This is a genomic window from Phocaeicola faecium, assembly GCF_014837055.1.
In the GTDB taxonomy this organism is placed as follows: Bacteria; Bacteroidota; Bacteroidia; order Bacteroidales; family Bacteroidaceae; genus Phocaeicola; species Phocaeicola gallinarum.
The window spans coordinates 1-57,671 of record NZ_JACSPQ010000017.1; the positions used below are offsets into that span (position 1 = coordinate 1).

Below are 57,671 nucleotides of genomic sequence, written 5' to 3' on the forward strand. Positions count from 1 at the left end.
ATCATAACTTGGCTTTTTGGACGTAAAGTTAATGATGGAAGTTGGAGACGAAAATACGTGGTTTACCGAATGCTTACAATGATACAGGTTTAGATATTCTTCCTATTAAAATCCATAAGAAATTTCTGCAATTCTATGAAATTTCAAAAGGTCACTTTCACAAAGTTTTGCTTCAAAAAGGTCACCTGAGGGTCACCAATAAAAGAAAAAGCACCTACAAAATCTTTGTAAGTGCTTGATTCTTAATGTGGACCAGCCAGGGCTTGAACCTGGGACCTCCAGATTATGAGTCTATCAAAACTTTTGCCTGAAACTACTGTATATCAGTTAGTTAATTCTCTCTTGAAAAATCAATAGAACAACTATTGAACAACAATGGCTGAGTTTATACTAAGCCAAAGAATGCACTTATTAAGGTGCTAAGTTTCTATTTCCTGCTTCTTCATAAATCACTTAGTTATTACATTATTGGGTTAATTTCAGTCCAGAAGAGGTGTATTATTAGCTATCGTAATATCATTAGTCTACTTTAAGCTAAATGTAGGCATCTCTTTCTTCTCTGGTATAATCTGAACAAATGAGAGTGTCCAAGCATCTGTGTCAAGTGTACCTATCCACTTCTTATTGCTGTTGCTTAATACCACTTCATTGCCATTCCTTTGATAACTGAAAGTCTCCTCTTTAGGGTTTATACAGGATTCCTCTGTGTCAGAAGAAATGGTTTCTTCCCAAGTTCTGGTATGCTTGAAGTTATCCAGCTCAAGGTAGACATGTTCCATTTGCTGGCCAGTATAAGGGTTGGTCTGATATAGAGTGATTGCATCTTTGGTGACTTCAAGACTGATATATGGATTGACGGTGCTTGTATAGTTCTGTGCCACATAAGTAGTGGTCTGACTGTAATGTCTGATGACCTCTACCGTGGTATATGAAATGCCCTCATCACTATAATAAAGGCATTCTCTATTGGTAAAGGTCAGCTTAGCCCGTGAGCCAACAAAGGGAAGTTCACCTTGTGTTTTCTCTTCTTCATCAGTTGTGTTGACTTCACCTGCGGTACATATCAGCTCTACATTAGGAAAGTATTTATCAAGCAAATCTACATTTTCAGGAGTAACCTGTTCTATTGGTGGAACATCAAGGTAATCATCATCATAGAATGTACCATACCTCCATTCAGTACCAGCAAGTAGTTCATCTGCTGGGAAGTTTTCCTCATCATTAGAACTACAACTCATCATTATCAGAGCCATAGCAGCAAATAAATATATCTTCTTCTAATATTATTGGGTTTTTACTACTAATCTGTCTAAGTCTACAATCCACCTGTTGGCTCTCAGGAAAGGCATACCAAGCACCCCATGCACTTGTATTCCAGATTCATTCTCTATATGCTTCATTCCCTTGTATTCCTCTATGACTGAGAACACTCCAGAATATTCTTTCCCCTCCAGTTGAAAAGTTATTCCCATATATTGGGTCTTATGCTCCTTGCCCTCAAAGCCTATCATAGAACCGCTGCCTTCAAGCTCAATGAAAGACTTGGTGAAGTGCTTGCATACAAACCTGTATATGATGTTTATGGTTGCTCCTGTATCAATCAGAAAGCATAGGTTACCTTTATTTCCATCATCAGTTGTCAACTCAATAGTAATCAGAGGTAAGCCTGTCTTAGCAATGCTCCAACTTAAATCCTGTTCCATGTTATTTTATATTAGTCCTTTGGGTTAAATTACTTGTGTCAAACTTGATAGTCTTGTTATCTTTTATTGCATAAACCACACTTCCATTGCTTCTAACAGGTAATATGTTATCATAGATGGCAGGAAGTATCTCATTACCTCGTGTATCTAAAAGCCCCCACCTCTTTATTACAGTATCATCTGTTTTCTCTTCTATGATAACTCTAAGTGACCCATATTCAACCTTTCCAATCCACTTGTATTGAATAGGTGTAATTAACTTGCCGGTAGGAGTGATTAACCCTTTCAGGAGTTTCTTGCGAGCTGTTAAAATCTTATTGTAATAGTTGAAGCTGTCATACTCTCCAAAGGGTACAGTCATTTGGTTAGTCATGATTTCAATGATGCCTTTCTGATATTCGGAGTTCATGACTATGGCATATTGAGCACCTATCAGAGATATGCTTTGATACTCCCCCATAAGCATTTCAATCCCATTGGTATTCAATACTCCACACATATTGTCTCTATATGCAACAATCATGGATTCAACCTTATTGAACTCTCCTATAAAACTGTCATATTTAGGTGGTATAACAACTTCTGCGAAGCTGTTGATAAAGCCTATCTTACCATTCTGCACCACAGGACACAAGTAGCCTTTACATGCACCAATTAAGTCTTTGGTGATATAGAGGGAGATGCCTTTGTCTCTAAGTATTTTGACATCTCCGTCACTACATATATATGGAGTGATACTTATCATCCCATACTTCCCTTGCATTCTCTTAGTTCCATTATTGTAGGGCTTCATATGATTACCATTTATATTTGATACTATTCTAATAAAACTCCTTTGAATTGTAACCTCCAGTTGGAACCATTCATTCTAATCATCAAGCAGCGAGCCATCCAGTTCTTATAATAGCAATACCAACTTCTGATAAACAAAGCATTGAAGGTATTTATTTTTATAGAAGGATTAACCAATATAGTATAGTAGGTGTAAATCGCTATTCCTATTGATACTGTAATAGGATTTAATGATTCCCACTGAGTATGTTCATCTATTATTGAAATATCTGGCTGATTCTTAAATTGAGAGTGCATGGCAAGCATACTTATTTGCTGGGATAACATAGTCATATCTGTTAAGCTATAAAGCCATTTCATTGCAGGGTTTATTTGGTTTGCAGGATTAGCTTTATATGAACTAATATGGTCTTTTATTAATAGCACAAAGTTGCTGTCTGGGGTCTCATTTGGCAAGCTGTCTGAACATAGCTTTTCCTTACTCTTTAAGCACCAATAAGCATATTGAGATTGAAGCTCTGCTAATTCTGGCATATCAGATACCTCATCAGAAGTTGGCATATATGTGGTATAACAGTCTTTGAAAGATGACTCAAAGTAGTATTCCTCAAGTAAAACATCATCTAATTCATCTATTGTTCTCATAAATTCTCCTTTTGCAGCCATACCACAAAAAGAAAGGTGTGATACTTTCCTGTTTTAGTCCAAGGTATCACCACAACACCTACAATCACAAACAGAGAAAGCCCACACCTTATGGTATGAGCATTCACTTGCTTACTGCTGTGATTGTTAGTCTTCAAAGTGGTGATTTTAGGACTGTCACAAGTAAGAAGCAAACACTTCTTTTTCCAATATGTCTTTGTTAAACTTCTACTTCATTCGCTATTCATTTAATGTTTCATGCCACAAAGATACTACTTTTCAGCAAGAACCAATCATGTAAAAGCCACTTTTTCAAAGTTAAACTCCAGCATATCAGATACCATAGGTATGGGCTGTGCCTTAACTACATACAAAGGTACTCTTATTCCCTGTTCCTGCTATACACAAATGCAAGTAATGTGACTACTGCAAGTGGTATAATCATGAACCTTAGTAATAATATCAAATCTTCCATAGGTAGATACATTAAAAGCCCCAACCTGTAATAAGCTGGGGCTTGTACAACAATAAACTACAGACATGGGCTGCTACCAGTCCAATACCTTAGCCATTATGAAGAGACCAATAAAGAACATGGCTATCTCTCCTAAGATACTTAATACAATATCCATTTCTTAAATCTGTTATTTGTTCAACATTACTCAATACAAGCGGCATTCTTATGGTCAAGAAAGGGATTAAGTTAAGGATGAGGGAATAGCCACATATCCTAACTTCCTTAAACAAACCTCTTCCTGACCATAATAGCCAACCTCTTTAATGACCAAATGCACATCTAACTCTGTCTTTATATAGAGAAATCTCAAATTAGATGTGCAATTTGTGCTTGCCTTCCTTATCCTTATAGCAGGTGTACTCACTTTCCTATAAATCAGAAAAGAGAAGTGAGTATAATCCTGTTCTGCTGTAAAGCTAATATGTTATAATATATAACATTTATAACTTAGTGCGCAGATGTCGATTTTTACTTTAATTCCTAATAAGACAGTCCAGTATTTTTCGACACAGCAAGAATTTCCTACCATAATGGATAAGGGAGGTAAGGGGAGGGAAAGTTTACTAATCAAAGTAATTACTGGATAAACCAGGAATATTCATTTTCTCCATAGAGAGCCTTATTAAGCCCCTCAGCAAGTTGGTTGGCATTGTAGGCTCTATCCAAGAAGTTATCAATATAGCTGCTCTTATTAGCTCCTGTAAGCAGGTTATACACATTCCACATGCTGATTCCGCTATTAAGGTCTTGAAGAGGTGAAAAGTTATCATCATGATAATATGCCTTGGCTACAAGGTTCACCTGTGTATCAGTCATAAGCATCAAAGGCAGTTTCCTCTTTTGCTCATTGGGCAGGTATTGATACAGCCTGCTCTTGCCCAAGAACTGTGCAAACTGCTGTTCAGTCATGTAGCTGTCCTTAAAGGCTGACATATAATAAAGGTGCTTTGATATGTTGTACTCTTGGAACAGTTGCATAGCTGAGGTAAAGAGGTCATTGATGCTCATTACCTTTAGCTCTGACTTGTAACCATCAGTGGACACACACATATTGCAGCATACCATGTTCTTGAAGCCTATGAAAACCTTGAACTTCTCTGTTCCTTTCTTACTGTAAAGGTTCTCATGGTTGTATGCCCTTACACCACCTATTGTAAGGTTAAGCCTGTTACCTGCAATGTCCTCATGAATGGTGGGTATCTCGAAGCAGAACATCATCCTCTCATAATAGATGGTCTTGTCTGTTTCCAGCAAGTCCTTTACTGGCTTGTGGATGGCTTCAGGGGTTCTTCCCTTAATCACATGGCTTACCCTTATAGCTGGGCATTCAATGGTCTCATTGGGGAATACTCTATTGGCAGCTTCCCACACAGTTTCTATAAAGCTGGGGTGTGAGATTGTTATCTCATTATCCTTGCTGAATACAGGCACTACACAGTCATTCTTCAAATGTTCAATAGTGACTTCTTTTGTATTGGCTTCTATAAAAGGTAACTTATGCCCACTTCCTGACTGTGGCACTTCTGCTTCTATTATCTCTATTGGAGTAATGACCTCCGCATCATACTTCAAACTTCTGTTCATCCTGCTTGGATAAACCAAATCAGCCCTGACAGGCTGCAACTGCATTGCTTCCATATCTTGTAAAATTAGGTGTATAGTTGATACTCTTGTTCTTTATCTCCTGCAACTCTGATTTCTTGTTCATGAAGTCAGAGGTAAGCTGCTGGTACCATTCAGGGTACTGGTGATAGATTGAAGTAAGTTCCTCAATGGATTTGGCTTGGTTTATCTTACCTCTAATCATTTCTACAGTAACCCCGTCATTGCACCAGTCATTGATAATTTGCCCTGTAGTAGGGGTTATCATGAAGTCAGGTTTGTTAATGAAAAGATTTGTCCTGTCCTTAGATACCACACACTGGTGTTTCATATTGATGTCAAAAACTATGGTAAACTCATAATCTATTCCATCCCTCATGACAGCCTTTAGACCTACCTTTTCAGGTACCATCTTGCCATTCTTCTCATTCAGCACATAATCCTGCTTGCACCTCATGGTACAGATAATATGTCTGTCTGACTGCAATATCTTCTGCATGAAGCTGTTCATTCTTGGTGTTATCTTCTGCCAGTTAGTGAAGCTGTTCCCTTGTAAGTTGGCATGGTACTCCAGCAGGTTATCCCAGCATTGGGATATGCTGTCTATGATGATTACCTCCATGCCTGCATCCTCACATACCTTTATGGCTTCCGTATAGGTTTCTGGTGTGAAGTTCTCATTCAAGCTCAATACATTGTAACTGCCCAGATGTGCATATAAATCTGCACTTCCATTCTCTGAATCAATGACTGCTATCTTAGTCCAGTCATTGCAAAGTCCATAAGCCAGCAGCAGTGCTGAATAGGTCTTTCCACTACCTGCACAGCCTTGAAGAGCAAGCTTTATCTTAGCCTGCTTCTTGGATGATTTCCTTAGATTCATCATATCAAAAAATACATTTAGTTAAACTCCTGTGGTAAATAAAAAAGGTGGCAAGCTATTCACTCACCACCTTCCTGACCTTCCTGACTACATTACAAAGTAGCCAGAGTTGGTGCTCCTCCATCCCCTTTCTGATGGAGCATGTAGAACATGTCACCTGTATCAGGTGAACATACTTGTGAAATGACAGGATTGGTGATTTCACCGTTGATGAACTTCTCACTCACAGCTCCTGTCTCAATGCCATACACGAAGAAGCATTTACCTGTATAAGGATTCTGCTTCACTTCAATCTTGTTTACACTCATCTTGGACTTGAACTCTTCAACAGTCATAGTCTCCAAAAACTTTAACTTTTCCATTTGTCTGTAATTTTAAGTTGTTAAACATCAGTTGCAGGGGGAGAGTTAGTACCCAATAGAGTTAATGCCATTCATCAGTCTAAACCTCACTACTGGGGGTATCTCCCACTCCAAAGCAAGGGGAGGGAGGGTAAAGGTGGTTAGAGCTGGCTCATGGAAGTCCAGAAGAGGTGAAAAAATAAAATAAAAAATTTTTGTAGTATAGCAGCTTGGGCAGTAGAAACAGTTATCTACTTCTATGTGTAGATATAATAAACCCCTGCTTTCTGTGGTGAAAACAGGGGCAGTTTCGGTCTCTCACGTATGTGATAACATATTGTGATATTTCACTTCGCTTGGCTTCCAATAGTCTATACTTAATGTTGGAGGTATTCCTATGGCTTTGTTGAGTTCCTCTCTCATTACAGCTTGTACATACTCCCTATGTTCAACCGTTGTCGCAATAGAGTCATGTATAGTGAACACTGGAACTTGATGGTTGCACTCCTCCCATATCTTTTTACAGCACCTATGGAGTATAATCTCACTCTCCATTGATTGCAGCAGGCAAGCTAACCTATTGTGCTGTTTCTTGACAGGGACTCCTTTATACCTATGCTTAATGATTTTAATGAGTTGGGCTACTTTGGGGAATAATTTAATGCTGAATATATTCTTCATACTGTTAATAGTGGAATTGTCATGCTTCCCCTGATTGCTTGAGAACAAGAGATAGAACATCAATACCTTTGCCTCATCTCTACTAATAGGACTCTGCAAATGGGATTGGCATACTTCTGCTATGGTTTCATACATCCTGCCATTAGCTACAACCTCTTTGTATTGAATGAAATCATCATTAGAGCACTTGCCAAAGAACTTTTCCAGTTCCAATGGTAGAGCTACAGAGGTTATACTTCTTTGTATATCTTCTGGAAGTGAATAGAGGCTTAATGATAGCTCATTATTAACATGCCAGAACATTGGGTTAAGCAATGCACAGATAAGGTATGGTTGACTATTTTTTATATCAATACATACCAATTCTTGACCACCATAAGTAAGGAAATTTCTGTAGTCTTTCTGTATATTGGTTATAGCTGAATGCAGCCTATGTACATGGGTATCAATGGAAACCTTATAATCTCCTATATCAATGCTGTTGATATTGTATAGTGCAGCTTGATATTGGGTCAATGGGTGCTTCCTGACTATTACACTCTCATTTGTCTTATCTTTATTAATATCCCATGACTGTATGCCTTGACTAAGCTTGTATTGCATAAGGTCTTGGGCATAAGAGATTGCTGCATGCTTGTCTATATGCAGCTTTTGTGTGAGATACCAATGGGACAGATAGGGGGAGTCTTCACTTAGGGTATTAGTTATAAAAGTGCCATTTTCCTCACTATAGACTTCTTGTGGAATAGCTTCTACCTTGCCTTGAAAGGCATGGTAATCATATCTTTTTAATGGCACATTGGCATACTGCTTTGTGAACTTGTAGCCTTTTGACTTCTCACCTTGAATATACTGCCCATCAGTACATAACACTCCTGTTCTTATGAGATAGTCAAGATAAGGTAAATAGTCCTTGAAAGCATTCCTTATGAGCTTGGAGTTAATAGACACATAACCATCTTCTGTAATGGAATCCTTATTCTTAGCAGGTATGGAACTGATAAGCCCTATTATATAGATAAGTCTGTCAGGGTCAAAATAAGCCCCAAGAGTTCCATTGATATTGACAGATTTTACATGTCCTGAATTATCCTTTACAAAGAAATAGTCTGTAACTGGATATTGAGCTAAATGGGCTTCTAAATCCAAATTACTTGGAATCATAGCAAAGTAACCTGAATATTTTAATTGAATACCTAAAGAGCTTACTATAGCATGCTTAGGCTCTAAGGAAGCAAAGTAGTTGACAAACTTTTCTTTTATATCACTCCACCTCTTACAGAGTATATAACTAACTGTATTATCCCTATTTATTCTATCCATTATGGTAGGAAATTTTTTTATTTCAAAGGTAGCTAAGATTTTTCAGACTGAGGCTTCTTTGACTTCTTATTAGCCTGAGTATCTGATATTATAAATAATTTTAACAAATCATCCTCATTCTTGTCTATCCTGTCCTTGTGACACTTGAAGCTAAGCTCTGACTTAATGATATACTCTCTCTTAGGTCTTTCTGTCTCAAAAAAGCACTTGAATAGAGTAATGGGCTTTCTGGTATTCTCTGACCAGTCCCTATGAAAGTGATACTGTATGATGGAGTTCATTTTCTCTCTGATTTCAGCATTGGTGTACTTCTCTCCGACCTTGAACGCTTCATTTACTGACAGCCTTAAAGGATGGTTCTCAACTAAAGACCAGTATATGACCTTGTTATTAAAGTTATTGAAGCCTATCTTATTGCCACTTTCAATGTGTTTCAAGTTGTCTATAAGCTCTTCTGTTCCCATGTAGGAGTATAGCTTGGCTACCTCCTTATAAACCTTTCTATGAATACTGCTACCTTTCTTACCTTTCTCATCAAGATATTCTTGATTGAGTTTATTATTTATATGAAGTTTCAATATCTCATCCAGTATGGCTATCCTTTCTTTGAGTTTCTTGGCACTCTGACGCTTTTTCTCCTCCTTTTCTATCTCTTGCTGAGCTTCTGGAATCTCCTCATTATTATTGGGTTCTGAGGAGGTAATGCTATATAGCTCTTTGAGTGCCTTAGCTAAAGCTGTAGGTTTGCTGTAATAGGTATTGCTGAGGTTTACCCTTAACAGTAGGCTGTCTATGTTCATGTAAGCCGCTGAATCCTTGCTCCAGTAATCCCTTCTAATCAACTTGATATTGGGCAGTCTGCCTCTTATTCTGCCTGTAGCCTTGTTTCTCAGGGTGGTGCCTACAATAGAGAACAGCCTTTTCAAACTGTTATCCCCCTCACTCAGCTCATCAGCAGTATTCAACAGTTTCACTATCTTTTCAGCCCTTTCTACAAGTACATTAATTTCCATTTCCCATTGCCAATGGCAGGCTGCCTCATTATGTATTACAGTGTCACTTAATATATTAGTTGGTTTGCACAGGCTATAGACTTTGATTATATCCTTGATTGACATCAAAGTGCTGCCCTTATTTGTATCAGACACAATAATCAGATGGCATTTGCCTTTTATTTGCAGGTTATAATCTCTATAACCCAAGAATGTTATTCTTTTAGGCAGGGATTTAGATTCACCTATTGCTTTGAAGAACTTTCCAGCCTCCTCTTTATTGAACTCCCTACACCATATACAGCACTCTTTCTGCATATCCTCTTTTAAGTTGAGTATGGCTAATCTTGCCTGTTGTATAGAGGTATAAACCACCAGTACCTTGTCTTTAGCTGGCAGCTTCTCTATAGCCTCCTTTAACGCTCCAATAATATTGCTGCATGATATGACCTTGATGTTCCTCTTGGGCAGGTTCTTCCACTTGATGACATGTACTTCCTCATTATTCAGGACAGGATGAGTAAATGCTCTATAGTCTGTGGTGTAGATACACCTTTTGCCTTTGGGGAACTTCAAGTAGAAATCCAGCACCTTGCCATTGTCAGCCTTATATGTACTTTCAGCTTGTAACTGTTCCATATCCTTGACCATGAAGAAGTACTTCTTCACTACGTCCTCTTCCTGACCCTCCTTGCTTAGCTGGTACAATAACTTGCCTGCACTATTAGGGGTTGCAATAAACTTGTGCCTTGATTGCTTCTGAATATAGTCAGATATATCCTCTTCTCCTATTTCCTTGCTGACATACAGGCTATTTGAATATTTCTTAGAGTTTCTATATGCTTCACTTTCATCAGGGAATACTATAATGGAATCCCTGTCTGAGCACATTTCCAAGTAGGTAGCTCCTATATGTGGCACCTGACATTCTATGATGCCACAAGGTGTTTCATTCCATATCTCAGATATGCACCTGACACTTTCATCACATTCAATCACCTTTATTGATGGGGGAACTTTTTCAATTTTAGAGGACAAAGGCTGCTTCTCCTGTTCTATATCTTTTGAAATAGAAAAAATACTGCTGGCAGTAGAATGCAGGGCTTCTATTCTTGGTATGTCCTTACTGAAGCTGGCTATTTCATCAAATAGGTTGCTTTTCTTTGACTTTTCTAATGCTGGTGAAGTATCTGACTTGTTGCTATTGGTTGTACTTTCTACAGGGAGAACATCTGTTGAACTATCTTTCTTAGAAGTAGAATTTGAAGTGCCCTCTTTGTCTATATCTAATGAAGGGACAGATGGCATATCTGCTGGAGCAAACATAGCATCAAGACTGCTGAATATATCTTCCATTTGTCTTGCCTTGGCTTCACGCTCCAAGTCCTTGTCTGTGGTATTCCCACCTACAGATAGCTTAAATAAACTTTTCTTATTGCTGTTGCCTTTCATCACTACTACAATATCATTATATTATATATAATACTTAGTGCGCAAAGATAGAAAAGAATCCCCATAATACAAGTGGTGAATACGGAGATTCTTTACTACAATCCACTTCTGGACTTAAATGTAAGCACCATTACCAAACACATATTCCATTACCAACCTGTTAGCCTCATTTTCAGGTTCAAAGTCTCTCTCAATATAGATGTCTGTAACTTTCATAGCCTCATCTATATGATTAAGGGCTGAATGAACTGTGTACTTGTCAATGCCTACCTTATTCACTGCTAAAGTAGCCCAACTATGCCTCGCAGCATAATATTCCAAGTCATCTACTCCTATCAGTTTGCCTATCTCTTTCAAACCATAGTTGATAGCTTTATTAAAGCTGTCTGCTGTACTGTAATGGTGATAGAAGTTGAAAATCCTTTGCCCTTTAATATCCCTATATTTCTTCAATAAAGGCATTATCAAAGCAGGTACCTTCACTTGCATTTTGGCTTTATCAACTCTTCTGCTGGTGGTCTTAGTTCTATAATAGGTAATTACATTACTATCCAACTCACTACAGTTATACAAATCTGCTGAATTTATCCCTATCAAGCAGAAAGATAAGATAAAGCAATCCTTAGCAAGGTTATATCTGCCTTGAGTTTCTTTTCCTCTACTGTTGTAAAGGTAAGGCAACTTATATATCTGCCTGATGAGGTCTGCTGATATGGCTCTCTTACGGGTAGCTTCCTGTTTTGGTATTTTAAAGTTCTCAAAGGGAGAACTGCCAATAAGTATGATATTCCTGTCATAGTCATTATAATGCTTCTTGGCTTCATTGAACAAGTGCCTGATACTTCCTAAATAGAGTGATAAGGCTCTATTAGAGGGTACTCTTTTGCCTTGTCTTATCAGTTCCTTTACCTTAACTTCCCTTCTTGCATTGATGTATGAGGCAAATCTCTCCAGCAAACCTTTAGTCAACTGACTTATCTTTAGCTCTTCTTGACCTAAGAAAGCCACTAAAGCATTGATAGCTGTAGTATAGTTCTCAGCTCCTTTAATGGTCGCATGAGTTATCCACTCTCTGCTGAATTGAATGAAGTCTATCTCTTGGGATTTTATCTGTTCACCTTTCAGATGAGCTATGATGTCATCTAAGGTGTAGTGATTGATGTCAAGCTGTAGCCTTGCACACACTTCCTGATAATACCTTACTATGGTATCTGCCTCTTTAATAAACTTGGGGTTCTTTAGTTTGAATGATTTAGTTAAATCTTCTTGCCTAACAAAGATATTGGTAGACAGTCTTTTGACCTCCCTGTTATAGGTCATTCTAATCTTTACATTGTAAGTACCATCACTTTTCTGCTTGCTCTTTAGTACTTCTGCTTTGAATGTCAACATGTTATCTCAAATAATTTGGGAACAACAATAGACCAACATCAGCAGATTTCAGGCATATTCCTGTCAAGATTCATAAACAGAGGATAAAAATAAAACTCCCATAAGCATTTAACTTACAGGAGTTTATCAGTGGACCAGCCAGGGCTTGAACCTGGGACCTCCAGATTATGAGTCTGTTGCTCTAACCAACTGAGCTACAAGTCCGGTGTTTCATTTGTGTTTCAGAAACCGAGTGCAAAAGTAATAGTTTAAAAGAAAACAAACAACATTTCGGCGGAAAAAATTAATAAAAAAAACTAATAAGTTCATTGCTTCCAATATATATTGTATTTTTGCGTCACTGAATATTTTAATTTTAGACTTATGTCACAGAATGTTAAAGACTCTCATTTGACCGGACTTACTGATAACGAAGTTCTCGAAAGTCGTCAGCGGTATGGTAGTAATCTTTTAACTCCGCCCAAACGACCTTCCATGTGGAAACTTTATTTGGAAAAATTCAATGACCCTGTGATACGGGTATTACTCGTTGCGGCTGTTTTTTCTCTGATTATTTCTATCATTGAGAATGAGTATGCTGAAACGATTGGTATCTTTTTTGCAATATTCTTGGCTACAGGGATTGGCTTTTATTTTGAGTATGACGCAAATAAAAAGTTTGATTTGTTAAACGCTGTAGGTGAAGAAACGCCGGTTACGGTACTTCGAAACGGTAAGGTACATGAAATACCTCGTAAGGATATTGTAGTGGGCGATATCGTTATTCTGAATACCGGAGAAGAGGTGCCGGCAGACGGTACGTTGGTTGAGGCGGTTTCATTGCAAGTTAATGAATCGAGCCTTACCGGGGAATTGATGGTGAATAAAACCACGGATGAAGCGCATTTCGATGAGGAGGCTACTTATCCTTCGAATGCGGTGATGCGTGGAACAACGATTACTGACGGACACGGTACGATGCGGGTTGAACGGGTAGGAGATGCTACAGAAATTGGAAAGGTGGCTCGTCAGGCTACGGAGCAGAGTCAGGAGCAGACGCCGTTGAATATCCAGCTTACCAAACTTGCCAACTTGATCGGGAAAGCCGGATTTACGATTGCTGCGTTGACTTTCATTATTTTTACCAGTAAAGATTTATACGTATATTTTAATAATAACACGGTTACCGATTGGCATCAATGGTTGGAAGTTGCCCGTATCGTGCTTAAATACTTTATGATGGCAGTGACATTGATTGTGGTTGCTGTTCCCGAAGGTTTGCCGATGAGCGTGACGTTGAGTTTGGCTCTGAATATGCGTCGGATGCTGAAGACCAATAACCTCGTGCGTAAGATGCACGCTTGTGAAACGATGGGTGCCATTACGGTGATTTGTACAGATAAGACGGGTACGCTGACGCAGAATCTGATGCAGGTCTACGAGGCGAAGTTAGATGATACCAAATCTGACTTGATAGCCGAAGGTATATCGGCTAACTCAACGGCTTTCTTGGAAGAAAAGGCAGAAGGAGAAAAACCGTCAGGGGTGGGTAACCCTACGGAAATAGCATTGCTCTTGTGGCTGAATGAGCAGGGGAAAGATTATATGGCGTTGCGCGAAGGAGCGAAAATCGTCAATCAGCTGACGTTCTCAACCGAGCGTAAATACATGGCTACGCTGGTTGACTCGCCCTTGCAAAATAAGCGTGTACTTTATATTAAAGGTGCTCCTGAAATCGTAATGAGCAAGTGTGATTTGAGTGCCGAACAGGTACGTTTGAATAATGAACAGCTATTGGCTTACCAGAACAAGGCGATGCGTACGTTGGGGTTGGCATATAAATATGTAGATGCAAGCGATCCGACCGACTGTGCCGAACTGGTGAAAAAGGGAGGCATGACTTTCTTGGGCATTTTTGCCATCAGCGATCCGATTCGTCCGGATGTGCCCGATGCCGTGAAGAGATGCCAGTCTGCCGGAATCGGAATCAAGATTGTTACGGGAGATACGCCGGGTACGGCTACAGAAATAGCACGCCAAATCGGGTTGTGGAAACCGGAAGATACAGAGCGTAACCGGATCACCGGAGTAGAGTTCGCGGCTCTGAGCGATGAAGAAGCCCTCGACCGTGTACTCGATTTGAAGGTAATGAGCCGTGCGCGTCCGATGGATAAGCAACGACTTGTACAGTTGTTGCAACAAAAAGGTGCGGTGGTTGCCGTTACCGGAGACGGTACGAACGATGCTCCGGCGTTGAATCATGCTCAAGTGGGATTGTCGATGGGAACAGGAACATCCGTAGCAAAAGAAGCCAGTGATATTACCTTGTTGGATGATTCGTTCCGCAGCATTGCCACGGCAGTTATGTGGGGACGTTCGCTTTATAAGAATATCCAGCGGTTCATCGTATTCCAGCTTACCATCAATGTGGTTGCTTTGCTTAGCGTGTTGTTAGGCGCATTCTTCGGAACTTCCCTTCCGCTTACCGTTACCCAGATGCTTTGGGTTAACTTGATTATGGATACTTTCGCTGCTATGGCGTTGGCTTCTATTTCGCCCAGTATGGATGTTATGAACGAAAAGCCACGTAAGCGCACCGATTTCATCATTACACCTGCCATGCGTAACAACATCTTCGGAGTAGCTTTCGGATTCCTTGTTATTTTAATGGGACTGTTGGTTTATTTCAAAGGATTGCCCGATGGCTTGTTGCCCGATGGAGAGATGAATGTTCATTACCTCACCATATTCTTCACCATCTTCGTGATGTTGCAGTTCTGGAATCTTTTCAATGCCAGCGTGTTCGGAACCAATCATTCTATCTTTAAGGATGCCGGTCATGCGTTGGGTATGCTGAGCGTGGCGATTATCATCCTTATCGGACAGATTATCATCGTTACATTCGGTGGAAAAGTTTTCCGTACCGAACCGCTTTCGTTGGTCGAATGGGGTTATATCATCGGTGGAACATCCATTGTATTGTGGATAGGAGAAATCTGGCGTGGTATCAAGAGACTTAACAAGGCGTGAGTATGAACGGTAATGCTGTGCGGAATGTGGTTTTCGACTGGGGAGGCGTGTTGGTCGATCTCGATGTGGAAGGCTGCATAAAGGCTTTCGAGAATGCCGGGGTAGCAGACGTGCGAACGTTGATAACCGGAACGAACGAAGCGGGACTTTTCCGCCATTATGAATGTGGGGATATCAGTACGGCTGAGTTTCGGGAGGGCGTGCGCCGCCTTACCCGCCGGTCGTTGCCGGATGAGGTGATAGACCGTCTTTGGAATATGGAGGTGCTTGATATTCCGGAGGAAAAGTTGCGTTTATTGCTGGATTTGTCCGGACGGTATAACCTGTACTTGCTGAGTAATACGAACGAATTACATTGGGAAACAGCTTCCCCGCGTGTGTTCCGTTACGAAGGTACGGACGTGAGAAGCTGTTTCAAGCAAATATTTCTTTCTTATCGTATGCGCATGGCGAAACCCGACCCGGCTATTTTCAGGCAGCTGCTGAGCGAAGCCGTGCTGAATCCGGAAGAAACATTGTTTATTGACGATGCCGAGGTTAATTGCCGGTCGGCTGCTTCGGTGGGTATGCAGACCGTTCATTATGTTCCCGGTTCCGATCTGTCGGACATATTTCGATACATTTCATGAAAATAATCACAGACGATATACAAATATCACTACCTCCCTGTGTCGCTACCATCGGGTGTTTCGACGGGGTACATCGCGGACACCGTTATCTGGTCCGCCAGTTGTGTCAGGTGGGGGAAGAGCGCCGGATGCCGACGGCTTTAATTACTTTTCCCGTGCATCCGCGTCAGGTGATGCAAGCCGATTACCAGCCTCAATTATTGTCCTGCCTTCCGCAGAAAGAGGCCCTGCTGCAAACGCTGGATGCGGATTATTGTATCATGTTGCCCTTTACCCGCCAGCTTTCGCAACTTTCGGCACGTGAGTTTATGGCGTTGCTGCGTAACCGTTTCAATGTCCGTGCGCTGGTTATCGGTTACGATCATCGTTTCGGTCACAATCGCAGCGAGAGCTTTCACGATTATTGTCGTTATGGAGAAGAGTTGGGAATGGAAGTCCGACAGGCGCGGGCATTGGTGGAAGAAGGTGTTTCCATCAGCTCGTCGGTCATCCGCGACCTGCTGAAAAGAGGACAGGTGGAAGATGCCAATCATTATTTAAGTTATCATTATTATTTAGACGGGGTAGTGGTAGACGGATACAAGGTAGGACGCAAATTGGGCTTTCCTACAGCCAACCTGCGCCCGTCGTGTGCCGACAAGTTGGTTCCTGCCGAAGGCGTCTATGCGGTAGCCGTCTATATCGGCGGGAAACGTTATGCGGGTATGTTGAACATCGGACATCGTCCTACGGTGGATAACGGCGCTGAACGGAGTATCGAGGTTAATATCTTTGATTTTTCCGAAGACATCTATTATAAGCAGATGCGCGTTGAATTTTTACATTACATTCGGGGCGAGAAAAAATTCGACAGTCTTGATGCGCTGATATCTCAGTTGCGGCGCGACAAAGAAACAATTATTCACTTGCTGAATCTGCAATCTTAAAATATTATATTATGAGAAACAAAAGCATTAATAGTAATAAGCAATTCATGATAGGCAACGGGCTGTTGGCGTTTGGGGTTTTCTTTGTGGTTTGTCTGTTCTTGTATTTGGGCTTCCGTTCCCGTTCGAAAGGCGAACAGCGGGCGTTTGAAGGTGTTTATACTGTAGAAATCGCATCCGGGTTTGCAGGCGACAGCCTGTCGGTTTTTGTGAACGACAGTCTGCTGATGAACCGCACGATGGGCAGTGCCGATGTTACATTACAGATAGAACGGTTTGCAGAAGAAAGCGTGTTGATGGTGGTCGATAACCGTACGGAAAACATCACGCCGTTTAATCTGAATCCCAAAGGAAGTAAGGTTAGCGTATCCAAGCGGAACGGAAAAGTGTTTATCGAAGAAGAGGGCAACTGATTGTTATCGCACTAATGAGAAAACTTCCGGTGACGGATAAGTCATAAGGTGAACCCTGAAAGTTGGATGGAAAAACTTTCAGGGTTTATTTTTTATTATTGGGCTGATTGATTTAATGTGTTGATTTTTAGGAGGTGTTTGCTTTCGCTTGGAGCCGAAAAATTCTACCCGTAGAACCAATGAACTCTATGGGTAGAACCGGGCAACGCTACCGCATGGGATGACCAACGCTAACGGTAGCGTTTTTCCGGTTCTGTCATCATGGTTTTCTTCCGTTTGTTCGGCTGGGTTTAAAAATTATTCAGTATCCAATCGCAGGTTATTACGATACAAATTCGTACTTTTGTGACAACTAAAAATTATGAAGGATATGGCACAAAGTTCACGTCAGGTACAAACTCAAGCACAGCAACAAATACAGACTTTATCACCCCAACAGATTTTGGCGGTGAAATTGCTGGAACTCCCTACCGTGGAGCTGGAAGAGCGTGTCCGTGCGGAACTCTTGGATAATCCTGCATTGGAAGAAGGTAAAGACTCTGCCGATTCGTCGGATGAGGCGGAAGAAAACTATGCCACCGACGAGGACGGAGAACCGAATACCGATTATGGAGAAGACCTCTCGCTGGGCGATTACCGGAGTGAGGATGACATACCGGATTATAAACTTCAGGAAAATAATCATTCAAAAGATAATAAGCCCGAAGAAATCCCTTTTTCGGACAGCGTGTCTTTCTATGAGACACTGAAAGAACAGCTTGACATGCAGAATCTTACGCCGGAGGAAAAACAGTTGGGCGAATACCTTATCGGTTCGCTGGACGATGACGGACTCTTGCGTAAGTCTACCGAAACGCTGATTGATGAACTGGCTATTTATCAGGGAGTTTACGTAACATCAGAACAGTTGGAGCATGTTCTGTCGGTCATCCAAGATTTCGACCCTGCCGGGATAGGCGCACGCAGTTTGCAGGAATGTCTGTTGCTGCAAATCAGGCGCAAGGAAGATTCCCCGTTGAAGCAGATAGAGTACGACATCATAAGCAAATGTTGCGACGATTTCACGAAAAAGAATAAAGATAAAATCATCCAGAGACTCGGCATCACCGAAGAACAGTATAATCAGGCAGCGGCAGAGCTCACCAAGCTGAATCCGCGTCCGGGCAGTTCGTTGGGTGAAACGATTGGTAAAAATATGCAACAGATAGTGCCCGATTTCATCGTGGAGACGGAAGAAGACGGAACCATCAACCTGAGTCTGAATAACCGCAATGTGCCCGAACTGCGGTTGAGCCGCGAGTTTACCGAAATGTTGGACGAACATACGCGCAACCGGGCAAACCAAAGCAAGGAGTCGAAAGATGCACTGATGTTTTTGAAACAAAAAGTAGATGCTGCTCAGGGTTTTATCAATGCGGTGAAACAGCGTCAGCAAACCCTTCTCAGCACCATGCAGGCGATAATCGACCTCCAGCGCCCCTTTTTCCAAGAAGGCGATGAGTCACTACTCCGCCCGATGATTCTGAAAGACGTGGCTGAACGTGCGAAACTTGACATTTCAACGGTGTCGCGCGTGAGCAACAGCAAATACGTACAGACTAATTACGGCATTTATTCGCTGAAATTCTTTTTCAGCGACGGCTATACGACGGAAAGCGGTGAAGAACTTTCCGTGCGCGAGATAAAACGCATTTTAAAAGAATGTATCGACGGTGAAGATAAGGCGAACCCTTATACCGACGACGAACTTGCCGATATGTTGAAATCGAAGGGTTACCCCATAGCCCGACGTACGGTGGCAAAGTATCGGCAACAGTTGAACATCCCCGTGGCACGTTTAAGAAGATAATCATGGAAGAAACGAATATCCCCGACCAACTGGCTTACCATCGGTTTAATAGGAACCCGCAAGATGGAGCTGCAAAAGGCAGACTCTTTATGACGGCGCGGATTATTTCGGCTGTTTTTACTCCGTTTATGGTTCCTTTTGTAGCCTTTTTGCTGCTCTTTTTGTTCACTTATTTGCGCATTATGCCCCTCGGTTATAAGGTGACGGTACTTGTTCTGGTTTATTGTTTCACCATTTTTCTGCCGATGCTGGGCATTTACTTGTTCCAAAAAATAAACGGGTGGAGCATCCACGAATTAGGGAATCGCAAAAAGCGTTTTATCCCTTACGCAATGACGATTTTGAGCTACATAGCCTGCCTGATAACGATGTACCGCATCCATATCCCCCGTTACATGAGCGGTATCGTTGTCGCAACGCTGATTTGCATGATTCTGTGTGCGGTAATCAACATCAAATGGAAAATCAGCACCCACATGGCGAGTTGCGGCATCATGGTAGGCGGGCTGCTTTCGTATAGTTTTATTTTCCAGTTCAACCCCGTAAGCTGGCTTTGTTTCTTTATTTTGCTGGCAGGTTTGCTGGGTTCGGCACGGATAATAGTCCGTCAGCACACGCTTAACGAAGTAGGAGGCGGTTTTTTAGTCGGTTTGTTTTGCGGAGTCGTCGGAATTTTGTTTATTTGAAGCTAAATTGTTTAATCCCTTAAAAGATAAAATTATGAATTTCCCAACCAATGTAAAGTACACCAGCGAACACGAATGGATTCGCATGGATGGAGAAGAGGCTTATGTAGGCATTACTGATTATGCGCAACAGCAATTAGGCGACATCGTTTTTGTTGACATCACTACCGAAGGCGAAACGCTGGAAAAAGGCGAGACGTTTGGAACCATTGAAGTTGTAAAAACCGTGTCAGACCTGTTTATCCCCGTCGGCGGAGAAGTATTGGAAGTGAACCCGGCTCTGGAAGAACATCCCGAACTGGTAAACCAAGACCCTTACGGCGAAGGATGGCTGATAAAGATGCGTCCTACCGACCCCAATGAACTTTTGGGCTTGCTGGATGCAGAAGCATATCAGAATATAATAAATGAATGATTTTTTGAATTTTAAAACCAAGTAATTTGAAATGAAACCCATTGTAAGTATCATTATGGGCAGTACGTCTGACCTTCCTGTTATGGAAAAAGCGGCAAAACTGCTTGATGAGATGCAAGTTCCGTTCGAAATGAATGCACTTTCAGCTCATCGCACTCCTGCCGAAGTGGAGAAATTTGCAAAAGAAGCGGCCGGAAGAGGCATTAAAGTAATTATCGCCGCTGCCGGAATGGCGGCTGCTCTGCCGGGCGTAATCGCTGCAAATACAACCCTGCCGGTTATCGGAGTTCCGGTAAAAGGTTCGGTACTCGACGGAGTAGATGCACTTTATTCCATTATACAGATGCCTCCGGGCATTCCCGTGGCTACGGTTGCCATAAACGGAGCGATGAATGCAGCTATTCTTGCCGTGCAGATGCTTGCATTGGCAGACAGTGAATTAGCTCAGAAGTTTGCTGCCTATAAAGAAGGGCTGAAGAATAAAATCGTGAAGGCTAACGAAGAATTGAAAGAAGTGAAGTTTGCTTTCAAGACGAATTGATTATGGATCTTTTCAACTATTCACGAAGACAGGCGGATGAGGTGAACGTCGGGGCAACTCCGATGGGTGGAGACAACCCTATCCGCCTGCAAAGCATGACTAACAAACCTACCACGGACACGGAGGCTTGTGTGGAACAGGCTATACGTATCATCGAAGCAGGAGGAGAGTATGTGCGCCTCACCACACAGGGGACGCGCGAGGCTGAGAATTTGAAAAATGTAAACATCGGCCTGCGTGAAAAAGGATATGATACCCCTTTGGTGGCCGATGTGCATTTTAATCCTAACGTAGCCGATGTTGCTGCTCTTTATGCTGAAAAGGTGCGGATTAATCCCGGAAACTACGTGGATGCCGCGCGTACCTTCAAGTCGCTGGAGTATTCCGACGAGGAATATGCCGCCGAAGTGCAGAAAATACGCGACCGCTTCGTTCCCTTCCTCAATATCTGTAAAGAGAATCATACGGCAATCCGTATCGGAGTAAACCACGGTTCGCTGTCCGACCGCATCATGTCGCGCTATGGCGATACGCCGCAAGGCATGGTAGAATCGTGTATGGAGTTTTTGCGCATCTGTGTGAGCGAACATTTCACTGATGTCGTTATATCCATCAAAGCCTCGAATACCACCGTCATGGTGAAAACCGTGCGTCTGTTGGTACAGCAGATGGAAGCTGAAGGCATGGCTTTCCCGCTTCATCTGGGAGTAACCGAAGCCGGCGACGGCGAAGACGGGCGCATCAAATCGGCATTGGGTATCGGTGCGCTGCTTGCCGACGGTTTGGGTGATACCATCCGCGTTTCGCTGAGCGAAGAACCCGAAAACGAAATCCCCGTAGCTCGGAAAATTGTGGATTACGTTATCCGTCGGGAAAATCATCCTTATATTCCCGGAAAAGCCGCCCCCGAATTTAACTACGTGGATTCGGCACGCCGCAAAACGGTTGCAGTAAAAAATATCGGCGGAAATAATCTGCCCATAGTGATTTCTGCACGCTTGGATAGCGACGACATGGCGGTAAATGAATCCTTTAAGCCGGATTACATCTATTGCGGGCAAAAACTGCCCGAAGTGATGCGTGCGGATATCGGCTACATGGTAGACGCAACGGCATGGAACGGAACAGAAAATACCTATCCGGCGTTTACCGGTCAGCAGTTAATCGAGCTGCATTATTCTCCGGCACCGCTGAAGTTTCTGTTTACTTCTTATATGGGGATGAACGATGAGGTGATAGCCTGCTTGAAACGCCATCCCGAAGTTGTGATTATTGCACAAAGCAATCACCCCAACCGGTTGGGCGAGCTGAGAGGAATCGCACACCAACTGATGGCGGAAGGACTGATGAATCCGTTGGTATTTTTCCAACATTATCAGGAAACCGCGCTCGAAGACTTCCAGATAAAGGCAGCTGTAGATATGGGTGCGTTGGTGTTTGACGGGCTGTGTGACGGTATTTTGCTCTATAACCTTTGTGAGAGCGAATTTACATCTGCTCAATCCGATGAAACAGCCTTTGCCATCTTGCAAGCCGGACGCTTGCGGACTTCGAAAACGGAATACATTTCATGCCCCGGATGCGGCCGTACGCTGTATGACTTGCAGGCTACCATAGCCCGCGTGAAAGCGGCAACGTCTCATCTGAAAGGCTTGAAAATAGCCGTTATGGGATGTATTGTCAACGGTCCCGGTGAAATGGCAGATGCCGATTACGGTTATGTAGGTGCCGGACGAGGAAAAATCAGCCTCTATAAAAAGAAAGAGTGCATCGAAAAAAACATTCCCGAAGAAAAAGCAGTAGAAAAACTCGTAGAGCTGATCAAGGCAAACGGAGATTATCACGAGAAGTAAGCACTTCGATATAATGAAAAGGCGTGTACATTACGAAACTTAAAAAAAGAAAGTCGGTACACGCCGTTTTTCTGTAATCAAATCTGAAATAGCGTTTTCGGAGAAGCGAATATCCTAAGAAGCTATAAAAATCAATTCTTTACCAGCAAAAAAAGTAGAAAATTTTTGCCTGTTCACGGAAAAGCCGTACCTTTGCACGCCGATTATTATCAAAAGTGACAAAATTTAATCCGAAACGTTTTGTTTGTCTTTGTCCGAAGATGAATGAGACGCGAGGAAAGTTGTTTTTTAGTAGTAACATTTTAAAAAAAGATTTAAGAGTGGATACTTTAAGTTACAAGACCATTTCAGCAAACAAAGAAACTGCAACGAAAGAATGGGTTGTAGTTGATGCTACCGATCAGGTCGTAGGCCGTCTCGGTGCGAAAGTTGCAAAATTGTTGAGAGGAAAGTACAAACCGAACTTTACTCCTCATGTAGATTGCGGCGACAATGTAATCATTATCAATGCAAGCAAAGTAAAATTTACGGGTAAAAAATGGACCGACAAGATTTACCTGCGTTATACAGGCTATCCGGGCGGACAGCGTGAAATGACTCCGGCTGCTTTGATGGCGAAACCCAACGGCGCTGAGAAGCTGATGAAGAAAGTCGTAAAAGGAATGCTTCCTAAAAATCGTTTGGGCGATAAATTGCTGGGCAACTTGTATGTTTATGAAGGAAGCGAACATACACACGAAGCTCAATCTCCGAAAGTAATTGATATTAACTCACTTAAATAATAGAAATGGAAGTAGTAAATGCATTAGGCAGACGTAAAAGCGCGATAGCTCGCGTTTTCGTAAGCGAAGGTACGGGAAAGATTACTATTAACAAGAGAGACCTTGCACAGTACTTTCCATCATCCATCCTACAATATGTAGTAAAACAGCCGCTGAACAAATTGGAAGTTGCTGAAAAATATGATATCAAAGTAAATCTGCGTGGTGGCGGTTTCACCGGTCAGTCACAAGCTCTGCGCTTGGCTATCGCTCGTGCGTTGGTGAAAATCAATCCGGAAGACAAGAAGGCACTTCGTGCTGAAGGCTTCATGACTCGTGACTCACGTGCCGTTGAACGTAAGAAACCGGGACGTCCGAAAGCACGCCGCAGATTCCAGTTCAGTAAACGTTAAGCTTTTGAGTTTGTTAGTTTTTAAGTTTGTAAGTTTGTTTAAGTAATCGGTTTCCCCAGACTTACGCCGACTCAAGAGCTTAAAAACTCAAAAACTTAAAATAAAAGCGTTTAGTATCTAAACCGTCGGGATTTTCCCTACATGGTTTGCGGAGAAACTACCCGGCAGTTGGTTCAATTAACAAAAAAGAAAGTAAACGATTTAAAGATTAAAACAATGTCAAGAGTAAATTTTGATACATTATTGGAGGCTGGTTGCCACTTCGGACACCTTAAAAGAAAGTGGAACCCGGCAATGGCTCCCTATATTTTCATGGAACGCAACGGAATCCATATTATCGACCTTAACAAAACCGTTGCTAAAGTAGATGAGGCTGCTGAAGCCCTGAAGCAAATTGCAAAATCAGGAAAGAAAATCCTGTTCGTTGCTACTAAGAAACAAGCAAAACAAATCGTAGCTGAGAAAGCTACATCTATCAATATGCCTTATGTTATCGAACGTTGGCCGGGCGGTATGTTGACTAACTTCCCCACCATCCGTAAGGCTGTGAAGAAAATGGCTACTATCGATAAGTTGACTAACGATGGTACATTCTCTAACTTGTCAAAAAGAGAAATTCTTCAGATCTCTCGTCAGCGTGCTAAATTGGAAAAGAACCTCGGTTCTATTGCTGATTTGACTCGTCTGCCGTCTGCATTGTTTGTTGTTGACGTATTGAAAGAAAATATCGCAGTACGCGAAGCTAACCGTTTGGGTATTCCTGTATTTGCTATTGTAGATACAAACTCAGATCCTTCTAATGTAGATTTCGTAATCCCTGCAAACGATGACGCTACCAAGTCTATCGAAATCATTCTCGATGCTTGTTGCGCAGCAGTAGCAGAAGGATTGGAAGAAAGAAAAGCTGAGAAGGTAGACATGGAAGCTGCAGGAGAAAATACTCCGAAAGCTCCGAAGAAAAAAACGGCTAAAGCGCGTATGGATAAGGCTGAAGAAGATGCAATCAACGCATCTAAGGCTGCCGCTTTCATCGACAAAGAAGAAGAGGCTTAATATTTATTCAAGAATAGAAGATTGAGAATTGAAAATTAAAGGAATTGATTTTATTATCCTTTTTCTTTAATTCTCAATTCTCAATTTTCGTATATGACGTTCTTGAACATTCATTTTTAATTTTCAATTTCTAATTTAAATAAGATTACTATGGCTGTAAGTATGGCTGATATCCAGCACTTGCGTAAAATGACAGGAGCTGGTATGATGGATTGCAAAAACGCTTTGACCGAAGCTGAAGGAAACTTCGATAAAGCAATGGAAATTATCCGTAAAAAAGGACAGGCAGTAGCTGCTAAACGTTCTGACCGTGAAACTTCAGAAGGTTGCGTTTTGGCTAAGTCTACCGGAGATTATGCCGCTATGATTGCGCTGAAATGTGAAACTGACTTCGTGGCTAAGAACTCAGACTTCGTGGCTTTGACTCAGGCTATCCTCGATGCTGCTATCGCTAACAAATGTCAGACTATCGACGAAATCAAAGCTCTTCCGATGGGTAACGGTACGGTAGCTGATGCTATTGTTGAACGTAGCGGTATTACGGGTGAAAAAACAGAATTGGATGGTTATAACTTCGTTTCTGGAGCTTGCACTGCTATTTACAACCACCAAAATAAGAACCAATTGTGTACGTTGGTTGCTTTCAACAAGGCTTGCGACGAAAAGGTTGCACACGAAATCTGTATGCAGATTGCAGCTATGAGTCCGATTGCTATCGATGAAGCAGGTGTTCCGGCTGACGTATTGGCTCGCGAAAAAGAAATCGCTGCCGATAAAGCACGTCAAGAAGGTAAACCTGAAAACATGATTGAAAAAATCGCAATGGGACGTTTGGGCAAATTCTACAAAGAAGTATGTCTGCTGAAACAAGAAAGCATCATGGATCCGAAGAAAACGGTTGCTGATGTTTTGAAAGCTGCTGACCCTGAATTGGCAGTAGTTGACTTCAAGCGTTTCACTTTGCGTGCTGAATAAAATCAGTCCTTGCGAGGGACTTTAAGATAAGGCATGGATTTTATAAATGGGAGCCTCTCACTTGTAAATTCCATGCCTAATTTTTTATCCGGATAATTTGTTTTATTTTTTAATCTAAATACATGAAATACATTTGGCTATTTGTTTTGATTTGCTGTGTTGGCGGTAATTTGGCAGCAAAAGAGATTGTTTCCTTACTCTCTCCGAACGGAAAGATAGAAGTAAAAGTGCGTGCTTCGGATAAAATTTATTACGACATCTTTCTGGAAGGAAATCCTGTATTAGAAAATAATGTACTGAGCCTGACTTTGCGTGGCGAAACTTTGGGATTGAATCCTGTGGTAAGAAAGGTTCAGAAGACACAAATTAATGAAGAGTTACATCCTGTTGTTCCCTTAAAATATGCTACGGTTGCGAATCGGTGTGCCGAAGCCTTTATACAGATGAAAGGCAACTGGGGAATACGGTTTAGAGCGTATGACGATGGGGTAGCCTACCGTTTTGTGTTGCAGCGGAAGGGGGAGGTTGAGGTTCTGACGGAGGAGATGAATTTAAACGTTCCTGACGACTGTTTGCTTCACTTGCAGCAGCCGGGAGGTTTTAAGACTTCGTACGAAGAAGCCTATACGCATGTGGCTTGTCGGGACTGGAAAACAGAGAAACGTTTGGCTACTCTCCCTGCGTTGTTTGAAACGGCAGATTCTGTTCATATCTTGATTTCCGAAGCCGATTTGCATGATTATCCTTGCCTCTTTCTTACAGGAGACAAGGAACGGGGAATAACTTCTGCTTTCCCGAAAGTTCCGTTAGAATTTGGCGAAGACGGAGACCGGAGTTTGAAGATTCTTCAAGAGGCGGATTATATAGCCCGTACATCCGGAAAGCGAGATTTCCCGTGGCGGTACTTTGTTGTGACGGCAGACGATAAGGTGATTGTTGAGAATACGATGAATTGCAGGCTGTCGGGACAGAGCAAGCTGGAAGATGTTTCGTGGATACATCCCGGACAGGTGAGCTGGGAGTGGTGGAACGGAGCTTCGCCCTACGGCGATGACGTGAATTTTGTTTCCGGATTTAATCTGAATACATATAAATATTATATTGATTTTGCTGCCAAGCACGGAATCCCTTATATCCTTTTAGACGAAGGGTGGGCAGCAAGCACGTACGATCCTTATACCCCGAATCCGGAGGTAGACGTACACGAACTGATCCGATACGGAAAAGAAAAGAATGTAGGAATTGTGTTGTGGCTTACTTGGCTGTGTGTCGACCGTCATCCCGAATTGTTTGCTAAATTCCATGAGTGGGGAGTGAAAGGCGTGAAGATTGATTTCATGGACCGTAGCGACCAATGGATGGTTAATTTTTATGAGCGTGTAGCCCGTGCAGCAGCCGAAAATCATATTTTGGTCGATTTCCACGGTTCGTTCAAGCCTGCCGGGTTGGAGTATAAATATCCCAATGTGCTGTCTTACGAGGGAGTGCGCGGTATGGAACAGATGCAGGGATGCACACCCGACAACAGCCTTTATTTCCCTTTCATAAGAAATGCCGTGGGCGCGATGGATTATACACCGGGAGCCATGATAAGTATGCAGCCGGAGGTATATAGCGGTTGCCGCCCTAATTCGTCGAGCATCGGGACACGTGCTTATCAGTTGGCACTGTATGTTGTGTTCGAAAGCGGTTTGCAGATGCTTGCCGATAATCCTACTTTATATTATCGCAACGAAGACTGTACCCGTTTCATTACCGATGTCCCTGTTACGTGGGATGAAACGAAAGTTTTGGCTGCCGAAGTGGGGAAATATGTGATAGTGGCAAAGCGGAAAGCCGGAAAATGGTATATAGGCGGCATTACGAATAACGAAGAGAAGGAGCGTAGTTTTAGCTTGAACTTCGACTTTCTGCCGGAAGGGAAACAATATAAAATGACTTTGTTTGAAGATGGCATCAATGCCGGTCATCAAGCCATGGATTATCGGAAAAAGGAGATTACGGTAAAGCGTGGCGATAAGTTATCGGTAAAGATGGTTCGTAACGGCGGTATGGCTGCCGTGTTGGAGTGATTATAAAAACAGCAGCAGATGTGTATTCGTATGCACATCTGCTGCTGTTTCCCGCTTACGGTTTTAACACCACGCGGTCGCCGGCATTTTGTGCCATCAGGCTCTGTGTTTCGTGCAGTTCCTTGTAGTGTTTCATGATTTCCGCACAGCGCACCGGGTCGTTGGCGATGGCAGGGTCGGTCAGCGCCTGAAGCGTGTGCTTCATTTCCTCGTCTACGATAGACAGTTTGAAGTCGACCAACAGGCGGGGAATCAGTTCGTACAAACGTTCTTCGTCGGTCACTATTTTCTGCCCTTTCGAGTGGTATTTGCTAAGTTGGTAACGCTCGCTTATCATGTCTACGGCAAGTTTGCTTACCTGCGGGTCGGGGTGGGCGATGAAATACCGCTCGGCGGTAAAATGTTCATCGTGCAAGTGGGCTTCCGCTTCTTTCAGAACCCGGCGGTGGAGTGCGTCGTGAAACTGAAGTTCGTCTTCTTTCAGGCTTGAAGCGATACATTCGATGACAGTCAGCGGGTGCTGCTCGCCGTTCTCGTCTTCTACGTAACACATGATTTTCTCTCCGTGGCGTATCAGCATCCGGATTAATTCTTCTTCTTTGGCATAGAAAACGCTTTGTTCGTTTCCCGTGGTGGGGATAAACGAAGTGTAATTGTCCGGTTCTTCACTTTGAGGCGCGGGCGAGATAACAGACGCGGGTATGTCTTCCGGAGCGGGAGGAGGCGGAACGGGTGTCGATGCATCCGATGGGGGAAGCGTGCCGGCAGGTTGCGACTGCCGTGTTTCGTCAGCAGGCGAAAGGGCGTTGCGCTGCTCCCGTTCCCGTTTGCGCTGTTCTTCCTTGAATTTTGTTTCGCGCGCCTGTTCGATAAGTTTCGCCGTGGCTTCCACCAATATTTTTTCTTCCATCTGGAGCAACTGGCTGCATTCGCGGATGTATACCGAACGCACAATGGCGTCGGGTATCACCGAGATACTCTTCACGATGCTCGAAATCAGTCCGGCACGCTTGATGGGGTCTTTCCCGGCTTCTTCCAACAGCAGGTTGGTCTTGAAGCGGATAAAATCCACCTCGTGGGCGTTGATATAGGCTTGGTAATCCGTAGCGTTGTGCTTGCGGGCGAAGCTGTCGGGGTCGTCGCCGTCGGGCAGGAGGCAGACTTTGACGTTCATGCCTTCCTCTAACAACATGTCAATGCCTCGGATGCTTGCCTTGATACCCGCTCCATCGCCATCGTAAAGCACGGTGATGTTATTCGTAAAGCGGTGAATCAACCGGATTTGGTCGGACGTAAGCGCCGTACCCGATGAGGCTACCACGTTCTCAATTCCGCTTTGGTGCATCGAAATCACGTCGGTGTAACCTTCTACAAGGAAACAGCGGTCTTGACGGACGATTGCTTGCTTGGCAAAATAAATGCCATACAGCTCTTTGCTTTTGTGGTAGATTTCCGATTCGGGCGAGTTGACGTATTTCATCTGCACGTTTTTCGTTGCCGCACTCAACACACGCCCTCCGAACGCCACCACCTTTCCCGAAATGGTATGTACCGGGAAGATGACACGTCCCCAAAAGCGGTCGCGCAGGGTCCCGTCGTCTTTTTTGTAACACAGTCCGGTTTTAATCAGGAAATCTTCTTTGTAACCTTTCTGCAAGGCAGCCTTTGCCAGTGCGTCGCGGCTCTCCGTGCTGTATCCTAATTGGAATTTCTTGATGATGTCATCCCGGAATCCACGTCCGCGCAGGTACGTCATTCCGATGCGTTGCCCGTCGATGTGATTATATAAAATGTCTTGAAAATATTCGGAAGCAAACTGGTTGACCACGAACAGACTTTCGCGCAGGCTGTTTGCCTGCTTCTCCTCGTTGGTCAGTTCGCGTTCCTTGATTTCGATGTTGTACTTCCGCGCCAGCCATTTCAGTGCTTCGTAATACGAGAGCTGTTCATGCTCCATAATGAAGTGAATCACGTTTCCTCCCTTTCCGCAGCTGAAACATTTACATACTCCCTTGCTGGGCGATACGCTGAACGAAGGGGTTTTTTCGTTGTGGAACGGGCATAGCCCGATGTAGTTGACGCCCCGTTTGCGTAGCGTTACAAATTCGGAAACCACATCAACTATTTGTGCGGCGTCCAATATACGGTCTATGGTGGCTTGGTCTATCATAATCAAACGACAAATGTACGGAAAAAACTGGAACAGACGTTTTATTTTTTGTGCGAAGATGAGCATTTGTTTTTATTTTCATCCGGCTTTGTCAGAGGCTTAAAACACTATGGGAAGAACCGGGCAACGCTATGGGAAGCGTTGGTCAACGCTACCGCATAAGATGACTGACACTAACGGTTGCGTTTTGGGGCGGAACTGCACCGGTAAATTTGAACCGGTGCTGATATTTCAGGTGCTGAAAGCTGTAAAAAAGAACGGAAATATATCAGAAATCGGTTGTGTTTGTATTTATATGATTATCAGTATGTTACTGATTTATTTGGACAATAGAGGCAGGATTTTGGACAATAGAGATAGTGGTTTGTACTTTTCTGACCGTAGTTTGTACTCTTCGTTTCATGGGTTTTACTTCTATCTTATACCTTTGCCATCAAAGTTAACTAATCAAAAAACCTATTTATGAAAAAGACTTTATTGATACTTTCGTTAATCTTGTGCGGAGGCAAGATGATGGCGGAAAATTACACCGTAAAATCTCCCGATGAAAACATTGTCGTAAATGTGGAAACGGGAGCGATTACCACCTATTCTGTGAGCTTTAAAGGGCAGGTCGTATTAAGTCCTTCTCCTATCTCAATGACATTCGATAACGGTACGGTTATCGGCCGGAATATGAAAGTTACCGATGTGGATTACCTTTCAGAAGATAAAACGCTGACTCCGGTCATTCGTCAGAAGAGCAAAACGATACGCGACCATTATAATGAAATGGTGTTGAGCGCAGATAAATACCAGCTTCGTTTCCGGGTGTACGATGACGGTCTGGCTTACCGGTTTCATACCGATTTTGCCGATTCTTTAAAAGTGCTGAGCGAAGAAGCTACTTATTGTTTCCCGAAAGACTATAACACATTGTTCCCCGAAGAACGTACCATGCTGTCGGCACAGCAACCTTTGTTTAAGCCGATGAAACTTTCTGAAATTCGTCCGGAGCAGTTTTGCAGCACTCCCATCCTGATAAAGATAGACGATAAGGCGCGTATCTTCATCAGCGAATCCGACTTGGAAAGTTATCCGGGAATGTTCTTGAAGAAACAGGGCAAATACGAACTGGCAGGCAAGTTTGCCGCTTACTCGTTAGAGGATGAAAAAACCGACGACCGTCAGATATTCCCCACCAAGCGTGCCGATTATCTTGCCCGCGTGAGCGGAACGCGCAACTATCCGTGGCGTGCGATGATTGTGGCCGAAGATGATGCCAACCTGATAACCAATCAGCTTATCTATAAGTTGGCTCCCGAATCGGAAGGAGACTACTCATGGGTACGTCCGGGAAAAATCGCATGGGACTGGTATAACGCTTTGGCGCTGTATGATGTAGATTTCAAAGCGGGTGTGAATAATGAGACGTATAAATATTATATCGATTTTGCTTCGCGTTACGGAATCGAGTACGTGGTGCTCGACGACGGATGGTCGGAAGCATGGGATGTAACCAAGACCGTTCCCGAAATCAACATGGAGGAACTGGTGGCTTACGGAAAGAAAAAGAACGTCGATCTTATTTTGTGGGTATCTTGGGCTCCGTTCCGCGAAAAGTTGGATGAAGCATTCGACCTGTTTAGCAAATGGGGTATCAAAGGTATCAAGATGGACTTCATGAACCGCGATGACCAAGAGATGGTTGACTTCTATTACACCGTAGCTCGCAAAGCAGCCGAACACAAACTGTTGGTAGACTTCCACGGAGCTTACAAACCTACCGGATGGTTACGTACTTTCCCCAACGTGCTGACTTCGGAAGGAGTAGCCGGTCTTGAGAATCATAAATGGGGAAGTTTCGTTACTCCGGAACATAACGTAACGTTGCCTTTTACACGCATGGTGGCAGGTCCGATGGACTATACGCCGGGAGCGATGCTCAACTTCCACGAAAAAGACCACAAGATATGGTTTAACCTTCCTGCCTCTGTGGGTACGCGCTGCCATCAGTTGGGCATGTACGTGGTATACGAAAGCCCGTTGCAGATGTTGGCCGACTCTCCTTCAAACTACTACCGCGAAGAAAAGTGCATGGAGTTCTTGAGCCAAGTGCCCGTGGTATGGGACGAGACCCGCGTGCTGAAAGCATCGGTAGGAGAATACGTGGTAGTGGCCCGCCGTTCGGGAGACACATGGTTTATTGGCGGCATGGTAGGTAAAAAAGGACAAACCTTCGACATCAACCTCGACTTCATCAAAGGAACAAAAACGATGACCAGCTGGGAAGACGGAGTAAATGTCGACATACAGGCAAGAGACTTCGCCTGCCGCACCAAGAAAGTAAAACAAGGCGATACCGTAACCATCAAGATGTATGATGGCGGAGGTTATGCGGCTATCATCAAATAAGTATTTGCGGGAGTTATCCAAACTCCCGTAAAGCCCATTGATTAATTATCTAATCGTGTGAACACATACTTACTAAATCTAATTACTTATCTAATGAAAACATTTCAATCAAGTTCAAGTAGCAAGCATCTCTTGATAGCGGGTATGCTTGCATGGGGAATTTTGCCGACGTTTGCAAGTCCCGCTACCGCCCATGAAGCAACGGATGCTGCTCCTATCGTTCAGCAGGATGTTACGCTGAAAGGAACAGTTGTAGATCAGAAGACGGGCGAACCTATCATCGGTGCTAATGTGGTTGTAAAAGGTACTACCAACGGAGTGATTACCGACATCGACGGTAACTATATGTTACAAGCTCCCGTAGGTTCTATTTTGGAAATATCTTATATCGGATATCAGAGTTTGGAAATCAAGGCTACGGCTCAGCCCCAACACATAGAGCTTGGTGAAGATACGCAAGCGTTGGAGGAAGTAGTGGTGGTAGGTTATGGCGTACAGAAGAAAGCAACCGTAACCGGGTCTGTGGCTACGGTAAAAGGAAGCGAACTGAAAGCCACCGGTACACCGAACGTTACCAATATGTTTGCCGGTAAGATTCCGGGTGTAATTACTACCTCGAATTCCGGTGAACCGGGCAATGACTGGTCTGATATTTATATCCGTGGTAAAGGTTCATTGAATAGCAATAGTCCGCTGGTTGTAATCGATGGTGTGGCAGACCGTAACGGCATCAGTAACTTGGAGCGTTTGAATCCGAACGATATTGAGTCTATCAACGTATTGAAAGATGCTTCTGCCGCTATCTATGGTGCGCAGGCTGCCAACGGTGTTATCTTGGTTACTACCAAGCGCGGTTCGTCTGCCAACGGCAAACCGGTCGTAAACTATAACGGTTCGGTAACGCTGGCTCAAAACACCCGTACACCCGACTTGATGAATGCCTATGAGTACATGGTTTACGATGATGAAATCAAGCGGTATAACAATCAGACTCCTCTTTGGGAAAGCGTGAAAAACGGTTATTTGGACGGAACGATTGACCGCAACCAGTATGGCGATACCGACTGGATGGACGTATTGTTCCGTGGCGTAGCTCCCCAAACCCGTCACTCTCTGTCTATCAACGGAGGCACGGATAAGGTAAAATATTACGTTTCAGGCGACTATTCTTATCAGGAACCGATGTATGAGAATACGGTATTCAACTATAATACCTATCAGGTACGTTCGAATATTGATGCTCAGGTAACAAAAGATTTGAAAATCAGTGTAAACCTCGACGGACGTAAAGAGCGTCGTAACCAGTCTATCTATCCTACGTCTACCATCTTCTGGGAAGCGATGCAAGTTCCCCCTCACATGTACGATTATTATCCGAACGGATTGCCGGGACCGGGTATCAATAACGGAAATAACATTGCTATCCTTGCTTCCGGAAAAGATACGGGATACGATAGAGTAGACGATTACTTTATAAACTCGAAGTTTGCTTTCGAACTGAACATGCCGTGGATTACCGAAGGACTTTCTTTGTCGGGTTACGGAGCGTTCAACTTCCATTTCCGCAATGAAAAGCAGATGTGGGATGTATGGGATACCTATACTTATAATACACTGACGGGTAATTATGATAAGCAAACCACTAACCCCGAAGGAGGTACGATTAAGTTGGACCAGTCGCATGAGAACAACTTGTCTCGTACGCTGCACCTGAAGTTGGCTTACGACCGCGTATTTGGCGATCACCATGTAAGCGCATTCGTGGCTTACGAACAAAACAAGTACGATGGTGAAGTATTTGCGGCAGAACGTAACTATTTCTTAAACAGTAAGCTGGATTACCTAAACTTTGGTGGAGACCGTGAAAAGACCAACTCCGGTAGCGGCTATATTTCAGTGCGCCAGAACTTCTTCGGACGTTTGAACTATACGTTTAAAGACCGCTATATGTTTGAGTTCTCTATCCGTCGAGACGGTTCAATGAACTTTGCTCCCGGTCATCGTTGGGGTACATTCCCCGGTTTGTCTGCCGGTTGGCGTATCAGCGAAGAAAAGTTCATCCGCGAGAAAGCTCCTTTCATCAACGACCTGAAGTTGAGACTTTCTTGGGGTAAGTTAGGTAACGATAACGTAGACGCTTTCCAATACGTAAGTCCGTATGTGATGGAGAACGGTGCCATTTTAGGCAGAACTCCGGCATTGGGCAAAGCCATTTACCCGGGCGTGCTTGCCAATCCGTATATTACATGGGAGAAAGTAGACTCGAAGAACATCGGTGTCGACGGAACTTTCTGGGATGGCATGTTAGGATTTACTGTTGAATATTTCTTCCAGAAGCGTACCGATATCCTTGCTCCGCGTCAGGCTTCTATCCCTTACTACACCGGATTGGGAAATACGCTTCCCGATGAAAACTTGGGTGAGGTCAATAATCAAGGTATCGAATTTATGTTGAGTCACCGTAATAAGATAGGAAACGTAAATTATTATGTAAGCGGTAACTTTACCTTCGCAAGAAACAAGATTGTATATTTCGATGAAGCTGCCAACATTCCCGACTGGCAACGTGAAACGGGAGGCCCGATGGATACGTGGTTGATGTATAAAACCGACGGTATTTACCAGACTTGGGATGAGATTAACAGCACTCCGCATTTGTCAGGAACTCAGCCGGGTGACATCAAATACGTAGATGTAGACGGTAACGGAGAAATAACGGATAACGACCGAATCCGCAGCAATACCAGCAACGTTCCTGAAATCGTGTACGGCATCAACTACGGTATCGAATGGAAAGGATTGGAAGTAAGCATGTTGTGGACAGGACAAGGGAGAGCCAGCCAGATGATTGTGCCTTACTCTTATAACTTGGATAAGGATTTCTATGAAAACCGTTGGATTTCTGCCGAAGAAACTCCGAACTCCAAATATCCGAGAGCTTTCAATAAAGACGACCAAATCAATACGAAATGGAGCGATTTCTGGCTGTATGATGCTTCGTTCATCCGTTTGAAGAATGTGGAAATAGCCTATAATTTGCCGCAACGAATCGTAGAACGCTTGAAGATGCAGAACATCCGCCTGTCATTGACGGGTACAAACTTGCTGACGTTTGATAAGATTAAGATACAAGACCCGGACTCAAAAGCTACCGGCTTTAATCAGGCATATCCGATGGCAAAAACTTATTCGTTTGGCGTTAATGTCACTTTCTAACCTTTAAAAGAATACGTATATGAAAACAAAAATATTTAAAACGATTGGTCTTGGGGCATTGATAGCTTCTGTAGGAGCGTGCGACATCTTGGATGTTGAGCCTTTAGACACTTATACAAAAGAAGATGTGTTTACTGATGTAAGCCTGTTACAGTCATACGTACACCGTAATTATAACCTGCCTCAAACCGGTTGGGATCAGAGCGCTTTGCGCTTCTCATGTGATGAAACGTATAATAACTTTAACTGGCAATCTTCGTACACGGTACTTGAAGGAAGCGTAACTCCCGACCAGTTGGGTAACTTGGATATCTGGAGTGCGTATTATGAGAACATCAAGAACTGTAACATCTTCTTCGAAAACATGGACTATGTAAATCAGGTAGACGAACCGGAAAGAAGCTACCTGATAGGCGAAGAAACCTTTTTCCGCGCTTTCTATTACATGTCATTGGTAAACCGTTACGGCGGTGTGCCTATTATAACGAAGTCTTATAATCTTGAAGATACCGACGAGATGATGGATGTGAAACGTGCAAGCTATAAGGAATGCGTAGACTCCATTATTACATGGTTTGACCGCGCTGCAAACTATTTGCCTGAACAATATAGTGATGACGCTGACTTTGGACGAGCAACAAGTATTGCGGCAAAGGCGATGAAGAGCCGTATGTTGCTGTATGCAGCCAGTCCGTTATGGGCTTCGGAAAGCGGTAGAACCTATCAAGAGGCAGCTGATGCAGCCAAAGAGGTTATCGACTTGTGTTTAGCCAATGGTATGGATTTGGATCCCGATTATGGAGGTATGTTCTTGAATCCTGAAAGTCAGGAAATCATTTTCGAACGCTTGTATGACCAAGAGCACGGACATTATTTTGATTGGGATAACTCACCTAACGGGTACGGTGGCTATTCCGGTACTTGCATTACTCAAGAAATGGTTGACAGCTATGAATTGCCGGGAAGAACATTCCCTGACAGGACATGGTATACCACAGGCGATTCAACGGATGTTAATCCGTGGCAAAACCGTGACCCGCGTTTCTATGCATCTGTCTTATGCGACGGACAAGAGTTCAGAGGACGTGAAGTTGCTTTCTATGTGCAGGAAACCGAAAATGAGAAAACTCATAAGATTGAAGTTGTATCAGGTGGTATAGATAGTGAATTCGGAAATCAAAACTGGAACTATTCTAAGTCTCACTATACCATTCGTAAGTTTATGGATGAAACCTTGCGTGTGGCTTGGACAGATAAAGGAAGTCAGCCGTGGATCTATTGCCGTTTGGGTGAAATTTACTTGAATTATGCCGAAGCATCTTATTTTGCCGGAGATGAAGAAACGGCTCGTAAATACCTGAACTTGATACGTCAAAGAGCACGTAACTACGGTGTACAGTATTTGGAACAAGATATCCCCGATATGCTTCCGGATATTACAGCGAGCGGTGACGAACTGTTCGAGGCTATTCAGCAAGAACGTAAGGTTGAATTAGCCTTTGAGGAACATCGTTTCTTCGATGTACGTCGCTGGAAAAATGCTGAAGAAAATCAAGTCGGGCAATTCCACGGCATCCGAATCTTGAAGAAATTGAATGGTGTAAAGAACTATAAGATAATAGAGTTAGGAAAAGTACGTAGCTTTATAGCTCCGAACCACTATCTTGTCCCGATACCGAACTATGAGCGTCGCAAGAACAGTGCGTTGGAACAAAATCCGGGTTACTCTGACTTGTAATCGTACAGAATCAGAACAACATGAACCGATAGATGTGTAGGGTTAGGTTATAGTAGCAATAAACGCTGCCGCGTTTATAAATAAATGTGCCCGCGTTTTGAAAAAAATACGGGCATATTTTTTATTTTTACCCATCGGAAAACACTACCGTTAGTGTTACTCATCTTATGCGGTAGCGTTGACCGGTTCTACCCATAGTGTTGATCGGTTCTTCCCATAGCGTTTTTCAAGCCGCTGACAAAGCCTGATAACGTTTGGACAAACCTGTTGTTCGAGATAAATCATAGAATAGTAACTGAATAAAAATTAGAATGTTATGAATGTGTTTAAAACACTGGCTGTAGCCGGATGTTCATTGCTTGCCTTAAACGGGGCGGCTGATGAATCTCCACGTTGGCATATTGCACCGGATAATAAAATCGTGTGGACAGTTGACGGGCAGATTCCTCACGAAGACCATATTGAAATGAGCGGCAAACAAGTATCGGTGGTATTGCGATACGGAGTGGATTGCAACGGAGGATTCACACTGAATAAAAGCATGGTATGGCCTCTGCTGCGAACTATCCCCAACAATACCCATGCCAGCCTGATGCGTCGTTACGATTGGAATCCGCTGAGCGGCATCACGGTAAACGGACGCAGCTTTACCAACGAGAAAGTAAAAGATATTACGCTGAAAGGAATGCTTACGGTAAAGAGTACGTTCGATCAGGGTTATTACGGACAGTGGGAGCTGACCCGCGAATATCTGCCTTCGGCAGAACTTCCTGCTTTGGTGGAACTGTATCAGGTGGTGAATACGGGTAAGGACAACCTTTCCATTGAAATACCGGAAGACGGTTTTGTGGCTCATACAGACCCTGCCAAAGGGGTGACAGGCTCGTATACCATCGAAGGAAAACTTGACCGCAACGGATTTTTCACCTTGCAGCCCGGCGATACCCTGCGCTTTACTGCTTCTGTTTCTGCACATCGGCAGAATGAAAGTCCGGTAAAGATTGATGCTGAGGCTGAGAAGGCGAAACGCATGGATTTGGTAAACGGATGGATGGATAAACTGGTGTTAGAAACTCCCGATTCTGTTATCAACCGCATGTTTGCTTTTTCTAAAATCCGTGCTTGCGAAAGTATCTACGAAACACAGGGCGGGCCCATGCACGGCCCCGGCGGAGAATCGTATTACGCGGCTATTTGGGCAAACGACCAAGCAGAGTATATCAATGCTTATTTCCCTTTCACCGGGTATGAATACGGCAATGCTTCCGCACTGAACTCGTTCCGTCATTTCGCACGCTTTATGAACGACGAATGGAAACCCATTCCCAGTTCGATAGTGGCCGAAGGGCTGGACATCTGGAACGGAGTAGGCGACCGCGGGGATGCGGCAATGATAGCGTACGGAGCATCGCGTTATGCGTTGGCTTACGGAAACCGTGAGGTGGCGGAAGAATTGTGGCAACTCATTACGTGGTGTCTGGAATACTGCAAGCGCAAACTGAATGCCGAGGGCGTGGTGACATCGGATACCGACGAGCTGGAGAACCGTTTCCCGTCGGGCGATGCGAACCTCTGTACGTCGTCACTCTATTACGATGCGTTGATTTCGGCTTCTTACCTTGCAAAAGAATTGAACAAGGGTAGTAAGATTGCCAATACATACCGCAGCCAAGCAGCCGAACTGCGTAAAAACATCGAAAAATACTTCGGAGCCAAAGTTGAAGGATTTGATACCTACGCTTATTATAAGGGTAATGACATTCTCCGTTCATGGATTTGCATCCCGCTCACGGTGGGTATCAACGAACGTGCGCAAGGAACCATCGATGCTCTGTTCTCACCCCGCTTGTGGACGGAAAACGGGCTGCTGACCCAAGCAGGCGACCAAACTTTCTGGGACCGTTCTACACTTTATGCTCTGCGTGGCGTCTATGCGGCAGGCGAAACCGAAAAGGCTACCGATTACCTGCACCGTTATTCGGCAACCCGTCTGTTGGGTGAACACGTGCCTTATGCCATCGAAGCATGGCCGGAAGGCGGACAGCGTCACTTGTCGGCAGAAAGCGGCTTATACGGGCGCATCATCACCGAAGGCATGTTTGGCATTCGTCCGGTCGGATTTAAGGAATTTATCGCCACTCCCCGGCTTCCGCAGGCATGGAATGAGATGAGGCTTCGCAACATTTGTGCTTTCGGAACTACATTCGACATGGAAGTCAATCGCTTGGCTAATGGAAAGTTGCAAGTGTCTGTTTGGCAGAAAGGGAAAAAGAAAACTTATACAGTGAAAGACGGAAATTCTATTAACATCAAATTAATGTGATTTTATGAAACACACTTTACTTATTGGTTTGTCGGTTTTATGCCTGATGGGGTGTGGCACTTCTCAAAAGGAGAATGACGGACAACTTACTCCGGAGCAGATTTCTGTATTTACATCGTCCGACAAGGATTTGGAAAATGTGTATATGTGGGCGAAAAAGACGGCATTGTCGTATGCTCACGACGGAACGGATTCGGTAGGCTATTGGTATGAAGCGGCTTTGCCGCAGCGTGAGGCGTTTTGCATGAGAGACGTGTCTCATCAGTCGGTCGGAGCCCAGATATTGGGACTTGGGCAGCATAACAAAAATATGTTTACCCGCTTTGCGGAAAACATCAGCGAGAGCAAAGATTGGTGTACGTACTGGGAGATAAACCGTTATAACAAACCCGCTCCCGCCGATTACCTGAACGACAGCGAATTTTGGTATAACCTGAATGCCAACTTCGACGTAATGCAGGCTTGCCTGAAAATGTACGAATGGACGGGCGATAAGGATTATCTTACCGATTCTTGTTTCACCAATTTTTACGACAAGTCATTGAATGAATACATCACTCGCTGGAAGCTGGAGCCTGAGAATGTAATGGCTCGCCCGCGCTATATGAACCAGCCGGACAACTTTGATGTGAATAACAATTTCCATACTTGCAGGGGACTGGCTTCGTATGTCGAGAATTTCAGAGGATTGACGATGGGGGTCGATTTGCTGGCATCTCTGTATGCCGGATATAATGCCCATGCCCGGATTGCTGCATTGTGCGGCAATGAAGAACAGGCACAGCAGGATATGTTGCGTGCGCTTCAGTATCGCGACATCATGGAAAACCAGTGGTGGAGCGAAGACAGTTCGTATTATCAGACTTTCTGGACGGAAGACCGCAAATTTTATCGGGGTGAGGGAGTTCCTTTCATCTTATGGTTTGGGGCTACAGAGAATCCCGACCGCATCCGTGCTTCCGTAAAAGATATTCTGAGCAGGGAGTGGAACGTAGAAAACTTGTCGGCTTTCCCGGTTCTGTTGTATCGGTTAGGATATTATAAAGAGGCTTACGATTACATGGTTACTTTGCCTCAGATGGACCGTTCCGAATATCCGGAAGTATCGTATGGTATTGTCGAAGGGATGGTTAGCGGCATGATGGGTGTGGTTCCTTCTGCCAGCCGGAATACGATTGCTACTTGTTCGCGCTTACCGGAGGGAGTAAATGAAGCACAGATAGCAAATGTTCCTGTAATGGATGGCTATGTTACGGTGAAACATACGGGACGTTCGGCTACTGAAATAGTAAACAATACCGGCAAGGATTTGACTTGGGAGGTTTCGTTTGTAGGCAACTGTCCGCAGGTTGAGGTAGACGGGAAAACTTATTCTACCGTACAGACGCAAGACAACAATGGCAATACGATTGCCACGGCTTCTGTAGAACTGCCTGAAGGAAGCACGCTTACGGCTAAGGTTATTTCTCTTAATTGATTACAGACATGAAGAAAATAGTTCTATTTTTATTTTGTTTGGTAACGTTTGGCGCGTATGCGCAGAAAACGTTTGAACTGAAGTCGCCCGACGGACGACTGGTCACTACTGTTAAGATAGGCGAACGGCTTACTTACGATATCCGCTGCAACGGGAAGCAGGTGTTGGCTGATTCTCCGTTGGGTATGACATTAGACGACGGCACGACGTGGGGCGAAAGTCCCCGCTTGTCGGGTACTTCGCGCAAGAGTGTGGATGAAGTGATAGCTTCGCCTCTTTACCGCCGCGCGCAGGTACGCGACCATTACAACGGATTGACCTTGAAATTCAAGAAGGGATGGAACGTAGAGTTCCGTGCCTACAACGATGGCATTGCCTACCGTTTCGTAAGCCGTGTAACGAAGCCGTTCAACATATTGGATGAAGAAGTAAGTTATTGTTTCCCTTCCGATGTAAAAGCCACGGTTCCTTACGTAGTTCCGCGGGCAAAAGACGGTACGCTCGAAGCACAGTTTTACAGTGCATTTGAAAATACGTATGTTACCGACAAACTCTCGAAACTGGATAAAAAACGCCTGATGTTCCTGCCGCTGGTGGTAGAGACGGAAGACGGGATAAAGGTATGTATCACCGAGTCTGATTTGGAAAGTTTTCCGGGACTGTATCTGTCGGCTTCCGAGGGTGGAAACAAGCTGACGGGGGTTCATGCTCCGTATCCGAAGAAGAGCATACAGGGCGGACACAACATGTTGCAGATGCTGGTAAAAGAGCGTGAGGCTTTCATCGCAAAGGTAGATGGCAGCCGTTCTTTCCCGTGGCGCATGGCGATTGTGGCTGCCGAGGACAAAGCGTTGGCTGAATGTGATATGACTTATTTGCTGGCTTCTCCGTCGCGCATTGACGATATTTCATGGGTGAAACCCGGAAAGGTGGCATGGGAATGGTGGAGCGACTGGAACTTAGACGGAGTGGACTTTGTGACAGGCGTAAATAACGATACCTATAAGGCATATATTGATTTTGCTGCACAAAACGGTTTGGAGTATGTAATTCTTGATGAAGGATGGGCAGTAAACCTGAAGGCAGACTTGATGCAGGTGGTAAAGGATATCGACCTGAAGGAGTTGGTTGATTATGCTTCCGCTAAGGGAGTGGGTATCATCTTGTGGGCCGGTTATTATGCTTTCGAACGCGATATGGAGAACATTTGCCGCCATTATGCCGAGATGGGGGTGAAAGGCTTCAAGGTAGACTTTATGGACCGCGATGACCAAGAGATGGTAGACTTTAACTACCGTGCGGCTGCGATGTGTGCGAAGTACAAACTGCTGCTCGACCTGCACGGCATGTACAAACCTTCGGGACTGAACCGTACTTATCCGAATATCTTGAATTTCGAGGGCGTCCACGGACTTGAAAACATGAAGTGGAGTACGGCGGAAGTCGACCAAGTAGAATACGATGTAACCCTGCCTTATATTCGTCAGGTGGCAGGCCCGATGGACTATACGCAAGGAGCAATGCGCAATGCAGTGAAAGAAAGTTTCTATCCGTGTAACTCCGAACCGATGAGTCAGGGAACACGCTGCCGTCAGTTGGCATTGTACGTGGTGCTGGAATCGCCGCTGAACATGCTGTGTGATACGCCGCAAAACTACGCACGCGAAGCTGAATGTGCGCAGTTTATCATGGATATTCCTACCGTGTGGGACGAAACCCGTGTACTCGACGGACGGATGGGCGATTACATCGTGACTGCACGCCGTAAAGGAGATGTTTGGTATATCGGCGGACTTACCGACTGGCAGGCACGCGACATTGAGATAGACTGCTCTTTCTTAGGCAACAAGAATTATGAAGGAGTTTTATATAAAGACGGAGTTAACGCACATCGCACAGGTAAAGATTATCGGTGTGTACCCGTTGAACTTAATGGAAATACTCGCCTGAAAATACATTTGGCTCCGGGAGGTGGTTTTGCTATCCGTGTGAAATAAAATTACTTTATCTGTTGTATTCCCCGTTTCTTACAGCGGAAGAGTTTCTCCTTCTGTAAGAGCGGGGATTATTTGTACATGCAAGCTGGATTTCTATATCGTACGACGTGATTCTTCTGCCAAATAACTGACTGATAAATATTCAACCGCGAAGACTTGAATTTAAAATCTTGTCAATAAAGATGCAAGATTGCGCTATTTTTCGTATTTTTGTAAAGAGAGAGTTGTTAATCATACGTCACGATGCTAAGAATTACTCATATATTATATTTCGTCCTGTTTAATCTTTGTCTGCTGTCATTGCACGGTCATGCCAATAATTTCAGATATTATACGATAAGTGAAGGTCTGTCGGTCAATGCGGTTTATTGCATTATGCAAGATTCGAAAGGCAGAATGTGGTTCGGAACGATTGACGGACTGCACAGTTTCGATGGCAATCAGATACAGGTATGGAGAGATTCGCAGGTAAAAACGTTAGGGCCTTGTATCTATACCGTGTTTGAGCACGAACAACAGCTTTATGTAGGCAGCGATGAAGGTTTGTCTGTATTTAATCTTTGTATGGAAAGTTTCTCGGAATTCGATGTCCGTACCGAAGCAGGCGAAGGCATTCGCACCCCCGTGAGGCAAGTAACGAAAGACAGCAAGGGAAACCTGTGGATATCGACATTCGGACAAGGCGTTTTCCGTTTCGACGTGCGGCAGGGGAAATTGTATCAGTACGTGTCGCCCGGCAAGTCAATCTCCGATTTCGTTTATTCGGTTACGGAAGACAGCTCCGGTACGATATGGCTCGCCACACAAGATGCAGGCATCGGGAGGTACATCCCTTCTAAAGATGTGTTTCAGCCTATTGCTTCCAATACGGTGAAAAGCATACGGGTGATATTCGAAGATTCGCGGAATAATCTGTGGGCGGGCAGCAATACAGAGGGGCTTTTCCGTTTGGATAAATCGAAGAAGCAATTAGTGTCTGCCGTAAAGCCCTTTGGGGTCAACCGTCCGCTTCAGGTCCGTAAAATCGTTGAGAAAGGTATAGGAGTCCTGCTGTTTGCTTCCGATGAAGGATTAACCGAATATGATACGAATACTGGGACAGTAACCTCGCTCAAGGTTGATAGCAGGCATCCCGACGGATTGAATGACAATTATTTGCATGAACTGTTCTTCGACCGTGAAGGTTCGTTGTGGATAGGAACCTATTTTGGAGGCGTGAATTACGTTTCTGCCACCGGAGACAATTACAAACATTATAACCGGAAAAACTCGCAGTTGAACGCACGCATCGTGAGCGTGTTTGCGAAGGCAGATAATGACAATTTATGGATAGGAACAGACGATGCCGGATTTTTCTACTGGAACAGGCAGGATAATACGTTTAAATCGTATTATTCGGCATCGGGTAAGTCTGTACCTTCTTATCATAACATTCATGCGCTGATGCAAGACGGGGATAAACTGTATGTGGGGATGTATATGGGCGGGTTAGACATTCTCGATTTGAAAACCGGAACATTTAAGAATTACAAGGCTACCTCTTCGCCGTATTCTCTTTATTCTTCGGAAGTATATGCGCTTTATAAAGATAAACGGAATCAAATTTGGGTAGGTACTACATTGGGCTTGAATAGATACGACGTGCAGAACGATAAGTTTGAACGTATCTATGAAGTTAAGTCGGCAGATGTTTCGTGTATCTTAGAGGACGCGGATGATTATTTATGGGTATGCTCGCTGAATAACGGCATCTTCCGCTTCAATTATAAAGCAGAGAAATGGGAACATTTTCATCGTTTTTCAGACAAAGAATCCCGGATTGCCACTGACCAGATTGTTACGGTATGTAAAGATGACAGAGGTGGCCTGTGGTTTGGCACTTACGGAAACGGATTGATGAAATACGATTATAAGAACGGAAACTTTGTAAAAATAGATTTACCTTCTTACATTCGGGTTATTCATAAAATCATTGCCGATAAGGGGCACTTATGGCTTACCACTAACAACGGACTGTATTGTTATGATGCTGCAACGGGAGAAACGAAATCGTATAACAAATACGATGGCTTGCAGGAGAACCTGTTTCTGCCCAATTCAGGAATCCAACTGTCCGACGGTACGATTATGGTAGGAGGCATTAATGGTTTCAATGAGTTTCATCCCGATAAAATCCGGAATAATATTCAGGTTCCAACCGTTATTCTTACCGATTTCCAGTTGTTTAACCAGCCGGTTAAGATTGGCAGCGAACATTCTCCGCTGGCTGCGTCGATTACCTATTCCGACCGTCTGACCCTGCGCCATGAACACTCCATGTTCAGTTTTACTGCCGTAACGTTAAGTTATACCAATCCGTCTAAAAACCTGTATCGGTATAAATTGGAGGGATTTGAAAAAGAATGGACAGAAACCGACCTGCCTCCTCGCGTAACTTATACCAATCTGCCTGCGGGGAATTATGTATTTCGGGTTAGTGCGTCGAATTCCGATGGAGTGTGGAATCAGGATGCGATAGCATTGCCTATTCAGGTGCTTCCTCCGTGGTGGCGGTCTATGCCTATGATTTTCTCTTATATTCTGATTTTCATCGGTAGTCTGGTGTATGTGTTTTATCGGATAAACCGGAAGCATCGTAACCGGATTGCGATACTGACCGTAGAGAAAGATAAGGAAATTTACCAAAGCAAGATAGAATTCTTCACCCATATCATGCACGAAATCCGTACACCGCTGACGCTTATATTGGCTCCGCTTGAAAATGTGATGCAGATGGATGGCTCGATAAAAGACGCACTGCCGAAACTGCAAGTCATAGAGCGGAACGGAAAGCGGCTGCTTACGCTGGTCAATCAGCTGATGGATTTCCGGAAGATAGAGTCCGGGCGCATGGATTTGGCGTTTACGGTAGTCGATATCAGGACATTGCTTGCCAATGTTTATCAGCGGTTCCAGCTTTCGGCAGAAGTAAAACAGATCGAACTGCTTACTACCATGCCCGACGAGGCTTGTTACGTGAAGGTAGATCAGGAGGCTTTTACCAAAATAGTAAGCAATTTGTTATCGAATGCCTTGAAGTTTACCGGCTCTCACATCTGGATTGACTTGGCGATTACCCCGGAAAGGCGTGTAGAGCTTTGCGTGAAAGACGACGGACAAGGTATTCCGGCAAAAGACCGTGAGAAAATATTCATGCCGTTTTATCAAGTAGCCGAAAACCGCAAAAGTGATTACGTGGGTACGGGCATCGGTCTTTCTTTGGTAAAGAAGCTGGTAGATATGATGAAAGGTGAACTGACCTTAGAGAGTGAGCCGGGCAAGGGAACCACGTTTGTTATTCGCTTTGACATGGCGGAATCGCCGGAAGTGAAACCCGATGAGGCATTGCCCCAAGTGAGTGGCCCGTCTGCTTCCAGCGGTGCGGCAGATACCGGGCGGTATCACATTCTGGTGGTAGATGATAATCAGGATATGAGGAATTATTTGCAGGCGTTGTTGTCTGATTATCGGGTGACGTGTGCGTCTGACGGCAAAGAGGCATGGGAACTGTTGCCGAAAATCATGCCCGACTTAATCATCAGCGATGTGATGATGCCCGTAATGAGCGGTATCCAGCTTTGCCGCAAAGTAAAAGAAAACCTTTTGGTTAGCCACATCCCGGTAATTATGCTGACGGCAAAGGCTACAGCCGACGATTACGTGGAAGGTTTTGAAAGCGGCGCCGACATTTATATCGAGAAGCCATTCTCTGCCGATGTGCTGAAAGCCCAAATAGCCAGCCTGTTCAAGAACAGGGAGCGGAGCAGGAAGGAGTTTAAGTCGGAACCGATGGCTTCGCCGGCAGGCATGTCGTGCTCGAAGTTAGACTCCGCCTTTATGGAAAAGGTAGCCAAGATAGTGGAAGAACGGATGACCGATCCTGATTTTACTGTAGACATCTTGGCGCAAGAGGCAGGCATATCCCGTTCCGGCCTGTTCAACAAGCTGAAAGCCATAGCCGGCATGACCCCGAACGATTACGTCCGCCTGATCCGCTTGAAAAAAGCTGCCGTGCTTTTGGCGGAAGAAGGTTTGTCGAGCAGTGAAGCCTGTTTCCAAGTGGGCTTTTCTTCACCTTCTTATTTTGCCAAATGCTTCCAGACCCAGTTTGGTGTCTCGCCCACCGAGTTCAGAAAGAAATATACGGCACAATAGCGGCAAGCTGAACCGTATTTGTTGTTTTTTGCACCGTTATTCTTATTTCCCTTTGTTCTTCTTTGTTAGTTTTGCGGCATGAAAAACATTCAGGGCCTGTATTTAAACAGGCTCTGAGTTTCTGCAAAAAGTTTTTCTTGACTTGATGTATGCGTCCTGAGTGTGCAGGGCGGATGTTTTCGGGCGTATGCGATACGCCCCTACATCGGTAAACGGATATTCATCAAACAACATTTTATAATCGAAAAACAGAAAAGAAGAATGAAGCGTATTGTTTTCTTAGATTACTTGCGAGTGTTTGCTTGTTTCCTTGTAATGGTAGTTCATGCCAGTGAGAATTTTTACGGAGCCGCCGGTTCGACGGATATGGCGGGGCCTCAGTCTTATCTTGCCAGCGAAGCCGACCGCCTGTGGGTTTCTGTTTACGACGGACTGTCGCGCATGTCTGTGCCGCTGTTCATCATCGTTTCCGCCTATCTGCTTGTGCCGATGAAAGAAGATGTTACCCCGTGGCAGTATTACCACCGGCGTTTTAAGCGCATCCTGCCGCCTTTTATCGTGTTTATGATACTGTACAGTACGCTGCCTTTGCTGTGGGGGCAGATAAGTGCGGAAACCTCTGCCAGATACTTGTCGCGTATTCTGCTGAACTTCCCCACACTTGCCGGACACCTGTGGTTCATGTATCCCCTTATCAGCATTTACCTGTTTACGCCGGTCATCTCGCCGTGGCTGCGTAAGGCTACGCCGAAAGAAGAACTGTTCTTTATCGCGCTGTTTGCCCTGTCTACCTGTATGCCTTACCTCCACCGCTGGTTTGGGGAACTGTGGGGAGAATGTTTCTGGAACGAATACCATGCGCTGTGGTATTTCTCAGGCTATTTGGGTTACGTGGTGCTGGCGCATTACATACGGGTACACCTGAAGTGGGGCCGCTCTAAACGCTTGGCGGTAGGAACGGCGCTTACCGTTGTGGGAGCGTTGTGGACCATCGGCTCGTTCTACGTGCAAGCCGTGCCCGGTGTCGTACATTCTACGCCGGTTATCGAGATAGGCTGGGCGATGTGTACCATCAACTGCGTGATTGTAACCGCCGGAACCTTCCTGCTGTTTACGTGCATCCGCTCAGAGGAAGCTCCCAGAATGGTTACGGAAATGTCGAAGCTGAGTTACGGTGTGTACCTGATGCACATCTTCTGGTTAGGGCTGTGGGTAACCGTGTTTAAGGTCGATTTGGCTCTGCCCACCGTAAGCGCGATACCGTGTATAGCGTTTGCCACGTTCGTATCTTGTTTCATTACTGCCAAAATCATTTCGTACGTACCGGGTAGTAAGTGGATTATCGGGTAACAAATCAGAATTGCCGCCAAAAGTTTGCTTGTAAGGAAACAAAGCGGTAACTTTGTACTCGCAATCAAGGAGCGATGGAAAAATACATAAAGTTGATAATGAGCGATGAGGCTAAGGATTTTGTAAGGCAACAGCCTCTGAAAGCACAGCAGAAGATAGCGTATAATATCCGTAAGTTGGAATGCGGAATTATGGATAAAGAACTTTTTAAAAAACTGGAAAATTCTGATATATGGGAATTACGGACTCTGTTCAATGGCGTGTGTTACCGACTTTTTGCTTTCTGGGATACGGAAATAGAAGCATTGGTAGTGATAACCCACGGGATAGTGAAGAAAGCGCAAAAAACGCCTAAAAAAGAGATAGAAAGGGCAGAGGCGATAAGAAAGGAATATTTCAATAATAAAAACTGAAGGTTATGGCAAAGATGACATTTACTCCTGCCGATGATTGGGTAGATGAGGTTTGGGGGAAAGTAGGTACTCCTGAAAGGGATGAAATGGAAGCCCGCATAAAAGAGGAAGCTCAGGCTTATTATATTGGAAAGGCTATCAAAGACGAACGGCTTAAGCAGCACCTTACCCAAGAGGAGTTAGGAGCTAAGATCGGTGTGAAAAAATCTCAGATTTCCAAACTTGAAAGTGGTAAATGTGTTATTACCCTCCCCACCATGAGCAAGGTTTTCAAGGCTCTGGGATTCGGTTCTGCTTCTCTTGATTTGGGCGTTGGCGGTAAAGTGGCTTTGTGGTAAAAGGGCTTTGAATTTTCAAAAAGGGGCTGTCTCAAAGACAGCCTCTTTTTTTGTCTTCCGAAAAATTGTTTAACTTCGCGTTTAGAGCTTGTTTGAGCATTGTTCCGGCTCCGTTTCGGGGCATGAAAAACGCTTCCCATAGCGTTGGTCTGTTCTACCCATAGAACCGGATAACTTATCCGCATGGGTTAGGCAACGCTTCCCATAGCGTTTTTTGAAGGAAAATGGAGGTCGGTTTCGCCCCTGCCAAGCCGGAAAATCGGAACAGCTCTGAAACCACAAGGTGATGTCCGCATCCCGCCAAATGGCTTGTAGGGGCGTATCGCATACGCCCGAATCCATCCGCGTTTACATGGGCAGGTGGCGGATATCCATAACCAAAATATGAACAAGACAAAGTAGGAAGCCATGAAACGATTGATATGGGGGATTATTAGCGTGCTGGTATGCTCTTGTGCAGGTTGCGGCACGAAGCAAGAGGGCGAAGTTGCCTTACGGGAACTGACGCGGGCAGAAAATGTGATGTTCGATTATCCGGACAGCGCGTTACACATCCTGCAAGCCATGCCTGTACCCGCAGGCGAGGAGCAACATGCCCTTTGGTGTCTGCTCACCACGCAGGCTGCCTACAAGCAGTTCCTCCCCATCCCTTCCGACTCGCTTATTCGTATCGCCTACGATTATTACCGGAATACGGACGATGCACGCCGCAAGGCGATGGCGGCACTTTATATGGGCGGGGTAAATTATGATTTGGGGCGTGCCGAGCAAGCGATACGTTACTATGCGGAAGCCGATAAATACGCCGCATTGACAGATGATTATACGCTTCGGTATTTGATCATGTCGTCGCTCGGTACTGTTTATTTGTATCGTGATTTGGCGGATTATGCGTTAGAAAGCGGCAGGAAGGCTTATGAATATTCGCGTAAATCTCCTTATAGGAGGTATGAAGTCGATGCTTTAATAGGTTTGGGAAGGGCTTATTGTTTGAAAAACAGTTTAGACACGGCTATCGTTTATTATCATCGGGCGATTGATCTTGCATCGATTTCAGATTCTGCAAGTGTGACAGCTATTGAAAGAGAATTAGCCGGTATCTATATCAATAGAGGTGATCATCGGCAAGCCCTGTCTTTGCTGCAAAACATTATTACCAAAGACAAAAGTCCTCAGTTTTTCTATTGTTTGGGAGAAACCTATCTGAATTTAGAGCGATACGATTCTGCTCATTATTACCTGACGCAAGCCTTACATGGGGCTAATCTATATACCCGCACCGCCACGTATGAATGTTTGTTCCGTTTGAGCCATCAGCCGGCATACCGGAAATATATGGGCGCTTATGGCGACTCGCTGTTTGTTTATCAAGATTCTGTGCTTGAGTTAGATAAAGGCAAAGAGATTATTGCCTATAAAGAGAAATACAAGCATCAGAAGTTGGTTAATGAAAACCAGCGGTTGGAATTGGAAAAGGCGAAAGTCGTTTATTGGTTGATGCTGTTTGTTATCCTTGTCCTGTTTTTAGTGGCTTTGTTTATTTATATTCATTTGCGCCGCCAAAAGGCTTTGCGCCGGAAAGAAGAAGAACTGAATAAGCTGGTTCTGTCGCTTCATGAAAACGAAGCCCTGATTAAGCGCAATACCAATTACATTGCTGCGTTAGAGGCTGAAATAGCTCAAAGCAGCGATACGGCGGAACAGTTGGAAGAACAACAGAAATTGGTATCTACCCTTCAGGATGAAAACCGCCGGTTGCAGACGGAAAACGGTAAACTGAAAAACCGGATAGAGCATCAGGACGTATCGTCGTACGACTCTACGGAGATAAAGCGGATTGCGGAGGAACTTTATGCGGTGAAACAGCAAAAAGAACATCTGTCTGCTTGGCTTGTGGAAAAACATCCCTATTTGTCTGCTTTACACAGCCGCCCCGTTTACCTGAAAGATGAAGATTTGAAGCAACTCCGGCAGCTTACCGATGTGATATATGCCGAGTTTTGCCGGCGGCTGCACACGGATGTACCGGCATTGAGCGACAATGAAATCACGCTTTGCTGCCTGATAAAACTGCGTTTCACGGTTTCAGAAATAGCAGTCTTATTAGGCATATCCGCATCGTCTGTCTCTACGGGAAAGTTCCGCATCAAAAACAAAATCTATACGGCATTGGGTATTCCTCCAAAGAAGATTAGCCTTGATTTATGGATTTGGGGGTATTGAAAGATGATGTATAGATTGCTTTAAACGGGTTTTATTGTAAGTGGCTTATTATCATTATAATACGCTTTTTACTCTTTCTTCATTTGTCTATATGAAGTCTATATGAGTTTCTTGTAATTTTAGGGCTTCATACTTAATTTTGTCTTATTCAAAAACCAATTATTATGAGACCAAAGTTAAGTATTTTATTCTTTTCCATTTTCCTTTTTAGCATGGAGAGCGTGATAGGGAAAATGGGAGCTTCTTGTTTGGAATGGGAAGGAAAATGGAAAAATTATGAGCGTAGTTTGGATGGTATTCCTATAAGCGGTCAAGTAGCGGATAATCTTTTAATTTTATCCAATGACCGTCCGGATAGGGATATTGTTATCACTTTTATGGATAGTTCGGGAATAGTTATTTTAGAAAAGTATGTTCCTCAATCCCAATCAGCCTATGTAATACTTCCCTTAGAGGAATTGCCCGATGGCAATACCTATATGATAGTAGTGACCAGTTCGAATCCTTCGGATAGGATTTATGCGACTTTTGAAAAGTGATATGCCTTTATTAAAATAAGATTGTTAACATTTAAAAAGGAGGTTTTTATGAAAAAAATTGTTTATTTATTCGTTTGTTTAGGTGTCATCTTATTTAGTGCTTGTGCAAATGATGTACCTACCAGTGTAGAGGACAACTCAGAAACAAGAATAGAGTTGAGCGAATATGAAGATGCTTCTGCATTGCATAGTATAGTATTGGATTGTGCTGCCGAAATAGTCAAAGAGCAAAATGTTACTTTAGATCAATTAACACAATATCAGGCATATACGGTAACCCAAGATGCAGTGCTAAGAGGAGTCCAAAAGTATATCTCACAAAGGGAAGGTAGAAGTCTTACTTCAACAGAACAAAACACACTAAAGGCAGAAGTAAGTAATTATTGGAACGATTCAAGTAGTAGAGCTTTAATGAAGAAAATTGCACAAAGTTCTACTCCTATAAATCCAAATACCGGGAATGCTGATTTAAACACTTTATACACGAGATGTAAAATTAAGCCGGAAGCTCAAAAATATCTAAATAAGATGTTTGGTAATATGGATCTTCCAAATTATGAAAGTTATCTTGATGGTTTGGTTATGGATGTATGGTCTACCGCATCCGGGCTATCTAGTGATGAAAAGTTAAGTTTGATAAATGTTATAACGGTAACTAAAGATAGTTATCAATATTGGAATCGGAATGTACCGATGACACGTTTAAGCAGAACTGCAAAAAGTATTATTATATCTGATGCTGTAGGTGGAGTTTGGGGATTTTTCAAAGGGCTTGGTAGATCAGCTGGAAGTCTTATATTTGGACCCGGTGGAGCAGTGCTGACCATAACAGGATCAGTAATAGTAGGTGCTGCAGAAAGTTCTGTAGGAGCAGCTATTACGGAAGGCTTATTAAGGATATGATGATTTCGGCTCCTTTAGATATTTATGCAGTTTTGTTTCTGACATTGATTCCTATAACGTTAATTTTGTTGTGCTTTAACAAGAAAGTAAAGGCATATTTGAAAAAGCACGAAATCATAGATGGCTTTGTAGATACTACATTGTTATTGTCTATTTGGTTTATAGGTAATCATTTTGTAGACTGGAAACTGTCTGCAATAATAGCAATAGCTTTGACATGGATAGTATGGAAAAAAAGGTCTTAGAGATATTTCAATAAAAAATGCATCCCTGATTTCGTTGCTTAAAAGCCTATCTGTATTTATAAATATTTATAGAAGATGTGTTTTTAGTGATGAAGTCAGGGGTAAACAATAAGGTAGTCAAGCGGAAATTCGGACTCACCATTTAAGGTAAAGTATGTGCGGAATTATTTTTGTACTTCTTGCTTTTATTTGAGTTGTTGATATAGAGAAAAGGTATTTTAAAAATGTTTTGCAAGTTTGATATCTATGCAAATACAGCAAGTGAAAACTGTAACGCTTACTTTTGATTGAAATAATGATACTTGAAATTAGTCATTAACACAGTATATTATGTATAAACAGAAAACACGCTTTTATTCGGTATTACTACTTATTCTTTGTAACATTATTCTTATAAGTTGTAGTAATGATGATGAGTTACAAACAGATAGTTTGACTCCGCAAGACTTGTATCAAACATCTTGGAGAGGAAGAGGACACTGTGATGCTTGGGCATATCCTGATATGGCTGTCGGTATGCAATTTATTAGTACGGAGAAAGGTAAAGTTATTTGGGAAAATTATAATCCGATAGATGTTACTTACACGATAGAAGGGAAATATATTACCTTCAATAGCACTGCGCAATATTTGGCAGGTTCTCCGTGGCTGATTAAAAGTTATACCAAAAACCATATAACGCTTATACAGAATGAAGCAAGTCCGGATAAAGAAAAAATAGCGGTGATAGAACTTGACAAGATTGAGTAAAATGATGGATAAGATTAAGCTAATGTAAATAAAAACTGTGTATCTTTGACCTATAAAATAGATTCAGGAAAAAAAGTTATAGTATGCAACAAAGGCATTTAGACAGGTACGCCTATTTTAATGACCTTGCCGTAACTTCCCGCGATTTCTACATCGGTTATCTCGGGAAGTTCATCCGTTTATACCCGGGAATGAAGGTCTTGGAATTAGGCTGTGGAGAAGGAGGAAACTTGCTTCCGTTTGCTGAGGCGGGATGCGAAGTAACCGGCATTGATATTGTGAAAACCAGAATAGAGCAGGCGGTGGAGTTTTTTGCACGGAAGAAAGCAAAAGGGACTTTTATCTGTTCGGACATTGCTGATGTTTCAGAAGACATTGGAAAGTTCGAACTAATTATAATACATGATGTTATAGAACATATTCCGGGGGGAGAAACTTGCCGTTATAACTAAAGCCAAAAGTCTGTTGAAAGACGGCGGCATTATCTTTTGGGGCTTCCCTGCTTGGCAAATGCCCTTCGGCGGTCATCAGCAAATCTGCCGGAACCGTATCCTTTCGCATCTGCCCTATATTCACTTACTGCCCGCGCCGCTATATAAACTGTTGTTAAGGATGGGGAAAGAAGACGACTCTTGTGTACGTGAACTGTTAAGCATAAAGTCTTGCGGTGTTTCCATCGAACAGTTTGAGCGGATGATGAGGCAGACAGGCAGTGAAGTTATCGACAAGATTTATTGGTTCATCAACCCGCATTATAAGCGGAAATTTGGGTTCACCCCTAAGAAACTATACGGTTGGGTAGGGAAGCTAAAGTATCTGCGGAACTATTTCTGTACTTCTTGCTTTTATTTGAGTCGTTGAAATAGAAGAAAGATGTAAAAATTGCCACCATCAAGTTAGAAGTGCCACTTGATGGTGGTAATTTTTCGACCGCTTAAAATGACAATATATTGTTGGTCGTTTTTTTCAGATACTTTATTCTTTCAAATGATAAATGCAGAGAGTTGATTCATTACTGTTTTCATTCTTGTCAGGAGTCCAAGTGACGAGACAATTATACAGATTTGAAGATATGGGTATGCCTATTGAGGAAGTTGAATTAGTATTGATGGACAGTTCCTTGAATATCTTCAGATTGTTGTCTGTTTGTGAGTAAAGCAAATAGAATGCTTCTGGTTTGTCGTAATATCCCCATACAGACAGCAGATAACGTTTCCCGTAGATGAACCATATCGGGAAAAAATACCCTTCTTGTACATTTACGCAAGTGGCAATCCCCGGAAAAGAACGGGCTGTCTTCTGTTTGATATCCAGTAAGATATCAGCATACAGTGAATCATTTCGGTAAGTATAAAAACAGTTCTCTTGCGGTGAGAATAAGCCAATAGAATGGTCTCCATGCAGATAGAAGTTGCGCCACGGCATAGATAGAATGGGATATTTGGTCTCATTATTGAGTATGTTCGAGGTAAGCTTTCCCTCTGTGTTCATTTTCCATAATCCGTTGGGATTGTTATGCACATAATAGGATGTAAAGCAAAGCAGGGTACTGTCAGTATCCATAACAATATCCGAACTGATTTTCCCGTGTTTGATGGTTTGTACGTATTGCCCATCGAAAGTATAGATGTTTATTTTTAGGCTTTTGTTGTCTGCTATGTAAATATAGTCTTGTCGTATCCAAAAGTGATTTATATCTATATATTCCTCCGGTCCTTCTCCTCGTTTATCCAAAAGATATAGTAGCGTCCCTTTGTCGTTAAAGCAGAATATTTTCTTTTGTTTTCGGTCTAATATGAAAATATTAGAATTATCGATAAATGCTTGTCTGGCTTCTCCTATGAACTGTTCTTTGGGGAGCTTTAAGGAGATGTTTTGTACAGAAGATGTGATATCGGAAATATATAACGTATTTGAAGTTTGGTTGAAATCTACTTGTACTGTTTGTTCTGCGGAAATGGATTGTTGCTTATATGAGGTTGAGGTACATCCACATATTATTAAAAGTAATAAACCTGTGTAATAAAATGCTTTTGTTTTCATAGATGGCTGTGTGATGATACACATGGCTGAAGATATTGGAATTGTTTTTTCATCATAATATGATTTGAGGCTTGAGTAAAGGTTATAGTATAAGTGTAATATAAGTATGATAGTTTATGATATTTAGATACACTAACTATCCCTTATATTACACTTAAATGGTAATCTTATGTAAGATTATTTAATGTTCGGGTTCAAAGCATTCCATTCTGCTACCGGAGGAAGAACGCCCATAGCGATAACTTCGTCACGCAATTCGCAGAGGTGAGCGTAGCTCTTATCCAAAGCAGCTTGTTCTTCCGGAGTTCCGTTCAATTCTGCGCAGTGGCAACCATCGGCAGTGATTGAAGTTTCCCATGCCATCATGATGTGGTCGTACTTGTCGTTTGATACGTAAGTACCTGCCGGCCAACGGAAAGCCTTGCCGCCCATAGCAGCACCAATCATTTCGATTGATACGTAAGCCGGGCTTTGGAATGAAGAACGTCCGCGCAATGCGATGATGTTTGCACCGCCTTTAGTTACTTTCTGTTGGATTTCTGCCCATTGTTCTTTAGTCAAAGCGTCAGTACCGATGATGTCGGTCAACGGTTTGCCGTTTACTTTAGCCGTAGAAGCGAATACTGCCATCTGTTCGCCGTGGCCACCGTAAGTACGGCAGTTTTCAACAGCGTCCATAGAAACACCGAAATGTTTAGCCAATTCGCTGCGCAGACGAGTAGAGTCAAGAGCAGCCAAAGTAGTAACCTGACCCGGTTTCAAACCAGAGTACAGCAAAGTAATCAAACCGGTAATATCAGCCGGGTTGAAGATAACCACGATGTGTTTTACATCCGGGCAGTACTGTTTAACGTTCTTACCGAATTCTTCAGCGATGGCAGCGTTACCTTTCAGCAAGTCTTCACGAGTCATACCTGCTTTACGGGCAGCACCTCCTGAGTTTACGATATATTTAGCACCTGTCAGCGCTTCTTTGATATCTGAAGTGAAAGTTACGTTAACGCCTTCGAAACCGCAGTGGTATAATTCTTCAGCTACGCCTTCCAAACCCGGAGCATACGGGTCATACAAACAGATGTTCGGAGTCAAACCCATCATAATGGCTGTTTGAGCCATGTTAGAACCGATCATGCCGGCAGCACCAACAATGGTAAGCTTTTCATTTGTTACAAATTCCATAATTCTTATTATTTAAGTTTGTTATAATATGTGATTTCTCTTTCACGGCTACAAAGATAAAAGTTTCTGGGATAAAAATGAATTTTTGCCTTGCCAAAAATAAATTCGAACGGGTGGCTTTCACGTTAATTACGGAATAATTTCACTATTTTTAATCGGTACCTTCCCCGATTTGCAAACAGCAGGTTGCATTTTGTGTGTTTAAGAGGCGGTGATTCGAAGTGGCGGAGGCTTTTTGGATGCTTTGCTTTTCCACCCGCC

The 57,671-nt window shown here is 43.5% G+C and carries 41 protein-coding genes, 2 tRNA genes and 1 pseudogene; 29 read left to right on the plus strand and 15 right to left on the minus strand.

Annotated elements, in window-relative coordinates; all coding sequences use genetic code 11:
* Positions 1-248: 248 nt before the first annotated feature.
* From H9626_RS11250 to H9626_RS11305, 12 genes are all read right to left on the minus strand, one after another.
* Positions 249-319: transfer RNA gene (locus H9626_RS11250), tRNA-Met, on the minus strand.
* Positions 320-524: 205 nt separating this feature from the next.
* A complete protein-coding gene (locus H9626_RS11255; protein WP_191710517.1) occupies positions 525-1,253 on the minus strand; it encodes a hypothetical protein in 729 nt (242 codons plus the stop codon).
* 30 nt (positions 1,254-1,283) lie between these two features.
* Positions 1,284-1,703 carry a pepsin/retropepsin-like aspartic protease family protein gene (locus H9626_RS11260; protein ID WP_191710518.1) on the minus strand — a complete coding sequence of 140 codons (420 nt, stop codon included), beginning with the start codon at positions 1,701-1,703 and terminating at the stop codon, positions 1,284-1,286.
* Position 1,704: 1 nt separating this feature from the next.
* Entirely contained in the window at positions 1,705-2,496 is a 792-nt protein-coding gene (locus H9626_RS11265) for a WG repeat-containing protein (protein WP_191710519.1), read from the minus strand.
* Between the two features lie 23 nt (positions 2,497-2,519).
* Positions 2,520-3,140, minus strand: a complete 621-nt coding sequence (locus H9626_RS11270; protein WP_191710520.1) for a hypothetical protein — start codon at positions 3,138-3,140, stop codon at positions 2,520-2,522.
* A 1,093-nt stretch (positions 3,141-4,233) separates the two neighbouring features.
* Positions 4,234-5,295 (minus strand): DUF3871 family protein, encoded by a 1,062-nt coding sequence (locus H9626_RS11275; RefSeq protein WP_191710521.1) that lies wholly within the window; start codon positions 5,293-5,295, stop codon positions 4,234-4,236.
* Positions 5,261-6,145, minus strand: a complete 885-nt coding sequence (locus tag H9626_RS11280; RefSeq protein WP_191710522.1) for an AAA family ATPase — start codon at positions 6,143-6,145, stop codon at positions 5,261-5,263. The genes H9626_RS11275 and H9626_RS11280 overlap by 35 nt, the downstream gene beginning before the upstream one ends.
* 89 nt (positions 6,146-6,234) lie before the next feature.
* Positions 6,235-6,504 carry a hypothetical protein gene (locus tag H9626_RS11285; protein WP_191710523.1) on the minus strand — a complete coding sequence of 90 codons (270 nt, stop codon included), beginning with the start codon at positions 6,502-6,504 and terminating at the stop codon, positions 6,235-6,237.
* 297 nt (positions 6,505-6,801) lie between these two features.
* Entirely contained in the window at positions 6,802-8,487 is a 1,686-nt protein-coding gene (locus H9626_RS11290) for a hypothetical protein (RefSeq protein WP_225230980.1), read from the minus strand.
* Positions 8,488-8,519: 32 nt separating this feature from the next.
* The gene (locus tag H9626_RS11295) at positions 8,520-10,931 is read right to left on the minus strand and encodes a hypothetical protein (RefSeq protein WP_191710524.1); all 2,412 of its coding nucleotides are present in this window, start codon (positions 10,929-10,931) and stop codon (positions 8,520-8,522) included.
* Between the two features lie 114 nt (positions 10,932-11,045).
* Positions 11,046-12,323 carry a phage integrase SAM-like domain-containing protein gene (locus H9626_RS11300; protein WP_191710525.1) on the minus strand — a complete coding sequence of 426 codons (1,278 nt, stop codon included), beginning with the start codon at positions 12,321-12,323 and terminating at the stop codon, positions 11,046-11,048.
* A 130-nt stretch (positions 12,324-12,453) separates the two neighbouring features.
* Positions 12,454-12,527 (minus strand) — tRNA-Ile (locus H9626_RS11305).
* A gap of 159 nt (positions 12,528-12,686) precedes the next feature.
* Here H9626_RS11305 and H9626_RS11310 point away from each other — a divergent pair.
* The 14 genes from H9626_RS11310 (at position 12,687) to H9626_RS11375 (ending at position 27,918) form a co-directional block, all read left to right on the plus strand.
* Complete coding sequence (locus H9626_RS11310) at positions 12,687-15,332, plus strand: calcium-translocating P-type ATPase, PMCA-type (RefSeq protein WP_178256317.1); 2,646 nt, start codon at positions 12,687-12,689, stop codon at positions 15,330-15,332.
* Between the two features lie 2 nt (positions 15,333-15,334).
* Positions 15,335-15,961: an HAD family hydrolase gene (locus H9626_RS11315; RefSeq protein WP_191710526.1), complete on the plus strand. Its 627-nt coding sequence runs from the start codon at positions 15,335-15,337 to the stop codon at positions 15,959-15,961.
* The gene (ribF, locus tag H9626_RS11320) at positions 15,958-16,887 is read left to right on the plus strand and encodes a riboflavin biosynthesis protein RibF (RefSeq protein WP_178256315.1); all 930 of its coding nucleotides are present in this window, start codon (positions 15,958-15,960) and stop codon (positions 16,885-16,887) included. Before H9626_RS11315 ends, ribF begins: the two co-directional genes overlap by 4 nt.
* Positions 16,888-16,898: 11 nt before the next feature.
* Entirely contained in the window at positions 16,899-17,300 is a 402-nt protein-coding gene (locus H9626_RS11325) for a hypothetical protein (protein WP_191710527.1), read from the plus strand.
* Positions 17,301-17,670: 370 nt separating this feature from the next.
* Positions 17,671-19,149, plus strand: coding sequence for an RNA polymerase factor sigma-54 (rpoN, locus tag H9626_RS11330; protein ID WP_191710528.1), 1,479 nt, complete (start codon positions 17,671-17,673; stop codon positions 19,147-19,149).
* Between the two features lie 89 nt (positions 19,150-19,238).
* Positions 19,239-19,835, plus strand: a complete 597-nt coding sequence (locus tag H9626_RS11335) for a hypothetical protein (RefSeq protein WP_178256318.1) — start codon at positions 19,239-19,241, stop codon at positions 19,833-19,835.
* A 34-nt stretch (positions 19,836-19,869) separates the two neighbouring features.
* Complete coding sequence (gene gcvH, locus H9626_RS11340; RefSeq protein ID WP_178256312.1) at positions 19,870-20,250, plus strand: glycine cleavage system protein GcvH; 381 nt, start codon at positions 19,870-19,872, stop codon at positions 20,248-20,250.
* A gap of 31 nt (positions 20,251-20,281) precedes the next feature.
* The gene (gene purE / locus H9626_RS11345; RefSeq protein ID WP_178256311.1) at positions 20,282-20,791 is read left to right on the plus strand and encodes a 5-(carboxyamino)imidazole ribonucleotide mutase; all 510 of its coding nucleotides are present in this window, start codon (positions 20,282-20,284) and stop codon (positions 20,789-20,791) included.
* Between the two features lie 2 nt (positions 20,792-20,793).
* A complete protein-coding gene (locus H9626_RS11350) occupies positions 20,794-22,644 on the plus strand; it encodes a 4-hydroxy-3-methylbut-2-en-1-yl diphosphate synthase (protein ID WP_191710529.1) in 1,851 nt (616 codons plus the stop codon).
* A 320-nt stretch (positions 22,645-22,964) separates the two neighbouring features.
* On the plus strand, positions 22,965-23,426 hold the full coding sequence (gene rplM, locus H9626_RS11355) for a 50S ribosomal protein L13 (protein ID WP_178256309.1): 462 nt from the start codon (positions 22,965-22,967) through the stop codon (positions 23,424-23,426).
* A gap of 5 nt (positions 23,427-23,431) precedes the next feature.
* Positions 23,432-23,818, plus strand: a complete 387-nt coding sequence (gene rpsI / locus H9626_RS11360) for a 30S ribosomal protein S9 (protein WP_178256308.1) — start codon at positions 23,432-23,434, stop codon at positions 23,816-23,818.
* A 216-nt stretch (positions 23,819-24,034) separates the two neighbouring features.
* Positions 24,035-24,871, plus strand: coding sequence for a 30S ribosomal protein S2 (rpsB, locus tag H9626_RS11365; protein ID WP_191710530.1), 837 nt, complete (start codon positions 24,035-24,037; stop codon positions 24,869-24,871).
* Positions 24,872-25,021: 150 nt separating this feature from the next.
* On the plus strand, positions 25,022-25,846 hold the full coding sequence (gene tsf / locus H9626_RS11370; RefSeq protein WP_191710531.1) for a translation elongation factor Ts: 825 nt from the start codon (positions 25,022-25,024) through the stop codon (positions 25,844-25,846).
* Positions 25,847-25,968: 122 nt separating this feature from the next.
* A complete protein-coding gene (locus tag H9626_RS11375) occupies positions 25,969-27,918 on the plus strand; it encodes a glycoside hydrolase family 97 protein (RefSeq protein WP_191710532.1) in 1,950 nt (649 codons plus the stop codon).
* A gap of 55 nt (positions 27,919-27,973) precedes the next feature.
* On the opposite strand, the gene dnaG is transcribed toward H9626_RS11375, so the two are convergent.
* Positions 27,974-30,088: a DNA primase gene (gene dnaG, locus H9626_RS11380; RefSeq protein WP_191710674.1), complete on the minus strand. Its 2,115-nt coding sequence runs from the start codon at positions 30,086-30,088 to the stop codon at positions 27,974-27,976.
* A 462-nt stretch (positions 30,089-30,550) separates the two neighbouring features.
* Here dnaG and H9626_RS11385 point away from each other — a divergent pair, with 462 nt between their 5' ends.
* The 15 genes and pseudogenes from H9626_RS11385 (at position 30,551) to H9626_RS11455 (ending at position 55,049) form a co-directional block, all read left to right on the plus strand.
* A complete protein-coding gene (locus H9626_RS11385; RefSeq protein WP_191710533.1) occupies positions 30,551-32,482 on the plus strand; it encodes a glycoside hydrolase family 97 protein in 1,932 nt (643 codons plus the stop codon).
* Positions 32,483-32,575: 93 nt separating this feature from the next.
* Positions 32,576-35,698, plus strand: coding sequence for a SusC/RagA family TonB-linked outer membrane protein (locus tag H9626_RS11390; protein ID WP_178257084.1), 3,123 nt, complete (start codon positions 32,576-32,578; stop codon positions 35,696-35,698).
* A gap of 19 nt (positions 35,699-35,717) precedes the next feature.
* Entirely contained in the window at positions 35,718-37,436 is a 1,719-nt protein-coding gene (locus H9626_RS11395; protein ID WP_191710534.1) for a RagB/SusD family nutrient uptake outer membrane protein, read from the plus strand.
* A gap of 316 nt (positions 37,437-37,752) precedes the next feature.
* The gene (locus tag H9626_RS11400; RefSeq protein ID WP_191710535.1) at positions 37,753-39,759 is read left to right on the plus strand and encodes a glucosidase family protein; all 2,007 of its coding nucleotides are present in this window, start codon (positions 37,753-37,755) and stop codon (positions 39,757-39,759) included.
* A gap of 4 nt (positions 39,760-39,763) precedes the next feature.
* A complete protein-coding gene (locus tag H9626_RS11405; protein WP_178257087.1) occupies positions 39,764-41,236 on the plus strand; it encodes a hypothetical protein in 1,473 nt (490 codons plus the stop codon).
* Positions 41,237-41,244: 8 nt separating this feature from the next.
* Positions 41,245-43,233 (plus strand): retaining alpha-galactosidase, encoded by a 1,989-nt coding sequence (locus H9626_RS11410; RefSeq protein ID WP_191710536.1) that lies wholly within the window; start codon positions 41,245-41,247, stop codon positions 43,231-43,233.
* Between the two features lie 243 nt (positions 43,234-43,476).
* On the plus strand, positions 43,477-47,427 hold the full coding sequence (locus H9626_RS11415; RefSeq protein WP_191710537.1) for a hybrid sensor histidine kinase/response regulator transcription factor: 3,951 nt from the start codon (positions 43,477-43,479) through the stop codon (positions 47,425-47,427).
* A gap of 261 nt (positions 47,428-47,688) precedes the next feature.
* Complete coding sequence (locus tag H9626_RS11420; RefSeq protein ID WP_191710538.1) at positions 47,689-48,777, plus strand: acyltransferase; 1,089 nt, start codon at positions 47,689-47,691, stop codon at positions 48,775-48,777.
* A gap of 74 nt (positions 48,778-48,851) precedes the next feature.
* Positions 48,852-49,190, plus strand: a complete 339-nt coding sequence (locus H9626_RS11425) for a type II toxin-antitoxin system RelE/ParE family toxin (protein WP_191710539.1) — start codon at positions 48,852-48,854, stop codon at positions 49,188-49,190.
* A 5-nt stretch (positions 49,191-49,195) separates the two neighbouring features.
* Positions 49,196-49,528: a helix-turn-helix domain-containing protein gene (locus H9626_RS11430; RefSeq protein WP_191710540.1), complete on the plus strand. Its 333-nt coding sequence runs from the start codon at positions 49,196-49,198 to the stop codon at positions 49,526-49,528.
* Positions 49,529-49,936: 408 nt separating this feature from the next.
* On the plus strand, positions 49,937-51,751 hold the full coding sequence (locus H9626_RS11435; RefSeq protein WP_191710541.1) for a hypothetical protein: 1,815 nt from the start codon (positions 49,937-49,939) through the stop codon (positions 51,749-51,751).
* Positions 51,752-51,915: 164 nt separating this feature from the next.
* Complete coding sequence (locus H9626_RS11440) at positions 51,916-52,290, plus strand: DUF3244 domain-containing protein (RefSeq protein ID WP_191710542.1); 375 nt, start codon at positions 51,916-51,918, stop codon at positions 52,288-52,290.
* 48 nt (positions 52,291-52,338) lie between these two features.
* Positions 52,339-53,193: a hypothetical protein gene (locus H9626_RS11445; protein ID WP_191710543.1), complete on the plus strand. Its 855-nt coding sequence runs from the start codon at positions 52,339-52,341 to the stop codon at positions 53,191-53,193.
* Between the two features lie 575 nt (positions 53,194-53,768).
* Positions 53,769-54,188: a hypothetical protein gene (locus tag H9626_RS11450; protein WP_178257093.1), complete on the plus strand. Its 420-nt coding sequence runs from the start codon at positions 53,769-53,771 to the stop codon at positions 54,186-54,188.
* 83 nt (positions 54,189-54,271) lie between these two features.
* Positions 54,272-55,049, plus strand: a pseudogene (locus H9626_RS11455) (class I SAM-dependent methyltransferase).
* Positions 55,050-55,163: 114 nt separating this feature from the next.
* Here H9626_RS11455 and H9626_RS11460 read toward each other — a convergent pair.
* Both H9626_RS11460 and H9626_RS11465 read right to left on the minus strand, forming a co-directional pair.
* A complete protein-coding gene (locus tag H9626_RS11460; protein WP_306666767.1) occupies positions 55,164-56,255 on the minus strand; it encodes a DUF4934 domain-containing protein in 1,092 nt (363 codons plus the stop codon).
* 153 nt (positions 56,256-56,408) lie between these two features.
* Positions 56,409-57,410 carry a malate dehydrogenase gene (locus H9626_RS11465; protein ID WP_191710545.1) on the minus strand — a complete coding sequence of 334 codons (1,002 nt, stop codon included), beginning with the start codon at positions 57,408-57,410 and terminating at the stop codon, positions 56,409-56,411.
* Positions 57,411-57,671 lie beyond the last annotated feature (261 nt).

What these genes read in the sequence shown, in the direction of transcription:
- H9626_RS11325 (WP_191710527.1), top strand. Translation starts at nt 16,899, where the DNA reads ATGAGAAACAAAAGCATTAATAGTAATAAGCAATTCATGATAGGCAAC.
- H9626_RS11260 (WP_191710518.1), bottom strand. Translation starts at nt 1,703, where the DNA reads ATGGAACAGGATTTAAGTTGGAGCATTGCTAAGACAGGCTTACCTCTG.
- rpsB (WP_191710530.1), top strand. Translation starts at nt 24,035, where the DNA reads ATGTCAAGAGTAAATTTTGATACATTATTGGAGGCTGGTTGCCACTTC.
- H9626_RS11410 (WP_191710536.1), top strand. Translation starts at nt 41,245, where the DNA reads ATGAAGAAAATAGTTCTATTTTTATTTTGTTTGGTAACGTTTGGCGCG.
- H9626_RS11375 (WP_191710532.1), top strand. Translation starts at nt 25,969, where the DNA reads ATGAAATACATTTGGCTATTTGTTTTGATTTGCTGTGTTGGCGGTAAT.
- H9626_RS11335 (WP_178256318.1), top strand. Translation starts at nt 19,239, where the DNA reads ATGACGGCGCGGATTATTTCGGCTGTTTTTACTCCGTTTATGGTTCCT.
- H9626_RS11425 (WP_191710539.1), top strand. Translation starts at nt 48,852, where the DNA reads ATGGAAAAATACATAAAGTTGATAATGAGCGATGAGGCTAAGGATTTT.
- gcvH (WP_178256312.1), top strand. Translation starts at nt 19,870, where the DNA reads ATGAATTTCCCAACCAATGTAAAGTACACCAGCGAACACGAATGGATT.
- dnaG (WP_191710674.1), bottom strand. Translation starts at nt 30,088, where the DNA reads ATGATAGACCAAGCCACCATAGACCGTATATTGGACGCCGCACAAATA.
- H9626_RS11315 (WP_191710526.1), top strand. Translation starts at nt 15,335, where the DNA reads ATGAACGGTAATGCTGTGCGGAATGTGGTTTTCGACTGGGGAGGCGTG.
- H9626_RS11395 (WP_191710534.1), top strand. Translation starts at nt 35,718, where the DNA reads ATGAAAACAAAAATATTTAAAACGATTGGTCTTGGGGCATTGATAGCT.
- H9626_RS11300 (WP_191710525.1), bottom strand. Translation starts at nt 12,323, where the DNA reads ATGTTGACATTCAAAGCAGAAGTACTAAAGAGCAAGCAGAAAAGTGAT.
- H9626_RS11350 (WP_191710529.1), top strand. Translation starts at nt 20,794, where the DNA reads ATGGATCTTTTCAACTATTCACGAAGACAGGCGGATGAGGTGAACGTC.
- H9626_RS11420 (WP_191710538.1), top strand. Translation starts at nt 47,689, where the DNA reads ATGAAGCGTATTGTTTTCTTAGATTACTTGCGAGTGTTTGCTTGTTTC.
- H9626_RS11415 (WP_191710537.1), top strand. Translation starts at nt 43,477, where the DNA reads ATGCTAAGAATTACTCATATATTATATTTCGTCCTGTTTAATCTTTGT.
- H9626_RS11265 (WP_191710519.1), bottom strand. Translation starts at nt 2,496, where the DNA reads ATGAAGCCCTACAATAATGGAACTAAGAGAATGCAAGGGAAGTATGGG.
- H9626_RS11450 (WP_178257093.1), top strand. Translation starts at nt 53,769, where the DNA reads ATGTATAAACAGAAAACACGCTTTTATTCGGTATTACTACTTATTCTT.
- H9626_RS11310 (WP_178256317.1), top strand. Translation starts at nt 12,687, where the DNA reads ATGTCACAGAATGTTAAAGACTCTCATTTGACCGGACTTACTGATAAC.
- H9626_RS11280 (WP_191710522.1), bottom strand. Translation starts at nt 6,145, where the DNA reads ATGATGAATCTAAGGAAATCATCCAAGAAGCAGGCTAAGATAAAGCTT.
- H9626_RS11430 (WP_191710540.1), top strand. Translation starts at nt 49,196, where the DNA reads ATGGCAAAGATGACATTTACTCCTGCCGATGATTGGGTAGATGAGGTT.
- H9626_RS11400 (WP_191710535.1), top strand. Translation starts at nt 37,753, where the DNA reads ATGAATGTGTTTAAAACACTGGCTGTAGCCGGATGTTCATTGCTTGCC.
- H9626_RS11445 (WP_191710543.1), top strand. Translation starts at nt 52,339, where the DNA reads ATGAAAAAAATTGTTTATTTATTCGTTTGTTTAGGTGTCATCTTATTT.
- H9626_RS11405 (WP_178257087.1), top strand. Translation starts at nt 39,764, where the DNA reads ATGAAACACACTTTACTTATTGGTTTGTCGGTTTTATGCCTGATGGGG.
- H9626_RS11275 (WP_191710521.1), bottom strand. Translation starts at nt 5,295, where the DNA reads ATGGAAGCAATGCAGTTGCAGCCTGTCAGGGCTGATTTGGTTTATCCA.
- H9626_RS11460 (WP_306666767.1), bottom strand. Translation starts at nt 56,255, where the DNA reads ATGTGTATCATCACACAGCCATCTATGAAAACAAAAGCATTTTATTAC.
- H9626_RS11295 (WP_191710524.1), bottom strand. Translation starts at nt 10,931, where the DNA reads ATGAAAGGCAACAGCAATAAGAAAAGTTTATTTAAGCTATCTGTAGGT.
- rpoN (WP_191710528.1), top strand. Translation starts at nt 17,671, where the DNA reads ATGGCACAAAGTTCACGTCAGGTACAAACTCAAGCACAGCAACAAATA.
- H9626_RS11390 (WP_178257084.1), top strand. Translation starts at nt 32,576, where the DNA reads ATGAAAACATTTCAATCAAGTTCAAGTAGCAAGCATCTCTTGATAGCG.
- H9626_RS11440 (WP_191710542.1), top strand. Translation starts at nt 51,916, where the DNA reads ATGAGACCAAAGTTAAGTATTTTATTCTTTTCCATTTTCCTTTTTAGC.
- H9626_RS11255 (WP_191710517.1), bottom strand. Translation starts at nt 1,253, where the DNA reads ATGGCTCTGATAATGATGAGTTGTAGTTCTAATGATGAGGAAAACTTC.
- purE (WP_178256311.1), top strand. Translation starts at nt 20,282, where the DNA reads ATGAAACCCATTGTAAGTATCATTATGGGCAGTACGTCTGACCTTCCT.
- H9626_RS11270 (WP_191710520.1), bottom strand. Translation starts at nt 3,140, where the DNA reads ATGAGAACAATAGATGAATTAGATGATGTTTTACTTGAGGAATACTAC.
- tsf (WP_191710531.1), top strand. Translation starts at nt 25,022, where the DNA reads ATGGCTGTAAGTATGGCTGATATCCAGCACTTGCGTAAAATGACAGGA.
- ribF (WP_178256315.1), top strand. Translation starts at nt 15,958, where the DNA reads ATGAAAATAATCACAGACGATATACAAATATCACTACCTCCCTGTGTC.
- H9626_RS11285 (WP_191710523.1), bottom strand. Translation starts at nt 6,504, where the DNA reads ATGGAAAAGTTAAAGTTTTTGGAGACTATGACTGTTGAAGAGTTCAAG.
- H9626_RS11385 (WP_191710533.1), top strand. Translation starts at nt 30,551, where the DNA reads ATGAAAAAGACTTTATTGATACTTTCGTTAATCTTGTGCGGAGGCAAG.
- H9626_RS11465 (WP_191710545.1), bottom strand. Translation starts at nt 57,410, where the DNA reads ATGGAATTTGTAACAAATGAAAAGCTTACCATTGTTGGTGCTGCCGGC.
- H9626_RS11435 (WP_191710541.1), top strand. Translation starts at nt 49,937, where the DNA reads ATGAAACGATTGATATGGGGGATTATTAGCGTGCTGGTATGCTCTTGT.
- H9626_RS11290 (WP_225230980.1), bottom strand. Translation starts at nt 8,487, where the DNA reads ATGGATAGAATAAATAGGGATAATACAGTTAGTTATATACTCTGTAAG.
- rpsI (WP_178256308.1), top strand. Translation starts at nt 23,432, where the DNA reads ATGGAAGTAGTAAATGCATTAGGCAGACGTAAAAGCGCGATAGCTCGC.